Source organism: Streptomyces sp. NPDC104106 (assembly GCF_055584345.1).
Window position 1 is genome coordinate 112,594 of record NZ_JBVJMF010000011.1, and the last position, 57,108, is coordinate 169,701.

Here is a 57,108-nt window from a genome sequence, read left to right on the forward strand (position 1 = left end):
CCGTGCCATGGAAGGGCGTGGAGAACCGGGCCCGCCGCAAGGCCATGAAGGCAGCGATCGATGCGATGCCGCCCTTCCGCCGCGTTACCGGGCCGTCCACGCGCCAGCACATAAAGGCCACGCTCCGCGCCGCCCTGAACGACGCGATCGGCCAGCAGATCATCACGTTTAACCCGGCGGCCCACGTCGAAATCGACCCTGTCCGCAAGCCGAAGGCGCTGGTGTGGACGGACGAGCGGGTCGCCCGGTGGGAACAAACCGGCGAAAAGCCCTCCCCCGTCATGGTCTGGACGCCGGAACAGACCGGCGCCTTCCTCGACTTCGTGGCCGGTGATCGGCTGTACGCCATGTGGCACCTCATCGCCTTCCGCGGCCTGCGTCGCGGTGAGGCATGCGGCCAGCCCTGGTCGGAGACCAACCTCGACCGGCACTCCCTCACGGTCACCGGCCAGCTGGTCCAGGACGGCTGGGAGGTCGAGGCGTCCGAGCCGAAGACCGACAGCGGCTTCCGTGTCGTCGCCCTCGACGACGACACGGTCGGCGTCCTGGAGCGGCACCGCAAGCAACAAGAGGCGGACCGCGAGGAATGGGAGTCGGCCTGGGTCGAGACCGGTCTGGTCTTCACCCAGGAAGACGGCTCCTGGCTGCACCCCGGCAAGGTCACCGACCTCTTCGAGCGGCTCGTCGCTGCCTCCGGCCTCCCGCCGATCCGTTTGCACGACCTCCGCCACGGGGCGGCCACGCTCATGCTCGCTGCCGACATCGATATCAAGATCGTGTCGGACACTCTCGGGCACAGCGACACCCGGATCACCCGGGACATCTACCAGAGCGTCCTGCCCCACGTCGGCAAAAACGCCGCCGAGGCCACCGCCAAGCTGGTCCCGCTCCAGCGCAAGTCCGAGGCGGAGAAGGCCCGCAAGGTCGCCAAGAAGGCCAAGGAGAAGGCGAAAGCCCAGGCCAAGGCAGAGAAGAAGAGGACGCGGAAGAAGCCTAAGAAGTAGGGCCGGACCCGCTCCGCTCACGCATCGCTCACGCAAGCCACCTCCCGGCACCAGGACCGCTTGAAGCGCCACGCCCGGAGCAACACAAAAGGCCAGGTCACGGGCTATGTGACCTGGCCTTTGCCGGAGCCGCCTTCGGGATTCGAACCCGAGACCTACGCATTACGAGTGCGTTGCTCTGGCCATCTGAGCTAAGGCGGCGCGCCGTCCGCACTATGGTGCGATCGGCAACATCGGTAAGTCTACACAGTTTCCGGGGGTGCTCTGACCACGCCCCGGAAGCGAGGGTTCCGGGGCGAGGGCAGGGGCCGCGCGCAGCCGTGCTCAGGGGCCGCGCGCAGGGATTCCCGGCTATGAGCAGCGCTTTCCCGCGGGCGGTGGGGTGCCGTGCAGGAGGTAGGTGTTGATCGCGTTGTCGATGCAGCTGCTGCCGCGGCCGTAGGCGGTGTGGCCGTCGCCGACGAAGGTCAGCAGGCGTGCCGAGGAGAGCTGGCGGGACAGGGACTGGGCCCAGCGGTAGGGGGTCGCCGGGTCGCGGGTGGTGCCGACGACCACGATGGGCGCCGCGCCCTGCGCCTCGATGCGGTGCGGCGCGCCCGTGGCCTTCACGGGCCAGTACGCACAGCTCAGCGCGGCCCAGGCCAGGCTTTCGCCGAAGACCGGGGACGCCTTCTCGAACATCGGGAGGGCCTGGCGCACCTGGTCGGGGCCGGTGAAGGCGGGGGGGAGGTCAAGGCAGTTCACGGCCGAGTTGGCCATCATCAGGTTGCTGTAGTGGCCGCTCGCGTCCCGTTCGTAGTAGCTGTCGGAGAGCGCGAGCAGACCGGCACCGTCGTTGTCCTTCATCGCCGAGGTCAGCGCCTCGCGCAGTTGTTCCCACTGCGCCTGGTCGTACATCGCCGCGATCACGCCGGTCGTGGCCAGCGCCTCGCCGAGCTTGCGGCCGCTCGCGTCGCCCGCCGGGATCGGGTGTGCGTCCAGCTTGCGGAAGAACGCCTTGAGGCGGTCGCCGACCTGCGCGGGCGTCGTACCTCTGCCGGCGAGCGGGCAGTCGGAGCGGCGGACGCAGTCCTTGGAGAACGCCTGGAACGCCGTCTCGAAGCCCGCCGTCTGGTCCAGGTTCAGCGTGCGGGCGTCGATGGAGGGGTCCATGGCGCCGTCCAGGACCATCCGGCCGACCCGGCTGGGGAAGAGGCCGGCGTACGTCGCGCCGAGGAACGTGCCGTACGACGCCCCGACGTAGTTCAGCTTCCGGTCGCCCAGCACCGCCCGCAGGATGTCCATGTCCCGCGCCGCGTCGACGGTGGAGACGTGCCGCAGCAGCCGCGCCGAGTGCGCCCCGCAGCTCTCGTCGAACTTCTTGTCCGCCGCGACCAGCGCGCTCTGCTCCCGCTGGTTGTCGGGCGTCAGGTCCGTCTGGGCGTACGCGTCCATCTGGCGGCCGTCGAGGCACTGCACCGGCTCGCTGCGGGCGACGCCCCGAGGGTCCATGCCGACCATGTCGTAGCGGGCGCGGACGTCCGCGGGGTAGCCGACGCCCGCGTAGCTCTGGAGGTAGTCGATCGCCGAGCCTCCCGGACCGCCCGGGTTGACCAGCAGCGAACCGATCGGCGTGCCCTTGCCCGTGGCCTTCTTGCGGGCGACGGCGAGCCGGACGTCACCCGCGCCGGGCTTGTCGTAGTCCAGTGGTGCCTTCATCGTGGCGCACTGGAAACCGGGGGCGCCGCAGCTGCGCCAGCTCAACCGCTGGCTGTAGTACGACGACAACGCCGACGGCGTCGCCCGCGGCAGCGCGGCCAGCGCCGCGTCCGCCGTTCCGCCTGCCGAGGTGGTCGAGCTGCCGGGGGAACAGGCGGACACGAGCAGGGCGCCGGCCGCGAGGAGCGCGGCGGTGAGGCGCGCCGTCGCCCGGGTCCGTGGGCCCCGGGTCCGGCAAGGGGATGGCCTGGTGTACATCAGGCGAGCCTAACCCTGTGCGACGGAGCGAGCGCGGTGCGTGGGAGGGATGTGCTCGTACGAGGGACACGGCCGGGGGTACGCGCGGGGCCCCGGCCGCTTTCCCTCCCGCCGCACGGCGTCGCCCCCGGCACCCCTCACCCCGCACGCAGCGCCATCGTCATCGCCTCAACCGCCAGCAGCGGGGCCACGTTGCGGTCGAGGGCGTCCCGGCACGCGGCGATCGCCTCGATGCGGCGGAGGGTGGACTCCGGGCTGCTGCCCCGGGCCAGGCGCTCCAGGGCGTCCTCGGAGTCGGCGTTGGCGATCGCCACGCGTGAGCCGAGCTGGAGGGCGAGGACGTCGCGGTAGAAGGCGGTGAGGTCGCCCAGGGCGATGTCGAGGCTGTCGCGCTGCGTGCGGGTTCTGCGGCGCTTCTGCATGTCCTCCAGGTCCTTCATCACCCCTGCCGTACCCCGCGGCAGCCGGCCGCCCTGCGCCGCGCCCAGCGCCGCCTTCAGCTCCTCCGTCTCCTTGCCGTCCATCTCCTCGGCGAGCTGCTTGGCGTCCTCGGCGGCCGCGTCCACCAGCTCCTGGGCCGCCTTCAGACAGGCACCGACCTCGTCGAGACGCAGGGGCAGTTTCAGCACGGCCGCGCGGCGCTCGCGGGCCGCCGGGTCGGTGGCCAGGCGCCGGGCCCGGTCCACATGACCCTGCGTGGCGCGGGCGGCGGCCGCCGCGACGCCGGGCTCGATGCCGTCGCGGCGTACGAGCATGTCGGCGATCGCGTCGACGGACGGTGTGCTCAGGTTCAGGTGGCGGCAGCGGGAGCGGATCGTCGGCAGGACGTCCTCGATGGAGGGGGCGCACAGCAACCAGACCGTGCGGGGGGCGGGCTCCTCGACGGCCTTGAGGACGGCGTTGGCCGACTTCTCGTTCAGCCGCTCGGCGTCCTCGACCAGGATGATCTGCCAGCGGCCGTTCGCCGGCGACGTGAACGACTTGCGGACCGTGTCCCGCATGTCCCTCACCAGGATCTCCGAGCCGACCGCGGCCACCGCGGTGACGTCCGCGTGCGTGCCGAGCAGGGCGGTGTGGCAGCCGTCGCAGAAGCCGCAGCCGGGGGAGCCGCCGAGGGCGCGGTCGGGGCTCACGCACTGCAGGGCCGCGGCGAAGGCCCTCGCCGCCTGGTTCCGGCCCGCGCCGGGTGGCCCCGTGAACAGCCAGGCGTGGGTCATCTTCGACGCCTCGGGCAGCGGCTCGTCCGCCGCGGCGGCGGTGACCAGGGCGTCGGCGTCCCGCGCGGCCGCGTCGAGCACCGCGCTCACCTTCTCCTGCCCGACGAGGTCGTCCCATACGGTCATGGGTCACGCCGCCCTTCCGTCACACTCCGCGTTGCCTCCATCCATTGTGCGGGCGGGCACTGACAACCCGGCCCGCCCGCTTCCTCGACGGCCACCGGGCAAACCCTTCGGCGCCGTTCCACGACCACCGAGCCCGCACCGGCGACCACCGAGCCCGCCGTCAGGCCGGGCCACCGGCCTGACGGCGAAAGACGACGGCGGCGCCGGTCGGCCGAACCGACCCGCGCCGCCAGGAGCCCCCGGAAAACCGGGTGCGGGACCGTCGCGTCAGCCTCGTCGGCCCCGGCCATCGCCCCTGCGGCCGCCCTGCCCCTCGTCGTGGTCGCCGTACTCCCGCTCGTCGTACGACCCCAGCAGCTCGTCCGCCAGCGACGGCAGGTCGTCCAGCGGCGTCTCCTCGGCCCAGTCGGGACGCGGCCGGCGCCGCGGTCGGCCGTCCGCGTCGAGCTGGGGCATCTCGCGCGTACGGTCCTCGGAGCCGTCGGGGCGGGCGGCGGGCCGCTCGTCCCGGAAGAAGCCGGACGGCACCCGGTCCGCCGGGGCGTCCTCGGGCGCGGACGGCACATCGCCCCGTACGGGCGGCAGCACGGCCGTCTCGTCGGCGGCACCCGGAACCACCGGCGGGAGCACCGCCGTCTCGTCCGCCGCGCCCGGAACCACCGGCGGCTGCGGCAGCTCGGCCGTCACCTCGGCGTCGGAGCCGGACCCGGATCCGACCTCCCGCGCGGGCGCGTCGTCCGCCCGCTTCCCGGCCTCCTCGGTCCCGGCACCGTCCTCACGCACCGGACGCAGTACGGCCGTCTCGTCGGCGCCCCGCGCGTCCTTGCCCGGCGAGACCGCCAGCGTCGGGACCGTCTCCTCGGTGCCCCGCGGCTCCGGCGACACGACCGGCGTGGGAACCGTCGACGCCTCCGGCGGCACGCCCGGTGCCGCCGGCAGCCGGGTGCTGGACCTGCGGGCTGCCCTGTCGGCGGCCGCCGCGGCCTCGGCCGCCTGGCGGCGGGCCTCCTCGGCACGCAGCAGCGCCTCCTCGGCCTTGCGCTGCGCCTCCAGGCGCCGCGCCTCCTCCTCCGCGCGCAGCCGGGCTTCTTCCTCGGCCTGCCTGCGGCGCCGCTCCTCCTCCGCCTGGCGGCGGGCCTCCTCCTCGGCGCGGGCCTTCTCCTCGGCGAGCAGGCGCTGCCGCTCCTCCTCCGCCCGCCGGGCGGCCTCCTCGGCCCGCTGCCGTGCCTCCTCCGCCTGCCGTTCGGCCTCGCGGCGCTGCGCCTCCTCCAGCTCGCGGCGCTTGCGCTCCTCCTCCTCGGCACGGAGCTTGGCGAGCTGCTCCTGGCGCTCACGCTCCAGGCGCTCCTCCTCGGCCTTGCGGGCGGCCTCTTCCTCCACCTTGCGGCGGGCCTCCTCCTCGGCCTTCCTGCGCGCCTCCTCCTGTGCCTTGATCTCGGCCTCGGACAGCGGCAGCACGGTGTCGAGCCGGTGCCGGATCACGGTGGTGACGGCCTCGGGCTCCTGGCCGGCGTCCACCACCAGGTAGCGCCCGGGGTCGGAGGCGGCCAGCGTGAGGAAACCGGCCCGCACGCGCGCGTGGAACTCCGCCGGCTCCGACTCCAGCCGGTCCGGTGCCTCGGTGAACCGCTCGCGGGCGGTCTCCGGGGAGACGTCCAGCAGGACGGTGAGGTGCGGGACGAGCCCGTCGGTGGCCCAGCGGTTGATGCGGGCGATCTCGGTGGGGGAAAGATCACGGCCGGCGCCCTGGTAGGCGACCGACGAGTCGATGTACCGGTCGGAGATGACGACCGCGCCGCGCTCCAGGGCCGGCCGGACGACGGTGTCGACGTGCTCCGCGCGGTCGGCGGCGTACAGCAGCGCCTCCGCGCGGTGCGACAGGCCGGCCGAGGACACGTCGAGCAGGATCGAGCGCAGCCGCTTGCCCACCGGGGTGGCCCCGGGTTCACGGGTCAGCACGACCTCGTGGCCCTTGGCCCGGATCCACTCGGCGAGGGCCTCGGCCTGGGTGGACTTTCCGGCGCCGTCGCCGCCCTCCAGGGCGATGAAGAAGCCGCTCGCGGCCGGTGCCTCGACCGGGTCGTCGCCGCCGAGCAGCGCGTCCCTCAGGTCCTGGCGCAGCGGGATGCCGGAGCGGTCGTCGACCTTGGCGAGCACAGCTGCGGCCACCGGCAGCAGCAGCGCGCCGACCAGCATCAGTGTGAACGAGGCACCGCCGTGCGCGAAGACGAAGCGGCCGTTCTGCAGGCGGTGGCGGCCGATGAGCCCGGCGACCACGGGCGCGATCAGGACGCCGAGCGCTACACAGACGCGGACGACGGCGTGCAGGTGCTCGGTGACGCGCGCCCGGCGGAAGTCCTCGGTCTCCTGGTCGAGCAGGGCGTGCCCCGTGTTGGCGGCCACGCCCGCGGCGACACCGGCGGCCGTGACGATCAACAGGACCGTCGTGACGTCCGGGACCAGGCCGGCGGCGAGCAGGGCGATACCGGTGAAGGCGATCGCGAGGGCGAGGAGCCGACGGCGCGAGAGCGAGGGCAGCAGTGCGGGGGCCGTACGGATGCCGACGGCGACGCCGCCGGTCAGGCCGAGCACCAGCAGGCCGTACAGGACCGGGCCGCCGCCCAGGTCGGTGGCATGCAGCACGCACACCGACACGGCCGCGGCGATGGAGCCCGCGACGGCGGCGCAGGCCGGGACGAGCAGCGGGATCGCACCCGTACGGCCCTTGTCGACGCCCGTGCCGGTGCGCGGGCGGCGCAGCCCCTCCAGCGGGGACCGCGCGCGCGGGGTGCGCACGTCGGGCACTTCGAGGGAGGTGAGCACGGACAGGGAGGCGGCGAACAGACCCGCCGCCACGTACGAGCCGAGGGCGGCGTGGTGCTGGTCGAACCAGGCCACGCCCGTGCCCAGCAGGTTGTTGAGCAGGCCGGCGACGACCAGCGTGGCGGCGGCCAGCGGGACGGACAGGAAGCCGGTGCGCAGCGACAGCCGGCGCAGGGCGTCCATGTGGTCCGGCAGCGGCCGTACGGTGGCGCCCTCCGGAGGCGGGCCGGGCAGCAGGGCAGGGGCCGCGCTCTCCCGGCACACCGTCCACAGCCGCTCGGCGACGCCCGTGACGAAGGCGGTGACGAGCAGGACGGCCAGGGCGTTGTCCGGCGTCCAGTCGATCCACAGGGGCGCGACGATGAGCAGCAGGGCACGCACGGCGTCGGACCCGACCATGGCCCAGCGCCGGTCGAGCGGGCCCTCCTGACCGGTGAGCGAGGTCAGCGGGCCGAGCAGGACGGCGCCGAAGAGGAGGATGGCGAGCACGCGCGCGGCGAAGACGGTCGCCACGGCGAAGGCCACGCCCCGGTAACCGCCGCCGAACGCGCCCTGGGCGATCGTCGCCTGCAGGACGAGCACGACCAGCACGAGCAGGGCGAGGGCGTCGCCGGCGCCGCCGACCAGATGCGCGCTCCACAGGCGTCGCAGCTGCGGTCGGCGCAGCAGGGAGCGGACGGCGCGCTCGCGGGAATCCGCGACCAGGGCGTCGTCCGGTGCTGTGGTGGGGGCCGTTGGCTGCTCGGCTCGCGTCATGCGTTCAGCCTATCCGCAGCCACCGACACCACACGTCCCGTGTCCTGACATGCGCACACCCCGACATCAAAGTGACGCCGGGGCGTACCCATGTGACACGGGGCGTGCGCTTCGCGAAGCCGCACGCGAGTCCGAGGGCGCTCAGTCCTCCGAGCCGGGAGCCGCCGTCTTGGATGCCGCCGCCTTCTTGGCGGTGGTCTTCTTGGCCGCCGTGGTCTTCTTCGCGGCCGCGGTCGTCTTCTTCGCCGCCGTCTTCTTGGCCGCGGTCTTCTTCGCGGGAACCGTCTTCTTGGCCGCCGCCTTCTTCGCGGTCTTCTTGGCGGGCCCCTTCGCGCGCTTCTCGGCGAGCAGCTCGAAACCGCGCTCCGGGGTGATCGTCTCGACGCTGTCGCCGGAGCGGAGGGTCGCGTTGGTCTCGCCGTCGGTGACGTACGGACCGAAGCGACCGTCCTTGACCACGACCGGCTTGCCGGAGACCGGGTCATCGCCCAGCTCCTTCAGCGGCGGCTTGGCGGCGGCCCGGCCACGCTGCTTGGGCTGGGCGTAGATCGCCAGTGCCTCCTCCAGCGTGATCGTGAAGATCTGGTCCTCGGACTGCAGCGAGCGCGAGTCCGTGCCCTTCTTCAGGTACGGGCCGTAGCGGCCGTTCTGCGCGGTGATCTCCTGGCCCTCGGCGTCGGTGCCGACGAGGCGCGGCAGCGACATGAGCTTCAGCGCGTCGTCGAGCGTCACCGTGTCGAGCGACATCGACTTGAAGAGCGAGGCCGTGCGCGGCTTGACCGCGTTCTTGCCGGTCTTCGGGGTGCCCTCGGGGAGGATCTCGGTGACGTACGGGCCGTAGCGGCCGTCCTTGGCGACGATCTGGTGCCCGGTGGCCGGGTCGGTGCCCAGCTCGAAGTCGCCGCTGGGCTTGGCCAGAAGCTCCTCGGCCAGCTCGACGGTCAGCTCGTCCGGCGCCAGGTCCTCCGGGATGTCCGCGCGCTGGTGCTGCTCGGTGTCCTTCTCGCCGCGCTCGATGTAGGGGCCGTAGCGGCCGACGCGGAGCACGATGTCGTTGCCCACCGGGAACGACGACACCTCGCGCGCGTCGATCGCGCCCAGGTCGGTCACCAGCTCCTTGAGGCCACCGAGGTGGTCCCCGTCGCCGTTGCCGGCGTCGGCCGCGGTGCCGTGCCCAGTGCCCTCACCGAAGTAGAAGCGCTTGAGCCACGGCACGGCCTTCGCCTGGCCGGCCGCGATGCGGTCGAGGTCGTCCTCCATCTTGGCGGTGAAGTCGTAGTCGACGAGCCGCCCGAAGTGCTTCTCCAGGAGGTTGACCACGGCGAAGGACAGGAAGGACGGCACCAGGGCGGTGCCCTTCTTGAAGACGTAGCCGCGGTCGAGGATCGTTCCGATGATCGACGCGTACGTCGACGGGCGGCCGATCTCGCGCTCTTCCAGCTCCTTGACCAGGGAGGCCTCGGTGTAGCGGGCCGGAGGCTTGGTGGCGTGGCCGTCGACCGTGATCTGCTCGGCGGACAGCGCGTCGCCCTCGGCGACCTGGGGCAGCCGGCGCTCGCGGTCGTCCAGCTCGGCGTTCGGATCGTCGGCGCCCTCGACGTAGGCCTTCAGGAAGCCGTGGAAGGTGATCGTCTTGCCGGAGGCGCTGAACTCGACGTCCCGGCCGTCGGCCGCCGTGCCGCCGATCTTCACCGTCACGCTGTTGCCGGTCGCGTCCTTCATCTGGGAGGCGACGGTCCGCTTCCAGATCAGCTCGTAGAGCTTGAACTGGTCGCCGGTCAGGCCGGTCTCGGCGGGAGTGCGGAAACGATCACCCGAGGGCCGGATCGCCTCGTGCGCCTCCTGCGCGTTCTTGACCTTGGCGGCGTACGTACGCGGCTGCGGCGGGAGGTAGTCAGCGCCGTAGAGCTGCGTGACCTGCGCGCGGGCCGCCGTGATCGCCGTGTCGCTCAGCGTCGTGGAGTCCGTTCGCATGTACGTGATGTAGCCGTTCTCGTACAGCTTCTGGGCGATCTGCATCGTCGCCTTCGCGCCGAAGCCGAGCTTGCGGCTGGCCTCCTGCTGCAGCGTCGTCGTACGGAACGGGGCGTACGGCGAGCGGCGGTACGGCTTGGACTCGACGGACCGCACGGAGAAGCGGGTGCTCTCCAGGGCGGCGGCGAGGGCGCGGGCGGTCGCCTCGTCGAGGTGGAGGGTGTTCTCGCTCTTCAGCTGTCCCAGGGAGTCGAAGTCGCGGCCCTGCGCGACCCGCCTGCCGTCGACGGTCTGCAGGCGGGCGACCAGCGACGACGGGTCCGACGGGTCTCCCGCGCGGCCGGTCGCGAAGGTGCCCGTCAGGTCCCAGTACTCGGCAGAACGAAAAGCGATGCGCTCGCGTTCCCGCTCGACGACGAGACGCGTGGCGACGGACTGCACGCGGCCGGCCGACAGCCGGGGCATGACCTTCTTCCACAGCACCGGCGAGACCTCGTAGCCGTAGAGGCGGTCGAGGATGCGGCGGGTCTCCTGGGCGTCGACCAGCTTCTGGTTGAGGTCGCGCGGGTTGCGGACGGCCTCGCGGATCGCGTCCCTGGTGATCTCGTGGAAGACCATCCGCTTGACGGGGATCTTGGGCTTCAGGACCTCCTGGAGGTGCCAGGCGATCGCCTCGCCCTCGCGGTCCTCATCGGTGGCGAGGAACAGCTCGTCGGACTCCTTCAGCAGGTCCTTGAGCTTCTTGACCTGCGCCTTCTTGTCCGCGTTGATGACATAGATCGGCTGGAAGTCGTGTTCTACGTCCACACCGAGGCGGCGGACCTCGCCGGTGTACTTCTCGGGCACCTCCGCGGCGCCGTTGGGAAGGTCACGGATGTGCCCGACGCTCGCCTCGACGGTGTAGCCGGGGCCGAGGTAGCCCTTGATCGTCTTCGCCTTGGCAGGCGACTCGACGATGACGAGTCGGCGGCCGCCCTGTGCGGTCTCGCTGGTCGGGGACAACTTCGCTCTTCTCTCCGGTCGACGCTGGGGTCTCCCCAGGGCCTTCGTCCCGGGGTCGCGGCGTACTGCTGGCACGTGTGACGCTGCGGAGTGTGACGGTACATCCCGCCCCCGTGTCAAACGGGAAAAGCCCACAACGGCCACTCGAACGGTAACCCGACTACCGGCATTCCTGCCGCCCGGACCGTCCGGCAGCCCTCCGGCCCCTGTCCGGAGCGTGACGCTCCCCTTACTCCGGCGACCCGCTCGCCACAGGACACCCGCCGACGTCAGAGGCGGGTCAGGCAGTACACGCCGAGGGCCGACGCGGCCGTCCCGGCGACGCTCGCGAGGGTGGCCGATGCGACCCGGTTCACACCCTCGGCCACCGGCTCCCCGCGCCGGAGCCGGGTGCCGGCCCAGATGAGCAGAGCGCCTCCGAACAGGGCGAACACCACTCCCGCGTAGATCGCCGGCCCGCCCTCCATCGCCGCGCTCCCCTTCCGTGACCTCCCGCTCCCCCAGCGCGGGGAGGGTGGCACGCGCCGGAGACGGGCGTGCCACATCGAGATGGACAGCGGGCCACCACGCAACCGAACATACGATCGAGCATCGTCGGCGCACGCATGCCATCCGCATTTTCCGGCCTTTTTACAACCGACCGCGCCGGCAGGCGCCGGGACCCGGCCCAGCCTCGTCGCGTGCCCGGCGATCAGTCCGTACGCGACCTGTTCCGCGCGCTGGACTGCGTTCGCGCGCCCCTGCCACCCCCGACGGACGGCAGGACGCGAGCAGCCCCGTCGCCGCCGGCGTTCCCGCCGCCCGCACCGAGGCCGATGCCCACGTCCACGTCCGCGTCCTGCTCAGCAACTACGGGAACCTGGCCGTGACACCACGCCCGAAGCCTGCGGCCCGGGCCTGGACACGGCCGTCGGCGGCGGGGGGCCTGGCGCCCGTGACCGCCGCGGGATCGAGGCCGCGGTGGCCGGGCCGGAGTACACGCCCGTCCCGCCGCGCCCGCTCGACCTGCCCTACGACGGAGTCACCGGCCTGGCCGGTTTCCGGCCCGGCACGGCCGTCATCTGGTGGGACCGGTTCTTCGACTGGCTCTGAGCCCCGGCTGCCTCTGGCCCGCGCGCTCCCGTCGGGAAGTGCTCAGCCCACCGGCTCCAGGAAGCCCTGTTCCACGAGCAGCCGGATCTGGGCGGGCGTGCGGTCGCGGAGCAGGACCGGGTCCTCACCGACGAGCTGGGCGATGGCGTCCAGAATGCGGCCCGCGCTCAGCGTGCCGTCGCACACGCCCGCGAAACCCGCGCCGACCGTGTCCACCTTCGTGGCCCTGCGCATGCCGCGGTGCTGGCGCAGCACCACGTGCTCGGGGTCCTCGGCGCCGGGCAGGCCGACCTGCTCCTGGACCACCTCGGCGGTCAGCTTGAAGTGGCCGGCGAGCAGCGCGGCGTCGTCGTGCTCGCGCAAGTAGTCGAGACGTTCGAAGTGCGCCCGGATCGTGTCCCCGAGGGGCTGCTCGACCGGATGCGGCCACTCCTCCACGGTGACGACGGGCTCGGCGGAACCCGTCCTGCGCAGGGTGATCCAGCCGAAGCCGATCGCCTTGACCTTGCGCGCCTCGAACTCGTCGAGCCAGGCGTCGTAACGCGCCTGGTACTCCGCCGGGTCCCCGCGATGGTCCCCGGCGTCCCTCAGCCACAGCTCGGCGTACTGCGTGATGTCCTGTACCTCGCGCTGCACGATCCAGGCATCGCACCCGCGCGGCACCCACGACCTGAGTCTGTCCTGCCAGTCCTCCCCCGCGACGTGCTGCCAGTTGGCGAGGAACTGCGCGAACCCGCCCTCGTTCAGCCGTTCTCCCGCCTGCTGAACGAGCGAGCGGCACAGATCGTCCCCGCCCATCCCGCCGTCCCGGTAGGTCAGCCGGGCACCGGGCGAGATGACGAAGGGCGGGTTGGAGACGATCAGGTCGTACCTCTCGTCGTCCCGGACCGGCTCGAACAGCGAGCCCTCGCGCAGGTCGACGGCGGGAGCGCCGGACAGCGCCAGCGTGAGCGCGGTGATGTGCAGCGCGCGCGGGTTGAGATCGGTCGCCGTCACGCGCGTGGCGTGCTGGGCGGCGTGCAGAGTCTGGATGCCGGAGCCGGCGCCGAGGTCCAGAGCGGCGGCGACGGGCGTACGGACGGTGATGCCGGCGAGGGTGGTGGAGGCGCCGCCGACGCCCAGGACGACGCCCTCGTCACGCTGTCCGGCACCGCCCGCGCCGCCCACCGCGCAGCCCAGGTCGGACACGATGAACCAGTCCTCGCCGCCGGGGCCGCCGTAGGGCCGTACGTCCACCGTGGCGGCCACCTGGTCGCCGCCCACGCGCGTGAGCCATCCGGCGTCGAGGGCCTCCTCGGCCGGCAGAACGGCCGCCACGCGCGCGTACAGCACCGGTTGCTGGAGCAGGAACAGCCGTACGAGCGTCTCCAGCGGCGTGTCGCCACGGGTCGCCCGAAGGGCGGGCACGGTCTCGCTGCGGGCCAGCGCCGCGTACGCGGGGGCGCCGAGGAGGTCGAGCAGTCCGTCGGCGGTGAAGGAGGCGGCCAGCAGCGCGTCCCGCAGGCGCGCGGCGACGTCGGGCCGGTCGGAAGCGGGCAGGGAAGCGAGTCCGGAGTCAGTCACGCCCCCATTGTGGCCCGCTCCGAGCAGCCCGGCCGCCGACACGAAGTACGGCCCGGCGGACGCCGCGCCGAGGCCTCAGCCGACCCGCCGCACCCCCACCCGCCGGCGCGGCACACGGTCCCGCCGCCGGCGCGGCAACGGGTTCAGGCGCGGCAGGGGGTTCAGTTGCCGGCCGGGGAGGGGGACCCGGAGGACGCGGAGGCCTTCGTGCAGCCCGGCTGCTTGGCCACGGCCTGGTTGACGTCGCCCTTCTCCAGGTTCTGCAGGGCGGTGATGGTGCCGTCGTACTGGGCCGCCACCGTCTTCATCCGCTCCGAGAGGTCGCTCAGACCGGAGGCGAACTTCGCCTGGTCCTTGGTGTCGAGCCCGTCCACCCGCTTCTTCAGATCGGCGTACGCCGCGGACAGGGCGTTGAGCTTCTTGACCGCGTCCTGCTGGTGCTGCGCGGCGCCGTCGACGCCCGGAGGCGCCCCGGCGCCGGCCAGGGTGCTCGCGCGCGCCTTGAAGCCGTCGGCGAGGTCCTGGAAGGCCTGGGAGTCGGTCTGCTGGACGTCCTTCGGCGGGCCGTCCTTGGCGACCTTCGACAGCGCGTCGAAGGCGCCCGAGATCTTCGCCTGCTGCGCGGGCAGCGGCTGGCACACGGACTTGGCCCAGGCGACCAGTTTGGGATCGGGCCCCTTGCTGCCGCCACCGCCGCTGCTGCCGCTGCATCCCGTCAGCGCCACTACCAGTACCGCACCGCCGGACAGTGCGGCCGCGAGCTTCTTGTTCACCGGATCGGTCCCTTCCATGGCTCTCGGCCCACGGACCCTACACGGCGGACACACACCTCCCGCATCCCGTACGCCCCCCGAAGCGCCCTTTGTGACTCTTTGCACCAAGAGAGAGAAGGCTCACCACGTGGCCGAGCCCACAGGGCGAACCCGCTGTCGTCCGCACGGACGACAGCGGGCGGGCGGCGCGTCAACACGCGCCGCCCGCCCACCGGTTGAGCAGGGCTTCTGCAACGGAACAGCGTTACTGCTACGAAACCACCGCCGTATTGGCCGAGTTGGAGACCCGCTCGGCGCTCTCGTCGTCGCCCACGGCGATGCCCCGCCGCTTGGAGACGTACACGGCGGCGACGATCACCGCGAGCGCGAGCAGCGCGATCGCGATCCGTACGCCGAGGTTCTTGTCGTTGCCGTAGGAGAACTTGATCACCGCGGGTGCGATGAGCAGCGAGACCAGGTTCATGACCTTCAGCAGCGGGTTGATGGCCGGTCCGGCGGTGTCCTTGAAGGGGTCGCCGACCGTGTCGCCGATCACCGTGGCCGCGTGGGCGTCGCTGCCCTTGCCGCCGTGATGGCCGTCCTCCACCAGCTTCTTGGCGTTGTCCCAGGCACCGCCGGAGTTGGCGAGGAACACCGCCATCAGCGTGCCCGCGCCGATCGCGCCGGCGAGATAGGAGCCGAGCGAGCCGACGCCGAGGGTGAAGCCGATGAAGATGGGCGCCATCACGGCGAGCAGACCGGGCGTGGCCAGCTCCCGCAGGGCGTCCTTGGTGCAGATGTCGACGACCTTGCCGTACTCGGGCTTCTCGGTGAAGTCCATGATCCCGGGCTTCTCGCGGAACTGCCGCCGTACTTCGAAGACCACCGAACCCGCCGAGCGCGACACCGCGTTGATGGCCAGTCCGGAGAAGAGGAAGACGACCGCGGCGCCCGCGATGAGGCCGACGAGGTTGTTGGGCTGCGAGATGTCCAGGGACAGGCTCAGCGGCGCGCCCGGCCCGGTGAGTTTCGCCCCGACGCCCTGCACGTTGGTCGTGATCGCGTCGCGGTACGACCCGAACAGCGCCGACGCGGCGAGGACGGCGGTGGCGATGGCGATGCCCTTGGTGATGGCCTTGGTGGTGTTGCCGACGGCGTCCAGGCTGGTGAGCACCTGCGCGCCCGCGCCCTCGACGTCGCCGGACATCTCGGCGATGCCCTGCGCGTTGTCGGAGACCGGCCCGAAGGTGTCCATGGCGACGATCACGCCGACCGTGGTGAGCAGGCCGGTGCCGGCGAGGGCGACCGCGAACAGCGCCAGCATGATCGACGTGCCGCCCAGCAGGAACGCGCCGTACACGCTGAGCCCGATGAGCAGCGCGGTGTAGACGGCCGACTCCAGGCCGAGGGAGATGCCGGACAGCACGACCGTGGCCGGGCCGGTGAGGGAGGTCTTGCCGACGTCTCTGACCGGGCGGCGGTTGGTCTCGGTGAAGTAGCCGGTGAGTTGCTGGATCACGGCGGCGAGGAGGATGCCGATGCCGACCGCGACCAGGGCGAGGATCCGCGGATCGCCGTCCTTGCCGCGGATCGCCGCGTCCGTCACGCCGTGCAGGCCGGAGTACGTCGACGGCAGGTAGACGAAGACCGCGACCGCGACCAGGGCGAGGGAGATCACCGCGGAGACGAAGAAGCCGCGGTTGATCGCGCTCATGCCGCTGCGGTCGGCACGGCGCGGGGCGACCGCGAAGATGCCGATCATCGCCGTGATGACACCGATGGCGGGCACGAGCAGCGGGAACGCCAGCCCCGAGTCGCCGAAAGCGGCCTTGCCGAGGATCAGCGCGGCCACCAGCGTCACGGCGTACGACTCGAACAGGTCGGCCGCCATGCCCGCGCAGTCGCCGACGTTGTCGCCCACGTTGTCGGCGATGGTCGCGGCATTGCGCGGATCGTCCTCCGGAATGCCCTGCTCGACCTTGCCGACCAGGTCGGCGCCGACGTCGGCGGCCTTGGTGAAGATACCGCCGCCCACCCTCATGAACATGGCGATGAGGGCGGCGCCGAGGCCGAAGCCCTCCAGCACCTTCGGCGCGTCGGCCGCGTACACCAGCACCACGCAGGATGCGCCCAGCAGACCGAGGCCCACCGTGAACATGCCGACGACGCCGCCGGTGCGAAATGCGATCTTCATCGCGGTGTGCGAGACGGTGGTGAGATCCTTTTCCGGTTCGCCGGGTGCCGGTGTGGCTTCCCGGGCGGCCGCGGCGACGCGCACATTGCTGCGCACGGCGAGCCACATGCCGATATAGCCGGTGGCCGCCGAGAAAGCGGCGCCGATCAGGAAGAACACCGATCGCCCGGCCCGCTGTTTCCAGTCGTCCGCGGGCAGCAGCATGAGCAGGAAGAAGACGACGACGGCGAATACGCCGAGCGTGCGCAACTGCCGGGCCAGATACGCCTTCGCGCCTTCCTGGACCGCCTCGGCGATCCGCTTCATGCTGTCGGTGCCCTCGCCCGCGGCCAGTACCTGGCGCACCAGGACCCCCGCGACCACCAGCGCGGCCACGGCGACCGCGGCGATGACGGCCACGAGGATCCGGTTGTGATCGGTCAGGACCGCGGCCGCGAGGGACAGGGGATGATCCGGCTGAGAAGTAGAAAGCCCCGCCATTCGTCCTCCTTGACGCTTGGGCTGAGCTCAAGATGTGGACGGATTCTAGGTACCCCGGAGTGATCTCAACAGAGCGCGGTAAACGGAATTAGCCTCCACCGGCTCAGCAACAAATGATCGAGATCCCGCCACTCCACCCGAATGGAGTAATGGCCTCAAGGCATTCCAGTGATCGTGAATTCCTTCACGAATTCGGTAGCGTTCCAGAAGCCGCTGTTCACGCCTGTCCAGGACGGAAAAACGCCGAGGGCCCTGCTCGGCAGGGCCCTCGTGGCGTGTGACGGAAAGCGTTCAGAGCAGCGTGGCCACCGGCGGTGCGGTCGGCCAGGTCATGCGGATCAGGCCGCCGTCCTGTCCGGTGGTGACCTGCACGTCGTCAACGAGGCCACTGATGACCGCGAGGCCCATCTCGTCCTCCTCGACGTCCGCCTCGACGTCCTGTGCGGCGCCGGGCGTGTCGCGAACGGCGTGCGGGGCCTCGTCGCCCACCTCGATGGAGAACTGTTTCTCGTCTTCGATCAGCGCCACCTTGACCGGCGCCGAGATACCGCTGCTCTGGTGCAGCCCGACGGCACGGGAGCAGGCTTCGCCCACGGCGAGCCGGACCTCGTCCAGGACGGCCTCGTCCACTCCGGCCCTGCGTGCCACCGCGGCCGCCACCAGCCGGGCGGTCCGGACGTGCTCGGGCAGCGCGCTGAAGCGGAGTTCGACGGTGGCCATGCATCCCCCTCGCGACTACGGGCGTGCGGTCGGGGGCGGGACCGCCGAACGGCCGCGTCCCCGGTGTCTTCGGTGTCCGGGCCGTGTCGGACCGGACGGGACCGCCCGGTGCCGGGGCTCACGGCAGGAGCCCCGGCACCGGCCGACGGTCCAGGTCAGTCGGTGGCCGCCACCGCTTCCTCGACCGAGGTGTGGATCGGGAACACCTTGGTGAGGCCGGTGATACGGAAGATCTTGAGAATGCGCTCCTGGTTGCAGACCAGGCGCAGCGAGCCCTCATGGGCACGCACTCGCTTCAGGCCGCCGACCAGCACGCCGAGCCCGGTGGAGTCGAGGAAGTCCACGCCCTCCATGTCGACGACGAGGTGGAAATTCCCGTCGTTCACCAGCTCGACCAGCTGCTCGCGCAGCTTGGGCGCGGTATACACGTCGATTTCGCCACCGACTCGGACGACCGTACGATCGCCGACGGTCTCGGTCGACAGGGACAGGTCCACGGATCCTCCAGCACCTTGCTATCGAGCGGTCGCCCCTCGGGCACCTCGGCTTGCGGCCCTCGGGACGCTTCGCCAGCCGCGATGGCATTCAATCACTTACCGCAGGCGCGCACGACGCCTTGGCTCCATTGTCCGTCACGCCAGTGACACACTCGGTGCCGATGGCCAAGAATCTCCGATCCGATCGATCCCCTGCGGACCCGGCGTCCCGCCCGTCCCCGGGCGCGATCCTGGACCGGCTCGCCTCCGGGCCGGGCCGGTCTGCGCGCATCACTCATACGGAGCACTTGCCCCCGCGCACGGGCCGCCATGCCGTCTGGCCTGACCGGATTCGGTCCGAGGTGATCGCGGCCGTGCAGGAATGCGGTATCCAACACCCCTGGGCGCACCAGGCGCTGGCCGCCGAGCACGCCCTGGACGGCGATTCGGTGGTCGTCGCCACCGGCACCGCCTCCGGCAAGTCCCTCGCCTACCTCGTGCCCGTCCTGTCCACCCTCCTGGAGGGCGCCGAGGCGCCCAACGGCCGGGGGGCCACGGCTCTGTACCTGTCCCCCACCAAGGCGCTCGCGGCGGACCAGTGCCGGTCGGTGAAGGAACTTTCACAACCCCTCGGCAGCGCCGTACGCCCGGCCGTGTACGACGGCGACACCCCGTTCGAGGAACGGGAGTGGATCCGCCAGTACGGCAACTACGTCCTCACCAACCCCGACATGCTGCACCGCGGGATACTGCCGTCCCACCCGCGTTGGTCCTCCTTCCTCAAGGCCCTCGCATACGTCGTCGTCGACGAGTGCCACACCTACCGGGGCGTCTTCGGGTCACACGTCGCCCAAGTGCTGCGCCGCCTGCGTCGGCTCTGCGCCCGCTACGGCTCCTCACCCGTGTTCCTGCTGGCCTCGGCGACCGCCGCCGAGCCCGCCGTCGCCGCCCGCCGGCTGACCGGCCTGCCGGTGGTGGAGGTCGCCGACGACGCCTCCCCGCGCGGGGAACTCGTCTTCGCCCTGTGGGAGCCCCCGCTCACCGAACTGCACGGCGAGAAGGGCGCGCCCGTACGGCGTACCGCCACCGCCGAGACCGCCGACCTGCTGACCGACCTGACCGTGCAGGGCGTGCGCTCGGTCGCCTTCGTACGGTCCCGGCGCGGCGCCGAGCTGATCTCGGTCATCGCCCAGGAGCGACTGGCCGACGTCGACCGCTCCCTGGTCCGGCGGGTCGCGGCCTACCGCGGCGGCTACCTCCCCGAGGAGCGGCGCGCCCTGGAGCGCGCCCTGCACTCCGGCGACCTCCTCGGGCTCGCCGCCACGACCGCCCTGGAGCTGGGCGTGGACGTCTCCGGCCTGGACGCGGTGGTGATCGCCGGCTACCCGGGCACGCGCGCGTCCCTGTGGCAGCAGGCGGGCCGCGCGGGCCGCTCCGGCCAGGGCGCCCTCGCCGTGCTGGTCGCCCGCGACGACCCGCTGGACACCTTCCTCGTCCACCACCCTGAGGCCCTGTTCCGCCAACCGGTGGAGTCGACCGTCCTCGACCCCGACAACCCCTACGTCCTCGCCCCGCACCTGTGCGCGGCCGCCGCGGAGCTGCCGCTCACCGAGCAGGACCTGGACCTCTTCGGCCCCGCCTGCGCGGACGTGCTGCCGCAGCTGGAGGCCGCGAAGCTGCTGCGCAGGCGCACCAAGGCGTGGCACTGGACGCGCCGGGAGCGGGCCGCCGACCTGACCGACATCCGCGGCGCGGGCGGCACCCCGGTGCAGGTCGTGGAGGCGGACACCGGCCGGCTGCTGGGCACGGTCGACGCGGCCGCCGCGCACTCCACGGTCCACGAGGGCGCGGTCCACCTCCACCAGGGCCGCACCTATCTGGTGCGGGAGCTGGACCTGGACGACTCGGTCGCCCTGGTCGAGCAGGCCGACCCGCCGTACTCCACGGTCGCCCGCGACACCACCTCGATCTCCATCCTGGAGACGGACACCGAGATCCCCTGGGGCGCCGGCCGGCTGTGCTACGGCTCGGTCGAGGTCACCAACCAAGTGGTCTCCTTCCTGCGCAGACGCCTCATCACCGGCGAAGTGCTCGGCGAGACCAAACTGGACCTGCCCCCGCGCACGCTGCGCACGCGCGCGGTGTGGTGGACGGTCACCGACGACCAGCTGGACGAGGCCCGGATCAACCCGGAGATCCTCGGCGGCTCCCTGCACGCCGCCGAGCACGCCTCCATCGGCCTGCTGCCCCTGTTCGCCACCTGCGACCGCTGGGACATCGGGGGCGTCTCCGTCCCCCTCCACCCGGACACCCTCCTCCCGACGGTCTTCGTCTACGACGGTCACCCCGGCGGCGCGGGCTTCGCCGAGCGCGCCTTCCACACGGCCCGCGCCTGGCTCGCCGCCACCCGCGAAGCCATCGCCTCCTGCGAGTGCGACGCCGGCTGCCCGTCCTGCATCCAGTCCCCCAAGTGCGGCAACGGCAACGACCCGTTGCACAAGCGGGGGGCCGTACGGCTCCTCACGGTGCTGTTGCGGGGGGCACCGCGGGAGCAGCCCGGAGAGGCGGCGGAGACGGGGCAGTCCGCGACGGCGGCGGGGGCGCAGGAGGAGGCAGCGGAGCCGGCAGCGGCCCCGCAGGACCCGCTCTCGACCTGACCTCCGCCGAGAAGGGCCCTCTTCCCGAGGCCGCCGTCACGTCCGAGGTCTCGCCCACGATCGCGCACCGCACCAGCCGTGCCTCCTGGGCCGCCGCCACCCGCTCGGCCCGGGCGCAGGCCGCCGCCCCGCCCTCGGCCCAGTGGTCCGCCGCCGCGAGCGCGGCCAGATCCGCGCCCCCGGCCGCGCGGTGCCGGACGACCACGGCGTGCCCCAGCGCGAGCACGGCCCCGAACACCACGCACAGCAGGGTGATCACTCCGAGGCTCCACACCGTGGCGGAGCCCCGGTCCGCACCGGAGCGCGCCCGGCCCGCGCGCCGGGCCGCCGCGCAGCCCGCCCCGCCCGCGCCGTGCGGTGCGCCGGAATTCCTCCGGCCCGTGCCCCACGCCGGCGTCCGGCCTCTCCGGCCGGCCCTCGTCTCAGGGCCGGCGGCTCGCTCGTCGCCCGTCCTCACGGCTCCTCCCCCAAAGCGCCCACCGTCTCCTCGGCCAGCGCCACGGCCTGCTCGCGGACCTCGAAGGGCAGACCGCCGAGCAACGGCGGCCTGGCCGCCACCGTCACCCGGACCTGGTCGCCCTCCCGCTGCACGGTCACGCGCGCCCCGTGCGGCGCCGCCTGCCGGGTCACCGTGACCACCGCGTCGGCCGGGTCCTGGCGGGCGGCGGCCCGGGCGCCCGTGCGGGCCGCGTCCACGCACTGGATCTGCGCCGCCACCACGAGCAGCCCCCAGACCAGCGCCATCGTGAACGCCACCAGCACACAGAGCACCACGGCCGCCTCGGCCGTCACAAACCCCCTGTCCGCCCCTCGCTCACATCCGCGCACTGAGGGCCTTCTTCACGATCGACTGCAGCTCCGCCCGGACCTGGCCGCTGGTGACGACCTCGTAGAGCAGCAACGCGAATCCGACGGCCGCCAGGATTCCCATCGCGTACTCCGACGTCACCATGCCGGCGTCCTTGCGGCACCTTCCCCACAGCCGTACCGCCGCTTGCTTGATCTTCCTGTTCATTCCAACACCCCTGAGATGTATGTCGGTTGTGTCCCGCACGCCTACGTGCCCTTGCTCGCTCCCGTACGCCCCGTACCTCTCACCTCCCTCCTCGCATGCCGCCCGCGAGTCCGATCACGACGGGCAGCACGCCGACCGCGATGAAGGCCGGCAGGAAGCACAGGCCGACGGGCGCCGAGATCAGTACGGCGGCGCGCCGGGCCCGGGCCGTGGCCGTACGGGCCCACCGCGCGCGGGCGTCCGCGGCGAGGCGGGCGGCCGGGCCGGCCGCCGGCAGCCCGGACTCGTCGGCCCGCTCCAGCAGCCGGGCCAGGGCTCCCGCGTCGGGCAGCGCGGCCAACCGGCGCCAGGCTTCCGCCGGTTCACCGCCGAGCCGCACCTCAGCCGCGCCCCGTGCCAGCGCCTGTCCGACGGGCCCGCCGAGCGCCTCTCCCACCGCCTGGGCGGCGATCACCGGAGCGGCACCGGCCGCGACACAGGCGGCCAGCAGGTCGGCGGCGAGCGGCAGCTGGAGTGCGGCCGCGGCCGTGTCCACCGGCTCCACCCGGCCGCCCACCGTCTGACGGCTCCGCCACCGCCACAGCCCGGCCCCGACGACGAGCCCCAGGACGGCCCCGGTCAGGCCGCCGACCAGCACCCACGCGCCGCACCCGGCCCCGGCCGGCGGCAACCACCGCCGCAGCACACCGGTGAGGTCGAACGACCGCCTCGGCACCGGTGTTTCCGGTCCCAGCAGCTCGGCCACCCGCCGCCGCGCCCGGCGCCGCCGCCGGGCCAGCTCCAGCCGCCGAACCACCCAGCCGAGGGCCGACACCTCGACCACGACCGTCCCCAGCCTGTGGACAACTTCGCCGCTCATACCGCCCGCTCTCCTCCCCCGCACCGCGCTGCCCGCCGAGACCGGTCCACTCCGCCCCTCCACCTCGTCTGCCGCCGCCCCTACGGCGCTCTCCCTCACCGCGCCTCCGCTCCCCGCACGATGTGGACGGCCCATGCCAGCCCTGCCGCCTCGAAGGCCGCGCCGACCGTCAGGCAGCCGAGGCCGGCGCCCGTGTGGAGCAGCACATGGAGCGGGCCGGCGCCCAGGGCCGTGCCGAGGAGCAGACCGAGGGCCGGCAGGGCGGCGAGCAGCACCGCCGTCGCCCGGGCCCCCGCCAACTGTGCTCGCAGATCAGCCCGTTGATCCCGCTCGGCGCGCAGGGCCGCCTCCAGCCGGTCGAGGCCGGCCGCGAGTCCGGCGCCCTGGTCCACGGCCACCCGCCAGCACGCGGCCACCCCGAGCAGGCCCTCGGCGCCCGGCTGCCGGGCCGCCGTGGCGAGCGCTGCGGGCACGTCTCCGCCGAAGCGTGCCGCCGCGGCCACCGCCGTCCACGCCTCGTCGAGCCCGCCGGTGTCCGACGCGGCCCGCGGCAGCGCCTCACCCGGCTGCCGTCCGGCGCGCACCTCCCCGGCGAGGGCCCCGCACAGGGCGATCACGGCGTCGGTCCGCCGCTCCCGTTCGCACCGGGTCTGCCGGGCCAGCCGCGCCCGGCGCAGCACCGGCACCCCGGCCGCCCCCGCGACGACCGGAACGACCGAGGCGCCCAGCACCGCGAGCAGCAGACCGGCCGCGAGCGCCCACCATTCGGCGCCGAGCCTGCCGCGCAGCCGGCGCAGTTCCGCACCCGCCCGCTGCCACGGGGGCGGTCCGGTCGAGACGACTCCGCCGTCCGCGAGCAGCAGCCGCGCCCGGCGCATCCCGTAGTGCCGCCCGCACAGCAGCCACAGCAGCGCGCCGAGACAGACCAGCGCCGCGCCCATGGAACCCACCGATGTACCGCCGATGCCGCCGACCCCTCCGAGCCCGGCGATCCTCCCGTACCAAGAGGTCCCGTCCATCCCACCGCCCCCGTTGATCACTGCCGTCTCCTCCCTCACCGGTCCGCCTCGTTCCCGATGGCGGCGTCGTCCGCGAACTCGCCTGCCGCACGGATCAGTTGCCGCAGCCGCTCCCAGCCCCGCTCCCGGACGAACGCCCGCTCGCCCCAGCGCAGCGCGGGCACCGTTCGCACCAGCCCCGCGCCGTCCCGCTCGAGCACATGCACCTCGGCGATCCGGCGCCGCCCGGACCTGTCCCGTACGAGGTGGAGCACCACGGAGAGCGCGGCCGCCAGTTGGCTGTGCAGCGCGGCCCGGTCGAGCCCCGCGGCCGTGGCCAGCGCCTCCAGCCGGGCCGGGACGTCCGCGGCGGCGTTGGCGTGGGCCGTGCAGCAGCCGCCTTCATGACCGGTGTTCAGGGCCGCGAGCAGATGCACCACCTCGGGCCCGCGCACCTCGCCCACGACCAGCCGGTCGGGCCGCATCCGCAGCGCCTGCCGGACGAGGTCCTCCAACGTGACGAGTCCGGCGCCCTCCTGGTTGGCGGGCCGGGTCTCCAGCCGGACGACATGCGGGTGGTCCGGCCGCAGTTCGGCGGAGTCCTCGGCGAGGACGATCCGCTCGTCCGCTCCGACCAGCCCCAGCAGGGCGCTGAGCAGGGTGGTCTTGCCGCTTCCGGTGCCGCCGCTGACCAGGAAGGAGAGCCGGGCCGCCAGCAGCGCCCGCAGGATCCTGTCGCCGCCGGGCGGCACCGTGCCGGCCGCGACCAGTTCCCGCAGGGTGAACGCGCGCGGTCGTACGACCCTGAGGGACAGACAGGTGCAGCCGACGGCGACGGGAGGCAGTACCGCGTGCAGCCGGGTACCGTCGGGCAGCCGGGCGTCCGCCCAGGGCCGGGCGTCGTCCAGGCGCCGGCCCGCCACGGCGGCCAGCCGTTGCGCGAGGCGTCGTACGGCCGCCGCGTCGGGGAAGGTGACCGGGGTCAGCTCCAGCCCGCCGCCGCGGTCGACCCACACCCGGTCCGGGGCGCAGACCAGGACGTCGGTGACGTCCGGGTCGGCGAGCAACGGCTCCAGCGGGCCGCTGCCGACCAGTTCGCTCCTCAAGTGCGCGGCCGCGCCGAGGACTTCGGCATCGCCGAGCACCCGGCCCTGTTCGCGCAGGGCCTGGGCCACGCGCGCGGGGGTGGGTTCGGCCCCGCTCTCGGCGAGCCAGCGCCGGACGCCGTCGAGCAGCGCGGCGCCGTCGGTCCGGTCGAGTCCGTGGAGTGTCACCGGGCGCCTCCGGTCTCGGCCAGGGCGCGCTCCCAGAAGGCCGTGCAGAAGCGGGCGAGCGGGCCGCGGCCGGTCGCGCCGGGCGGCTTCGCGCCGCCCTCGGGGCGCAGCAGCGCCGGTTCCACCGGGACCTCGCCGACCAGCGGCAGACCGAGCAGCCGGGCCACTTCCCGGCCGTCCAGACCGGGCGCGTACGGCCCGCGGACCGCCACCCGCACATCGCGGACGACCATGCCGACGGCGGGCGCCACCCGGCCCGCGGCCGCGACCGAGCGCAGGTCGGCGGGGACGACGAGCAGGGCCAGGTCGAGCTGGGCGAGGGCTTCGGCGACGCCGTCGTCGAGGCGGCGGGGCAGGTCCACCACGACCGTGCCGCCGCGCCGCCGGGCGGCGGCGAGCACCGCGCGCACCGCCTGGTGCGGGACGGCCACACAGTCGCCGCGGTCCCAGCTGAGCACGCGCAGCTGGTGCAGTTCCGGCAGCGACTCCTCCAGCGCGCCGCCGCCGACCCGCCCGCGCGAGGCGGCGAAGGCGGGCCAGCGCAGGCCCTCGGCGCTCTCCCCGCCGAGCAGGACGTCGAGCCCGCCGCCGAGCGGATCGGCGTCCACCAGGAGGGTGCGCAGACCCTCGCGCGCGGAGGTGACGGCGAGGGCGCACGCGAGCGTGGAGGCACCGGCCCCGCCCCGGCCGCCGATCACCCCGACCGTGAGGGCCGGGCGGCCGACGCCCTCGGCGACATCGGCGATGCGGTCGACCAGCCACTGCTCGCCGTCGGGAAGCATCAGGACGTGGTCGGCGCCGATCTGGACGGCGCGTTTCCACACCCCCGAGTCGTCCTGGTCCCGGCCGACCAGGACCACTCCGCGCCGGCGGGCGGCCCCGCCGACACGCCGGGCGGCGTCGTCGCCGACCAGTACGAGCGGGGCGCTCGCCCAGCCGTCGCCGTGGTCCGGCACGCCGTGGTGGACCTCGGGCGTGGCGCCGGCGGCCGCGCACAGGCGGAGCAGGTCGTCCAGGAGTTCGGCGTCCTCGGTGACGATGAGCGGCCGTCCCGGCCGGTCCGGAGCGCCGGGTGGCGGGTCGTGGGTGACGGTTCCGGTCACGGGTGTTCCCCCTTCGCTGCCTGGGCCGCGCGGCCCCTTCGGCCCCGCGATTCCCAAAGGTGTGGAGAACCGACAAGCGGCCCCCCATATGAGCGGCCGACGGAAACCGGCCATACGCGCTCCGGCAATCGGAACCGGCCATGAACTCGCCACGGCCGATGCGCGCTGGAATCACGGTGCAGCGATCCGCGAAATAATGTGGATCTTGGTGGAAAACTGTGGACAACTCAGGGCCTGTGAATATCTGTGTCACCCATACCGGTGACACCGGTACCGAGCCCCGTGCGACTCCCACAGAGCAGCGCGGCGATTACTCTGAGTAACGGATCACGGGCATGGCGAAACGTCGCCCACGACGGCGCACCGGCGGCCACGCGACCGCGAAAGGGAAGGGGAAGAGGACGTAAAGCCGTCCGGACATGCGACGACCCCCGCCGGGGGGGAGAGCGGGGGTCGTCCCCACGGCCGACTCGGGGGGGGAGGAGTCGGACCGGGTTAGCACGGTCGCGAACGATCCGTGACTTCCATGGTGTACCCGAGAGCCCTCTCAGGCAAACCCACGCGCCACACCTTACGCCGAATGGTGGGCGCCTATGCTCAGGGACGTGGAAAACCACTCCTCGCCCCGCGCCGCGGCCTTCTTTGACCTGGACAAGACGGTCATTGCGAAGTCGAGCACGCTCACCTTCAGCAAGTCCTTCTACCAAGGCGGACTGATCAACCGCAGGGCCGCGCTGCGCACCGCATATGCCCAGTTCGTCTTCCTGGCCGGCGGCCTGGATCACGACCAGATGGAGCGCATGCGCGAGTATCTGTCCACCCTGTGCCGCGGCTGGAACGTGCGGCAGGTGCGGGAGATCGTCGCCGAGACCCTGCACGACCTGATCGACCCGATCATCTACGACGAGGCCGCCTCCCTCATCGAGGAGCACCACACGGCCGGGCGCGACGTGGTCATCGTGTCGACCTCGGGCGCCGAGGTGGTCGAGCCGATCGGCGAACTGCTGGGAGCGGACCGGGTGGTGGCCACCCGCATGGTCGTCGGCGACGACGGCTGCTTCACCGGGGAGGTGGAGTACTACGCCTACGGCCCGACCAAGGCCGAGGCGATCCGCGAGCTGGCCGCGTCCGAGGGCTACGACCTCGACCGCTGCTACGCCTACAGCGACTCCGCGACCGATCTGCCGATGCTCCGGGCGGTCGGCAATCCGCACGCCGTCAACCCGGACCGCGCGCTGCGCCGCGAGGCTCTCGTGCGCGGGTGGCCGGTTCTGGAGTTCCGCCGACCGGTCCCGCTCAAGAAACGGCTGCCCACACTGGCGGTCCCGCCCCGCCCGGCGCTCGTCGCAGCGGCGGCCGTAGGGGCGGCGGCCGCGACCGCGGGCCTCGTCTGGTACGCCAGCCGGCGTCGCGGCACGGCCTGAACTCGACCCGTTTCACCCTGTTTGAACCCTAAAGTAAAGAAGTGCGAACAGGGCTTCCGCTTCCTCCGGGCTCGCGGTAGAAAGAATTCAGGCCCGCGAGACCAAAGGACATCCGCGAGGATCACCTACCACTACGCAGTTGGCCCCACGGACCCCGCATGAACACCGGGCACCCACGCGACGTCGACCCGTCGATTACGGGCCAGCCGCACCAGGTGACGGGCAAAGATCCCGACCTGATGGGCGACACATCGAGGACGCTTGGTAACCCGGTGAGCATGCCAGCGGCGGTACGAGAAATCGTACCGCCGCATCGCGTTCACACATGTGTCAGGCCGCGCCCCGCTGGAGCGCCTCGCAGACGGCCGTCGACTCCCGCACGCCCAGCTCGACCGCCCGTCCGCAGTGGGCGATCCAGGCCGCCATGCCCTCGGGGGTGCCGGAGACGTATCCGTCGAGGGCCGCCAGGTAGGCGGCGCGGCCCAGCTCGGCGTACCCGACCTCGGCCGGGCAGATCGCCTTCGGGTCCAGGCCGCTGCCGACCAGGACGATCCGCTCGGCCGCGCGCGCGACCAGGCCGTTGTGCGACACGAAGGGCCGCAGGGCGAGCAGTTCGCCGTGCACCACGGCGGCCGTGACCAGCGCGGGCGCGGACGACCCGGCGATGATCAGCTCCGCGAGCCCCTCCAGCCGACCGGAGACCTCCGCGGCGTCCGGCAGTGGCAGCTCGATCAGCGGTTCGTCCACCGCCTCACCCGCCTGGCGCGGCCGGCCGGTCTCGTCGCCGTCGCCCGCCGCGGCCACCAGGTGCAGCCGGGCCAGCACCCGCAGCGGCGACTGGCGCCAGATGGACAGCAGCTGCCCCGCCTCGGCGGACAGGCGCAGGGCCGCGCCCATCACGCGCGCCTCGGCATCGCCGCTGAAGTCGGTGCGCCGCCGCACCTCCTCCAGGGCCCAGTCGGCGCCGGACAACGCGGCCGAGCCACGGGCGCCGCGCAGGGCCGCCTCGGCGGTGATCTCGGTGCTGCGGCGCCGCATGATCCGGTGTCCGTAGACCCGGTCCACTGCCTTGCGCACGGACTCCACGGACTCGGCCACACCGGGCAGTGAGCCCAGGGCCGCAAGCGGGTCCCCCTTGCTCGAAGTCGTTCGCGAGCTTGGGGGCGGATCGGCGGGCGCGCCTGTCGTACTCATGAGTACGACACTACGCACCTCATCGCCCTGCCCCTCGAAGGAGTGGTCTTCTTCACTCTGACTGACACATACAGCGATCGACTGACTACCGTTGATGAACATGAAAATTGCTTTCGTCGGGAAGGGCGGCAGCGGCAAGACCACGCTCTCGTCCCTCTTCATCCGCCATCTCGCGGCCGCCGGCGCCCCGGTGGTCGCCATCGACGCGGACATCAACCAGCACCTCGGTCCGGCGCTCGGACTCGACGAGGCAGAGGCGGCCGCGCTGCCCGCCATGGGTGAGCGGCTGCCGCTGATCAAGGACTATCTGCGCGGCACGAACCCGCGCATCCCCTCCGCCACCACGATGATCAAGACGACCCCGCCCGGTGAGGGCTCGCGCCTGGTCCGGGTCCGGGAGCCCAACGACATCTACGACGCCTGCGCGCGCCCGGTGGAACTCGACGGCGGCGCCGTACGTTTGATGGTCACAGGCCCCTTCACGGACGCCGACCTGGGGGTCGCCTGCTACCACTCCAAGACGGGAGCGGTGGAGCTGTTCCTGAACCACCTCGTCGACGGCCCCGACGAGTACGTCGTGGTCGACATGACGGCCGGTTCCGACTCCTTCGCCTCCGGCATGTTCACCCGATTCGACATGACGTTCCTCGTCGCCGAGCCGACCCGGAAGGGGGTCTCCGTCTACCGCCAGTACAAGGAGTACGCCCGCGACTTCGGCGTCGCCCTGAAGGTCGTCGGCAACAAGATCCAGGAACAGGACGACATCGACTTCCTGCGCGCGGAGGTCGGGGACGACCTGCTGGTGACGGTGGGCCGCTCGGACTGGGTGCGCGCCATGGAGAAGGGGCGCCCGCCCCGGTTCGATCTGCTGGAGGAGGCCAACTCCCGCGCTCTGCACGTCCTGCGGGCCACCGCGGACGCCACGTACGAGCTGCGGGACTGGGAGCGTTACACCCGCCAGATGGTCCACTTCCACCTGAAGAACGCCGAGGCGTGGGGCAACGAACGCACCGGGACCGACCTGGCGGCCCAGGTCGACCCCGGCTTCGTGCTCGGCGAGAGCGCCGTCGCGGGCGTCACGGCTCCGGCCTGACGACACGTTCCCGGCACCGGCTCATCGCCGTCGGCCGCGCGCCGTCGCCCCCTCGCCGACCACCCGATGGCGGCCACCGCCCGACGGCTACTGCTTGACCGCCGGCGCCCCGGGCACCCCCTTGGGCGCCGGAGCCGGACGCCCGGAGAGGAAGGACGCCCAGCCCTGCCTGGGCGCCTCGCCCACCTGCAGGGTGCGCAGCTTCTTCAGGGTCTGCGGATCCTGGGCGTCCAGCCAGTCGGCGAGCTGGTGGAAGGACACGCAGCGCACGTCGGGCTTGTTGCACACCTCCTTCACCGTGTCCTCGACGGCACGCATGTACGTACCGCCGTTCCAGGACTCGAAGTGGTTGCCGATGACCAGTGGCGCGCGGTTGCCGTCGTAGGCCCGGTAGAAGCCCTTGACCAGGCCGTCGCGCATCTGCTCGCCCCAGTAGTCGAACTTGTCGGGGTCGCCCTGGGTCTGGGTGCCGGACTGGTTGACCATGAAGTTGTAGTCCATGGTCAGCTGCTCGTAGGTGTGGCCCGGGAAGGGCACCAGCTGCATCGACAGGTCCCACAGGCCCTCCTTCTTCTGTGGCCAGACCTGGTTGTCGACGCCGCTGGAGTCGTAGCGGAAGCCCAGCCGGCGGGCCGCCTTCATGAAGTTCTGCTGGCCTTCGAGGCAGGGGGTGCGGGCGCCGATCAGCTCCTTGTCGTAGTCGAAGGGCAGCGGGGCCGCCTTCTTCATGCCGGTGTTGGTCTTCCAGGTCTTCACGAACTGCTTGGCCTGGTTGATCTCGCTCTTCCACTCGTCCACAGACCAGGTGCCGACCCCGCCGTCCGGCCCGCAGAAGTGGCCGTTGAAGTGGGTGCCGATCTCGTTGCCCTCCAACCAGGCAAGCCGGGCCTGTTTGACGGTGTCGGCGATCCCCTGCTGGTTGTTGAAACCGATGTCGGAGCGGCCCGGCGAGTGCTGCGGGGGCTTGTAGAGGTCGCGCTTGTCCTCCGGCAGCATGTACACGCCGCTGAGGAAGTACGTCATCGTCGCGTGGTTCTCCTTGGCGACCTTGCGGAAGTGCGAGAACAGCTTCTGGCTGTCCTCGCCCGCGCCGTCCCAGGAGAAGACGACGAACTGGGGAGGCTTCTGACCGGGCTTGAGCCGCTCGGGCCTGGGCAGATGCGGCTGCGCACCGGTGTACGCGGTGGAGCCGTCGCCGATCAGCCGGACCACGTTCCGGGGTGCCGCCGCCCCCTTCTGCGGGCCGGGCGCCCCTTCCTTCGGACCGTGGGAGCCGGTCGCGCAACCGGCGAGCGACGAGGCACAGACCGCGGCGACCACGACGCCGACGGCGATCCTCTGGTTGGCGGTCATGTTCCGCCACCTTCTTCCTTCTCTCGGGCACACGCTGAAAAGGGCTGCTTTCTCGTGGCATGCCGGGATGGAACCGACAGCGCCGCCAAGGTCGCACGGGGCCGAGAAGGAGTTACTACGACAAGCCGATCAAATGATTAGTTCACTCGCGCGAGCGATTCGATAGGTCATCTGCACCGAAAAGCTATGCCATCTATTTACATTGCATTACCTTTTATTTACTGTCCGTGCTGCACCTCAGCCAGCCCGCGCCCAGCCGCTCCGGAGGAGTCGGGACCATGCCAGCCTGCGCACGTCCTCACGCCCAGCACCCCCACAAGCCGCACGGTCCGCCGGCCCGGCGCCGCCGCCTCCCCTTCGCGGGTGCCGACCTGTCCGCGTCCGTCGCGGTCTTCCTGATCGCGCTGCCCCTGTCCCTGGGCATCGCCCTCGCCACAGGCGCCCCGCTCCAGGCCGGCCTGGTCGCCGCGGCCGTGGGCGGGATCGTGGCCGGCCGGCTCGGCGGCTGCCCGCTCCAGGTGAGCGGGCCCGCCGCGGGGCTGACCGTGGTCACCGCCGACCTGATCCAGCGCTACGGCTGGCGGGCGACCTGCGGCATCACCGTCCTCGCCGGACTCGCGCAGCTCGGCCTCGGCTGCCTGCGGGTGGCGCGCGGCGCGCTCGCCGTCAGCCCGGCCGCGGTGCACGGCATGCTCGCCGGAATCGGCCTCACCATCGCCCAGCTGCACATCGTCCTCGGCGGCAGCCCGACCAGCTCCGTCATCGCCAACCTCCGTGCTCTGCCTGACCAGTTGGCCCGGCTGCATCCGGCGGCCGTGTCGATGAGCGCCCTCACGCTCGCGCTGCTGCTGGCCTGGCCCCGCCTGCCCGGTCGCGCCGGACACCTGCTGCGCCGGCAGCCCGCCGCCCTCGTCGCCGTCACCGGAGCCACCACCACGGCCGCCCTCGCCGGCCTGGCCCTGCCCCGGGTGGACCTGCAGTCCTGGCGCAGCCACGCCCTGGCCGGGCTGCCCGAGGGCCCGGTCCTCGGCGTCGTCGCCGCCTTACTCACGACCACGCTGGTGTGCAGCGTGCAGTCGCTGCTCGGCGCGGTGGCCGTGGACAAGCTGGTCGCCGCCCGCTCCGGCCCGCTCGCCCCCATCGGCGCGGTCGCCGGTGTCGGCCGGCCGATCTCGACCGGGAGTTGCTGGGCCAGGGAGCCGCCAACGTGGTCTCCGGGGCACTCGGCGGGCTGCCGGTCGCGGGAGTGGCGGTGCGCAGCGCGGCGCATGTGAAATCCGGTGCGGTGAGCCGGAACTCCACGATGCTGCACGGCGTTCTCGTAGTAGTCGCCGCCGTGCTGACGGCCCCGATCCTGGGGGAGATCCCGCTCGCCTCCCTCGCCGCCCTGGTGATGGCCGTCGGCATCCAGATGGTGTCCCTGCACCACATCCGCACGGTGACGCGCCACCGAGAAGCGCTGGTCTACGCCGCGACCACACTCGGGGTGGTGCTCCTCGGCGTCCTCCAGGGCGTGTTCCTCGGGGTCGCCTCGGCGGTCGCCCTCGCCCTGCACCGCCTCGCCCGCACCCGTATCACCCATGTCCAGAAGGAAGGAGTCCACCACGTACGTATCAGAGGCCAGGTGACGTTCCTCGCGGTGCCCCGGCTCAGCAGAGCCCTGCATCTCGTGCCCCAAGGTGCTCATGCGGTCGTGGAGTTGGACGGCTCGTTCATCGACCACGCGACGTACGAGTCACTGCAGGACTGGCACAACGCCCACGTCGCGGGAGGCGGCACGGCCGCCCTGCCCGGCCGCCGCGGCGGAGTGCGCACCTCCGCGGCCCTGAACCGGGCCCTGGCGCACCCCGCTTGGGTCGCCACCGGTCCGGCCGGGCCGACCGGCGGCTCGGACAGACCAGCCGTCCGGGCCGGCGTGTGTCGGTGGCGGCCCTGGACGCCATGGCGCGATCAGCTGCGGCTCGGGGTGAGGCGGCGGGGCGGGAGCTGGCGCGGGGCATCGGTTCGTTCCAGCGGCACACCGCGCCGCTGGTGCGGGCGGAGTTGGCGCGGCTCGCCCGGGAGAGGCAGCGGCCCGCACAGCTCTTCCTGACCTGCGCCGACTCCCGGCTCGTCACGTCGATGATCACCGCCAGTGGTCCCGGCGACCTGTTCGTCGTCCGCAACGTCGGCAACCTGGTGCCGCCGCCGGGCAAGGAGCACGGTGACGACTCGGTGGCGGCTGCCGTCGAGTACGCCGTGGAGGTGCTCGGGGTGCGCTCCATCACCGTGTGCGGGCATTCGGGATCCGGGGCGATGCAGGCGCTGCTGTCCGCCGGGACCGAGGTCGGGACCGGAACCGGGACCGGCGGTTCGGGTGCGGACGGGACCGTGGCCGCGCCCGCCGGCGAGGGCACGCCGCTGCGCCGATGGCTCCGCCACGGCCTGCCGAGTCTCGCGCGGACGAGCCAGGACCACCGCGGTCGGCCGGGGCTCGCCGGGCGGCCGCCGGCGGACGCTGTGGAGGAGCTGTGCCTGGCCAACGTGGTCCAGCAGTTGGAGCACCTGCGGGCGCACCGGCCGGTCGCGCGGGCGCTGGCCAGAGGCACGCTGGAGTTGCACGGGATGTACTTCGACGTGGCCGAGGCGCGGGCCTATCTGCTGGCCGGGGCGGAAGGGGAAGGGGGCCGGGAGTTCGTGGGCGTCAAGGAGGGCGTCGTCGCAGGAGAGGAGGCACGTGGGGCCGGTTGAGCCCCACTCATCGATAGGTCTAAACCAATTTTGCCGACGACCCTTGTCATCGGACCCCCGCGTCTGATGAGCTGTGGCCTGGGACACAACGGACACCCTTCGAGAGGGAGATGTCGTGAGCAACGAAAGCCTGGCCAACCTGCTCAAAGAAGAACGCAGGTTCGCGCCGCCCGCCGACCTGGCCGCGCACGCCAACGTCACCGCGGAGGCGTACGCACAGGCCAAGGCTGACAGGCTCGGCTTCTGGGCCGAGCAGGCCCGTCGGCTGACCTGGGCCAAGGAACCGACCGAGACGCTGGACTGGTCGAACCCTCCGTTCGCGAAGTGGTTCAAGGACGGCGAGCTGAACGTCGCCTACAACTGCGTGGACCGCCACGTCGAGGCGGGACACGGCGACCGCGTCGCCATCCACTTCGAGGGCGAGCCCGGCGACAGCCGCTCGATCACCTACGCGGAGCTGAAGGACGAGGTCTCCAGGGCGGCCAACGCCCTGCTGGAGCTGGGCGTCCGCAAGGGCGACCGGGTCGCCATCTACATGCCGATGATCCCGGAGACCGCGATCGCGATGCTGGCCTCGGCCCGGATCGGCGCCGCGCACTCGGTCGTCTTCGGCGGCTTCTCGGCCGACGCACTCGCGACCCGCATCCAGGACGCGGACGCCAAGGTCGTCATCACCTCGGACGGCGGCTACCGGCGCGGCAAGCCCTCCGCGCTCAAGCCGGCCGTGGACGAGGCACTGACCAAGGCCACCGGCGTCGAGCACGTGCTGGTGGTGCGCCGTACCGGTCAGGACGTCGCCTGGAACGACGCGCGGGACCTGTGGTGGCACGACGTGGTGGGCCGGCAGTCCGCCGAGCACACCCCGGAGGCGTTCGACGCCGAGCACCCGCTGTTCATCCTCTACACCTCAGGGACGACGGGTAAGCCGAAGGGCATCCTGCACACCTCCGGCGGCTACCTCACGCAGACGGCGTACACCCACTGGGCCGTCTTCGACCTGAAGCCGGAGACGGACGTGTACTGGTGCACGGCCGACGTCGGCTGGGTCACCGGGCACTCGTACATCGTCTACGGCCCGCTGGCCAACGGCGCGACGCAGGTCATGTACGAGGGCACGCCGGACACTCCCCACCAGGGCCGGTTCTGGGAGATCGTGCAGAAGTACAAGGTCACGATCCTCTACACCGCGCCGACCGCGATCCGGACGTTCATGAAGTGGGGCGACGGCATCCCCGCCAAGTTCGACCTCGGCAGCCTGCGTGTCCTCGGTTCCGTCGGCGAGCCCATCAACCCCGAGGCGTGGATCTGGTACCGGAAGAACATCGGCGCCGACGCCACGCCCGTCGTGGACACGTGGTGGCAGACCGAGACCGGCGCGATGATGATCTCGCCGCTGCCCGGGGTCACCGACGCCAAGCCCGGCTCCGCGCAGACCCCGCTGCCCGGCATCAGCGCGACCGTCGTGGACGACGAGGCGAACGAGGTGCCGAACGGCGGCGGCGGCTACCTGGTGCTGACCGAGCCGTGGCCGTCGATGCTGCGCACCATCTGGGGCGACGACCAGCGGTTCGTGGACACCTACTGGTCCCGCTTCGAGGGCAAGTACTTCGCCGGTGACGGCGCGAAGAAGGACGACGACGGCGACATCTGGCTGCTCGGCCGTGTGGACGACGTCATGCTCGTGTCCGGGCACAACATCTCCACCACCGAGGTCGAGTCGGCGCTCGTCTCGCACCCCTCGGTCGCCGAGGCGGCCGTCGTCGGCGCCGCCGACGAGACCACCGGCCAGGCGATCGTCGCCTTCGTCATCCTGCGCGGTACGGCCGCGGAGACCGAGGCGCTCGTCGGCGAACTGCGCGACCACGTGGGAGCCACGCTCGGCCCGATCGCCAAGCCCAGGCGGATCCTGCCGGTGGGCGAGCTGCCCAAGACCCGCTCCGGCAAGATCATGCGCCGGCTGCTGCGCGACGTCGCCGAGAACCGCCAGCTCGGAGACGTCACGACCCTGACGGACTCCACGGTCATGGACCTCATCCAGGCCAAGCTGCCGGCAGCGCCCAGCGAGGACTGACCGGCACCGGACAGCGACGGGGCGCCCGGCCCGCAGGCCGGGCGCCCCGTGCGCGTCCGCGTGCGGACCACCGGCCCGGGCCGCTCCCTTTGAGCAAAGCGCCACGCTTAGGTAAGCTAAGTAAAGCGTCAAAAGTACGACAAGGGTGTGCCGGGAAGTCTGGTCGGCAAGGTGAGCCGTCCTGCCTATCCACCGGAGGTCCCCCGTGGCCGCGCCCCGCACCCGTACAGCCCGTAAGGTCCTCGGACGCCTGTCGCTGCCCGAGCGGTCCTTCGTCGCGGACGCGCTGCGCACGGAGACAGTCGGCGGTGTCCTGCTGCTCCTCGCCGCCGTCGCGGCCCTCGTCTGGGCGAACATCCCCGCCCTCCACCACGGCTACGAAGCCGTCACCGACTTCCACCTGGGCCCCGGTTCGCTCGGTCTGCACCTGTCCCTGGCGCACTGGGCCGCCGACGGCCTGCTCGCGGTGTTCTTCTTCGTCGCCGGCATCGAGCTGAAGCGCGAGCTGGTCGCCGGGGACCTGCGCGATCCGGAGGCGGCCGCGCTGCCCGTGGTCGCCGCGCTGTGCGGCATGGCCGTACCGGCGCTCGTCTCCACCCTCACCAACCTCGCCGGGCACGGTTCGACGCGTGGCTGGGCGGTGCCCACCGCGACCGACATCGCCTTCGCGCTCGCCGTCCTCGCGGTCATCGGCACCTCGCTGCCCAGCGCCCTGCGCGCCTTCCTGCTCACCCTCGCGGTCGTCGACGACCTCTTCGCGATCCTGATCATCGCGATCTTCTTCACCGACCGGGTGAACTTCGCCGCGCTCGGCGGCGCCGTCGCGGGTCTGGTCGTGTTCTGGGTGCTCCTGCGCAAGGGCGTGCGCGGGTGGTACGTGTACGTGCCGCTCGCGCTGGTGATCTGGGCGCTGATGTACAACAGCGGCGTGCACGCCACGATCGCCGGGGTGGCGATGGGCCTGATGCTGCGCTGCACCACCCGCGAAGGTGAGGAGCACTCTCCCGGCGAGCACATCGAGCACCTGGTGCGGCCACTGTCCGCAGGGCTCGCTGTCCCGGTGTTCGCGCTGCTCAGCGCCGGGGTGAAGGTCTCCGGCGGGGCGCTCGGGGACGTGTTCACGAAGCCCGAGACGCTGGGCGTGGTCCTCGGGCTGGTCATCGGCAAGACGCTCGGCATATTCGGCGGCACGTGGCTGACCGTCCGCTTCACCCGCGCCTCCCTGAGCGAGGACCTCGCCTGGGCCGACGTCTTCGCGGTGGCCTCGCTCGCCGGAATAGGCTTCACCGTCTCCCTGCTCATCGGCGAACTCGCCTTCGCCGGCGACGCCGTCCTCAGCGACGAGGTGAAGGCCGCCGTCCTCACCGGATCGCTGATCGCGGCGGTGTGTGCGACGGTGCTGCTGAAGATGCGCAACGCCAAGTACCGCAGGCTGTGCGAGGAAGAGGAGCGCGACGACGACCTCGACGGCATCCCGGACGTGTACGAGCAGGACGACCCGGCGTACCACCTGCGCATGGCCGAGATCCACGAGCGCAAGGCCGCCGAGCACCGGCGCATCGCCGCCGAGCGGGCCGCTGCGGCACGCCACGGGCTTGCCGAAGTGGCGGGCGGGGCAGGCGGGGAGGACGGCCGTCCGGCATGATCTGACGAGACGGTACAAAACAAGACGGCCACACCAGCAGGAGGCCGGACCGGGCCGCCGCGCGAGCGGGGCGGCCGTACCGGACCGGACAGCTGCGGCCCGTCAGACCTTTGAGGGAGAACGCGATGAGCGCACCCGACGGCAGCCCGGTCGGCGCCGAACGCAGCATCGGCCAGCTGTTCGCCTCGGCGACGACCGAATTGTCGGCGCTGGTGCACGACGAGATCGCGCTGGCCAAAGCCCAGCTGAAGCAGGACGTGAAGAAGGGCGCGGTCAGCGGCGGCGCCTTCTCGATGGCGGGCATGGTGCTGCTGTTCTCCCTGCCGATGCTCAACTTCGCCCTCGCCTACGGCATCCGGACCTGGAGCGGCTGGAACCTGGCGATCTGCTTCGTGCTGTCCTTCGCGGCCAACGTGGTGGTCGCCGGGCTGCTCGGGCTCCTCGGCCTGGTCTTCGCGAAGAAGGCCAAGAAGAGCAAGGGCCCGCAGAAGGTGGCCGCGTCGATGAAGGAGACGGCGGGCGTCCTGCAGAACGCCAAGCCCCACCCGCGCGCCGAACTGCCCGAGGACCGTGGTCCCGCCGCCATCGAAGCTGTGGCACGCTCGTCGTCATGACCGACCCCGCCCCCTCGGCCGTACGGATCGAAGGCCCCTGGACGCACCGGGACGTCGCCGCCAACGGCGCGCGCTTCCACATCGCCGAACTCGGCGACGGCCCGCTGGTGCTGCTGCTGCACGGCTTCCCGCAGTTCTGGTGGACGTGGCGCCACCAGCTGACGGCGCTCGCGGACGCGGGATACCGGGCGGTGGCCATGGACCTGCGGGGCGTCGGCGGCAGCGACCGCACGCCCCGCGGGTACGACCCCGCGAACCTCGCGCTGGACATCACCGGCGTGATCCGCTCGCTCGGCGAGCCGGACGCGGCGCTGGTAGGCCATGACCTGGGCGGCTACCTGGCGTGGACGGCGGCGGCGATGCGGCCCAAGCTCGTACGCCGGCTCGCCGTGGTGTCGATGCCCCATCCGCGGCGCTGGCGAGCGGCCATGCTGCGCGACGCGAGGCAGACGGCCGCCAACTCCTACATCTGGGGCTTCCAGCGGCCGTGGCTTCCGGAACATCAACTCACCGCGGACGACGGGGCACTGGTGGGCCGGCTGATCCGGGAGTGGTCCGGGCCGCGCGCGCCGGAGGACGAGGCGGTGGCGGCGTACCAGCGGGCCATGTGCATCCCCTCGACCGCGCACTGCTCGATCGAGCCGTACCGCTGGCTGGTCCGCTCGCTGGCCCGCCCGGACGGCATCCAGTTCAACCGCCGTATGAAACGACCCGTTCGGGTGCCCACCCTGCATCTGCACGGTTCACTCGACCCGGTGACCCGCACCCGCAGCTCGGCCGGCTCCGGCGAGTACGTCGAAGCCCCGTACCGCTGGCGGCTGTTCGACGGCCTCGGGCACTTCCCCCACGAGGAGGACCCGGTGGCGTTCTCCACGGAACTCGTCAACTGGCTGAAGGACCCCGAGCCCGACCGGTGACGGTATGCCGGTGACCGTACGGTGACGGGTCCGATGCGCGGAGTATCCGCTTCCTGAACACTTGTCCTTCGAACAGCCACATGCCTGCCGCATAGGCCAATTGGGGGGCGCACAAGCGGTTATCGACCTTCTGGTGGGGCACACGTCGGGGTATGGGCTGGACGCACGACAGTGACGCACCCCGCAACCGCCGCTCCGCCGCCGGGCTGGGCACGCCTCAGCGGGGTACCCCCCAACTGGCGGAAGCAGACCTGCGGGTGGGGATTCCGCGCATCCTGCGCCGCCGGGCCCGCTGGGTCTCGGTGCGGCTGCGTCACCCGCGCGGCTGAGCGCTTCCGCGACGCGTCACAGGGCGCAGCTGTCCGTTCCCACTTCCTCGGTCGCCCTGCGCCCCCGGTCGACGTCGGGGCGGATCTCGTCCGCCGTGAGGGCGTAGCCCGTCTCGGCGTCGTCGAGCGACTTGGCGAACACGACGCCGTAGACCCGGCCGTCGGGGGTGAGCAGCGGGCCGCCCGAGTTGCCCTGGCGGACGGTCGTGTACAGCGAGTACACGTCACGGCTGACCGTGCCGCGGTGGTAGATGTCCGGGCCGTTGGCCGTGATGCGCCCGCGCACGCGCGCGGCGCGTACGTCGTACGAGCCGTTCTCGGGGAAGCCCGCGACGATCGCGCCGTCCCCGCCGGACGCCTCCTGCCCGGAGAACCGCAGCGCGGTCGCCCGCAGGTCCGGTACGTCGAGCACGGCGATGTCGCGCTTCCAGTCGTACAGGACGACCTTGGCGGCGTACTTTCGGCCCTCTCCGCCGATCTGCACGGTGGGCGCGTCGACGCCGCCGACCACGTGCGCGTTGGTCATGACCCGGCGGTCGGCGAAGACGAAGCCGGAGCCCTCCAGGACCTTGCCGCAGCTCTGGGCGGTGCCGGTGACCTTGACGATCGAGCGCTCGGCGCGGGTGGCGACCGGGCTGCCGGCGAGAGCCGGGTCGGGCGGCTGGACGTCCTTGATCGGCTCGTTGGCGAAGGGGCTGAAGACCTGCGGGAAGCCGTTCTGCGCGAGGACGGAGGAGAAGTCGGCGAACCAGGTGTTCGCCTGCCCGGGCAGCGCCCGGGAGACGCCGAGGAGCACCTTGGAGCTGCGGAACTCCTTGCCGAGCGTCGGCAGCGTCGTACCGGCGAGGGCGGAGCCGATCACCCAGGCGACCAGCAGCATCGCGACGACGTTGACGAGCGCGCCGCCGGTGGCGTCCAGGGCGCGGGCCGGGGACCAGGTGATGTACCGGCGCAGCTTGTTGCCGAGGTGGGTGGTCAGGGCCTGGCCGACGGAGGCGCAGACGATGATGACGACCACGGCGACCACGGCCGCGGTGGTGCCGACGCTCGCCTTGTCGGTCACGGCGTCCCAGATGACGGGCAGCGCGTACACGGCGGCGGCACCGCCCCCGAGGAAGCCGATCACCGACAGGATGCCGACGACGAAGCCCTGGCGGTAGCCCACGATCGCGAACCACACGGCCGCGAGCAGCAACAGGATGTCCAGCGCGTTCACTGATTCAGGCCTCGCCCATTCCACTCCGCTGTCCGCGGCTCGGACGGGGGTCCGGCCCGCCACGTAGGGGCAGAGGGACACGGCGTCCCCCGGATAGACACAGCACGGTGGACACCCTGTCACGACCGCCAGTCGAGTGGGACCCGCTTCTCTCTGTCCCAGGGGCGCTCCCAGCCCGCGAAATGCAGCAGGCGGTCGATCACTCCGGCCGTGAAGCCCCACACGAGGGCCGATTCGACCAGGAATGCCGGACCTCGGTGGCCGCTGGGGTGGACGGCGGTGGCGCGGTTGGCGGGGTCCGTGAGATCCGCCACGGGGACCGTGAAGACCCGCGCGGTCTCGTTCGGGTCGACGACGCCGACCGGGCTGGGCTCGCGCCACCAGCCGAGCACGGGGGTGACGACGAAGCCGCTGACGGGGATGTAGAGCGCGGGCAGCACGCCGAAGAGCTGGACCCCGGACGGGTCGAGGCCGGTCTCCTCCTCGGCCTCGCGCAGCGCGGCCCGCAGCGGCCCGTCGGTGAGCGGGTCGCCGTCCTCGGGGTCGAGCGCGCCGCCCGGGAAGGACGGCTGCCCGGCGTGCGAGCGCAGGGAGCCGGCACGCTCCATGAGCAGCAGCTCGGGGCCGCGCGCCCCCTCGCCGAACAGGATCAGCACCGCCGACTTCCGCCCCGAGCCGTTCTCCGGCGGCAGGAAGCGGCTCAGCTGGCCCGGCTCGACCGTCTCGGCCGCCTGCACCACCGGCGCCAGCCAGGGCGGCAGCCCCTCCTTGCTGAGCGTCACGGCACCGCTGCGCGCCTCACCGGCCTTCGTCATCGCCACCCCCCTCTGCCTGCACAACGCCCGAGGGCCCCGAGATCGTTCCGTCACGCTGCCCCCAGCGGCGGGGCCGGTGTGCCGCCCGCGTCGAGGTACGCCTGCGGGGGCTTCAGGCGCTGGCCGGGGAAGCCGCCCTTCTCGTACTTCAGGAGCTTCCTCGCCTTGTCCGGATCGGTCTCGCCCTCGCCGTAGGCGGGGCAGAGCGGGGCGATCGGGCAGGCGCCGCAGGCGGGCTTGCGGGCGTGGCAGATCCGGCGGCCGTGCCAGATGACGTGGTGGGACAGATCGGTCCACTCGCTCTTCGGGAACAGCGCGCCGACGGCGGCCTCGATCTTGTCGGGGTCGGTCTCGTCGGTCCACCGCCAGCGCCGTACGAGCCGCTGGAAATGGGTGTCCACGGTGATCCCCGGGCGCCCGAAGGCGTTGCCGAGCACGACGAAGGCGGTCTTGCGGCCGACGCCGGGCAGCTTGACCAGGTCCTCAAGCCGCCCGGGCACCTCGCCGCCGAAGTCCTCGGCGAGGGCCTTGGAGAGCCCTATGACCGACCTGGTCTTGGCCCGGAAGAAGCCGCAGGGACGCAGGATCTCCTCGACCTCCTCCGGATTGGCGGCGGCCAGGTCCTCGGGAGTCGGGTACCGGGCGAAGAGCGCCGGGGTCGTCTGGTTGACGCGCAGGTCGGTGGTCTGGGCGGACAGCACCGTGGCGACGAGCAGCTGGAAGGGGTTCTCGAAGTCCAGCTCGGGGTGGGCGTACGGGTACACCTCGGCCAGCTCGCGGTTGATGCGGCGGGCGCGGCGGACCAGGGCGGTGCGGGACTCGGGCGCCGGGGGCTTCACCGCGACCTTTCTGACGGGCACGGCCTTCTTCACGGCGACCCGCTCCCCGGTCGCCGCGGCCACGGCCTTCTTCGCCGCCACCGCCTTCTTCGCCCCGACCGCCTTCTTCGCTCCTACGGCCTTCTGGGCCGCCGTGGCCTTTTCGGGCGCCGCCTTCTTCGCGGTGGCCTTTTTGACCGTTTTTCCGGTTTTCTTACTATCTTCAGGACTCTGTTCGCCCACAGCGGAATCGCGACGTACAACCACCCGCTAAGCCCCCTCGGCCTGTGCTCTCACCGGTGATTTGGACACCCGGCCAGCCTAGAGCCCCCCACTGACATCCGCCCCGGACCCACAGGATCGGCCCCCGATTGGACCCCTGACGCTTACCTCGGGACACCTGTGCGGCATCCTTGTGACAGATCACACTGTTTGGACCGTCCGGCAAAATGGGGAGCACGGTCCCCTGGTACACCGGGGGAACAAGATCCCCTGAGCAGGTCGACAAGGGAGAGAACTCGTGGACGACGTTCTGCGGCGCAACCCGCTCTTCGCGGCGCTCGACGACGAGCAGGCCGCGGAGCTCCGCGCCTCCATGAGTGAGGTGACCCTCGCGCGCGGTGACTCACTGTTCCACGAGGGCGACCCCGGTGACCGGCTCTACGTCGTCACCGAGGGCAAGGTCAAGCTGCACCGCACCTCCCCCGACGGCCGCGAGAACATGCTCGCCGTCGTCGGCCCCGGTGAGCTGATCGGCGAGCTGTCGCTGTTCGACCCCGGCCCCCGTACGGCCACCGCGACCGCGCTGACCGAGGTCAAGCTGCTCGGCCTCGGCCACGGCGACCTCCAGCCCTGGCTCAACGCCCGACCCGAGGTGGCCGGCGCCCTGCTGCGCGCCGTCGCCCGCCGGCTGCGCAAGACCAACGACGCCATGTCCGACCTGGTCTTCTCCGACGTCCCCGGCCGCGTGGCCCGCGCCCTGCTGGACCTCTCGCGCCGCTTCGGCGTGCAGTCCGAGGAGGGCATCCACGTCGTCCACGACCTCACGCAGGAGGAGCTGGCCCAGTTGGTCGGCGCCTCGCGCGAGACCGTGAACAAGGCACTGGCGGACTTCGCCCAGCGCGGGTGGCTCCGCCTGGAGGCGCGGGCCGTGATCCTGCTGGACGTGGAGCGGCTCGCCAAGCGCTCCCGCTGAGGCACCCGGGGCACACCGCCCCAGCTCCCTCGGGGTCCTCGGGTGACGGACACCGGCCGGGCGGAGTTACCCCGCCTGTCACCCGCTGTCAGCCGAAAATCAACTGCCCCGGGCAGGACCGCGCGGGACAGTTGTCCCATGGCTGACACGATCTGCCGTCCCGGCCTCGATCCCCTGGGCTTCATCGCGCGCGAAGGCTCCCTCGCGCGCGTGCCCGACGCCTTCCGCCCGGTGGTGGCGGACGCGCGCGACCGGCTCCTGGACCTCTTCGGCCGACGGCTGCACAGCGCGTACCTCTACGGGTCGATCCCGCGCGGCACCGCGCGCGTGGGACGCAGCGACCTCGACCTGTTCGTCGCCCTGCGGCAGGAGCCGTCCGACGCCGACCGGGAGGCCGTACGCGCGCTCGGCGAGGCCGTCGACAAGGAGTTCGCGCAGATCGACGGCGTCGGCACACTGCTGTACGGCCGGGACCGGCTGCTGAGCGAGCAGGAGCGGTACGACCTGGGCTGGTTCGTCGCCTGTCTGTGCACCCCGCTGCTCGGCGACGACCTCGCCGAGTACCTGCCGCGCTACCGGCCCGACTCCCTGCTGGCCCGCGAGACCAACGGCGACCTGGCCCGGTGGCTGCCTCGCTGGCGGGAGCGGATCGCGGGGGCGCGGGACACCGAGGAGGCCCGGCGTCCCCTCGTGCGCTTCATGTCCCGCCACCTCGTGCGCACCGGCTTCACGCTGGTCATGCCCCGCTGGAACGGCTGGACCAGCGATCTGCGGGAGATGGCGGAGGTGTGCGGCGGCTACTACCCCGAGTGGGCGGCACAGCTGCGCACGGCGGCGGAGTACGGCCACGAGCCCGTCGGCGACCCGGAGGTGCTGCGGACGTACGTGGACGACCTCGGCCCCTGGCTCGCCGGCGAGTACGCGCGCGTGCACGGCGTCAAAGCGCCGAGATCCGAGTGAGCCGGGTCGTGAGGCGGGGCTAGATCAGCCCGTGCTCGCTCAGGTAGTCCAGCTGGGCCCGTACCGACAGCTCCGCCGCCGGCCACAGGGAGCGGTCCACGTCGGCGTAGACGTGGGCGACGACCTCGGCCGGGGTGCGGTAGCCGTCCTCGACGGCCGTCTCCACCTGGGCGAGGCGGTGGGCGCGGTGGGCGAGGTAGAACTCGACGGCGCCCTGGGCGTCCTCCAGGACCGGCCCGTGGCCCGGCAGAACCGTGCGGACGCCGTCGTCGACGGTCAGGGAGCGCAGCCGCCGCAGGGAGTCCAGGTAGTCGCCCAGGCGGCCGTCGGGGTGCGCCACCACCGTCGTACCGCGCCCGAGGACGGTGTCACCGGTCAGCACCGCCCGGTCGGCCGGGAGGTGGAAGCTCAGCGAGTCCGCGGTGTGCCCGGGAGTCGGCACGACCCGCAGCTCCAGGCCGCCGGTGGTGACGACGTCCCCGGCGGCCAGACCCTCGTCGCCGAGGCGCAGCGCCGGATCGAGGGCACGCACGCGCGTGCCGGTCAGTTCCGCGAACCGGGCGGCACCCTCGGCGTGGTCCGGGTGGCCGTGGGTGAGCAGGGTCAGGGCTATGCGCCTGCCGGCCTTCTCGGCGGTGTCCACGACCGCGCGGAGATGGCCGTCGTCCAGCGGGCCGGGGTCGATGACCACGGCCAGGTCGGAGTCGGGTTCGGCGACGATCCAGGTGTTGGTGCCGTCCAGGGTCATCGCGGAGGCGTTGGGCGCGAGGACGTTGACGGCCCGTTCGGTGGCGGGCCCGGAGACCACCGCGCCGCGGGGCTGGCCGGGCAGTGTGCCGGCGTCGGTCATGCGGGGCCTCCAGCGGTCGGACCGGGCGTCGTCGGGACGTGCTTGGTGAACTCCTCGTACCCCGGCCAGGACAGCACGATCTCGCCGTCCACCAGGCGGGCACCGGCCATCACCGGGGTCATGTCGCGCGCGGGGGCGGCGTCGAGCGCCTCGGCGGCACTGGCGTACGGGAGCAGCTGGCGCAGGGTGGCGATGGTGGGCGGCATCATCAGCAGCTCGCCCTTGTCGTATCCGGCGGCCGCCTCGCTCGGGCGGATCCACACCGTGCGGTCGGCCTCCGTGGAGGCGTTGCGGGTGCGCTGCCCCCGCGGGAGCACGGCCACGAAGAACCAGGTGTCGTAGCGGCGGGCCTCGAACTCCGGGGTGATCCAGCGGGTCCAGGCGCCCAGCAGGTCAGAGCGCAGCACCAGTCCGCGCCGGTCGAGGAACTCGGCGAAGGACAGCTCGCGCGCGACCAGCGCGGCCCGGTCCGCCTCCCAGTCCGCACCGGTGGTGTCGCCGACGACCGAGTCCGCGCCGGGCCCGGCGAGCAGCACGCCCGCCTCCTCGTAGGTCTCACGGACGGCCGCGCACACGATCGCCTGGGCGCCCGCCTCGTCGACCCCGAGCCGCTCGGCCCACCACGCGCGCGTGGGGCCCGCCCAGCGCACCAGCCGGTCGTCGTCGCGCGGGTCGACACCACCCCCGGGATACGCGTACGCGCCTCCGGCGAAAGCCATGGAGGCGCGTCTGCGCAGCATGTGGACCATGGGGCCGTCCGGCGTGTCCTTCAGGAGCAGCACCGTGGCCGCGCGCCGGGGGGACACCGGGGTGAGGGTGCCGTCCGCGAGCGCGCGGATGCGGTCCGGCCACTCCGCGGGGTACCACTGACCGTTCGCCATGGCCGGAGGCTATCCCGTGTAGGGCGAATGTTCGAGGGGTGCCCGAGGTCAGCGGGGGTACGGCGGGTTACTGGGCGAGTTCCACCTGGATCTCGACCTCGACCGGCGCGTCCAGCGGCAGCACCGCGACGCCGACCGCGCTGCGCGCGTGCACGCCCTTCTCGCCGAGCACCTCGCCGAGCAGTTCGCTGGCGCCGTTGACGACACCGGGCTGCCCGGTGAAGTCGGACGCGGAGGCCACGAACCCGACGACCTTCACCACGCGCGCGATGCGGTCCAGGTCACCCGCGACGGACTTCACGGCGGCCAGCGCGTTCAGCGCGCAGACGCGGGCGAGGTCCTTGGCCTCCTCGGGCGTCACCTCGGCGCCCACCTTGCCGGTGACCGGCAGCTTGCCCTCGACCATCGGCAGCTGGCCGGCGGTGTACACGTACACGCCGGACTGCACGGCCGGCTGGTACGCGGCCAGCGGCGGCACGACCTCCGGCAACGTCAGGCCCAGGGCGGCCAGCTTGGCCTCGACCGCGCTCACGCCTGCTTCTCCCGCTTCAGGTAGGCCACGAGCTGCTCGGCGTTGGGCCCGGGCACGACCTGGACGAGCTCCCAGCCGTCCTCCCCCCAGTTGTCCAGAATCTGCTTCGTGGCGTGGACGAGCAGCGGCACGGTTGCGTATTCCCACTTGGTCATGGGGCCGACTGTAGCCGCTGCGGCGGGCGGGGCCGTGACCTGCGTTATCCACAGCCTCCCGCGTGAGTGTCGGCCGGACTGGTTAGTCTCGAAGACGTGAGCAGGCTCCAGGTCGTCAGCGGCAAGGGCGGGACCGGAAAGACGACGGTCGCCGCCGCACTCGCGCTGGCCCTCGCGACGGAGGGGAAGCGGACGCTTCTCGTGGAGGTCGAGGGCCGGCAGGGCATCGCCCAGCTCTTCGAGACGGAGGCGTTGCCGTACGAGGAGCGCAAGATCGCGGTGGCTCCGGGCGGCGGGGAGGTGTACGCACTCGCCATCGATCCGGAACTGGCCCTGTTGGACTACCTCCAGATGTTCTACAAACTGGGCGGAGCCGGCCGGGCCCTGAAGAAGCTCGGCGCCATCGACTTCGCCACCACGATCGCGCCCGGCATCAGGGACGTGCTCCTGACCGGCAAGGCGTGCGAGGCGGTGCGCCGCAAGGACCGCTCGGGAAGGTTCGTCTACGACTACGTCGTCATGGACGCCCCGCCGACGGGCCGGGTCACCCGCTTCCTGAACGTGAACGACGAGGTGGCGGGCCTTGCGAAGATCGGCCCGATACACAATCAGGCACAGGCGGTGATGCGGGTGCTGAAGTCCCCGGAGACGGCCGTGCACCTGGTGACGCTGCTGGAGGAGATGCCGGTCCAGGAGACCGCCGACGGCATCGCCGAACTCCGCGCGGCACGGCTTCCGGTGGGCCGCGTCATCGTGAACATGGTCCGGCCGGAGGTGTTGGACGCGGTCGACCTGGAACTCGTACGGAGCGTGGAGCGTTCCTCGGTCGCTCAGGCGCTCTCGGCAGCCGGGCTCGGCGGGGCCCGGCGGGGCGGCAACGCCGAGAAGCTGGTGGACCCGCTGCTGCGGCAGGCCGCGGAGTACGCCGAGCGGTACGCCCTGGAGCAGGAGCAGCGCGCCGTCCTCGGCGAGCTGGACCTGCCCCTGGGCGAACTGCCCCTGCTCGCCGAGGGCATGGACCTGGCGGGGCTGTACGAACTCGCCACCGAGCTGCGGAAGCAGGGGTTGTCATGAGTCCGGACCGGCCCGGGACGCACGAAGCCCAGGCACAGGACAAGGGGGACAAGACGGATAAGGGGGACAAGGGGCGCCGTCTCTCCCCCGCGTGCGTGCTGGACGTCGACCCGCTGCTGGACGACCCGAAGACCCGGATCGTGGTGTGCTGCGGCTCGGGCGGGGTCGGCAAGACGACGACCGCGGCGGCGCTCGGCCTGCGGGCCGCCGAGCGGGGCCGCAAGGTGGTGGTGCTGACCATCGACCCGGCCCGCAGGCTGGCCCAGTCGATGGGCATCGACTCGCTCGACAACGTCCCGCGCCGGGTGAAGGGCACCGAGGGCGACGGCGAACTGCACGCCATGATGCTCGACATGAAGCGCACCTTCGACGAGGTCGTGGAGGCGCACGCGGACCCTGAGCGGGCGGCCGCGATCCTGGCCAACCCCTTCTACCAGTCGCTCTCGGCGGGCTTCGCGGGCACGCAGGAGTACATGGCGATGGAGAAGCTGGGCCAGTTGCGCGCGAAGGACGAGTGGGACCTGATCGTGGTCGACACCCCGCCGTCCCGTTCCGCGCTGGACTTCCTGGACGCGCCCAAGCGGCTCGGCTCCTTCCTCGACGGCCGCCTCATCCGCCTGCTGACGGCCCCCGCCAAGCTGGGCGGCCGCGCGGGCATGGCCTTCCTGAACGTCGGCATGTCGATGATGACCGGCACGCTGGGCAAGTTGCTGGGCGGCCAACTGCTCAAGGACGTCCAGACGTTCGTGTCCGCGATGGACACGACCTTCGGGGGCTTCCGTACGCGCGCGGACGCCACGTACAAGCTGCTCCAGGCGCCCGGCACGGCGTTCCTGGTGGTCGCCGCCCCGGAGCGGGACGCGTTGCGCGAGGCGGCGTACTTCGTGGAGCGGCTGGCCGCGGAGAAGATGCCGTTGGTCGGCCTGGTGCTCAACCGCGTCCACGACAGCGGGGCCGACGGGCTGTCGGCCGAGCGGGCCCTCGCCGCCGCGGAAAATCTTGAGGACCCCCGCATTGTCGATCAGGGGGGCGGGAAAGCTGGACTTCGTAACTCTCCCGACACGTACGGCAGTTCACAATCTCCCGCATCATCTCCCGCAGCCGAGGCCGAGAGCGGCACCCCTGCTTCCAAGGAAGGCTCCCCCGCCGACGCGGAGCGCCCCGTCGACCGGCTCACCGCGGGACTGCTCAGACTGCACGCCGATCGCATGCAGCTGCTCGCACGCGAGCAGCGCACCCGCGACCGTTTCACCGCCCGCCACCCCGAGGTGGCGGTCGTGGAAGTACCCGCACTGCCCGGCGACGTGCACGATCTCGCGGGCCTGCGGGACATCGGCAACCGCCTGGCCGCGGGTGCGCAGCGCGCCGACGGCGAGGAACGGTGAGTGCGCGAGCAACGTGGTCGAGTGAGGGCGCGGTCGAGCGACCGTACGGCCGCGTAAGCCTGCGGCAGCGTGAGCCTCGCGGCGGGGCGGCCCTGGGGCCACGGTGAGCGCGCACGTGAGGAGCCGGGCGGGTCGGGTCGTACGCGCGCAGGCACTTGCGCACAACGTATGCCCCGCGGAAGGCGTCCACGCCAACGGCGCACGACGACGAGGCGGACGGGTGCGGGCCGGGCGGCAGGCCGCCCCCGGCGGGGCGGGCCGCAGGCCGATCGCGCGTCCCCAGGTCAAGGCCCGATCGGCGCTTGCCAAGCCCCTTGGCTTCCCGCGGCCCGTAGCCCTGCGCTTGCATGGCCCTGCGGCTCACGCGCCCCTTGCAGCCCAGTGGCCCTGCGGCCCCACGCCTCCCGGCGTTCCCTCGGGGCCTCCCGGGGTTTGTCCAGTCGTACGCCGGAGCGCATCTCCTCGCGCATACCGGAGGGAGTTGCCCTCAGCTGACCGCCGCGTAGTGCTCGTACACCTCGTCGTTGTCGAGGGGCACGATTCCGGTGCCGCGCTCGTACTCCGAGCGGGCGGTCTCCAGCAGCCTGCGCCAGGAGGTCACTGTGGGCCGCCGGCGCAGCAGTGCGCGGCGCTCCCGCTCCGTCATGCCTCCCCACACGCCGAACTCGACGCGATTGTCCAGCGCATCGGCCAGGCATTCCGTGCGTACCGGACATCCGGTGCACACCGCCTTGGCCCTGTTCTGCGCTGCTCCCTGAACGAACAGTTCATCCGGATCGGTAGTGCGGCAGGCAGCCTGCGCACTCCAGTCGGTTACCCAGCCCATACCGGCGCCGTCCTCTCCCGAATCGAGGCTCCCCCACGGCGGCAGCGGCATATTCACCGCCGCCAGTTGAGGACGTTACGGAAGGCGGGGACAGCGCAACACCCCCTTCGGGCCCAATCTTGAATGGCCCGAACGGACTATGGGTAAGCGGCAGATCACCCGCGGGAGTGAGCTGGCGACATAGGCGACTCTCCCGGCAAACCGGGACAGCCATGGTGCGCCACATCGGACACCGAACGACACACGAGGCGAATTCGGACACGCGCCTCTCGGAGCACCGGGCACGTCCCCGTGGAAAACCCGGCATACGACCGGAACGATTCGGGGTCACCGGACGTATTGATACGTGGCCGCACTGCTGTGACAGTTGAGAGCAGCTTAGGCCAAGGCCTGCGCGCGTGTCCGGCGAATGAGAAGGTAGGCGTCTCGCTTTGCCGTGCCGTGACGGGGCCGCTCCTTCGAAACGCTCACGAGTACGGATTAGGCTGCCCCCATGCCAAAGAAGCGCTCGGGCGGAGGTCTGTCGCCAACGCAGCAGGCCGTCAAGTTCCTCGGTGTCAGCGTGCTCGCCGGAGCCGTGATGGCGGGCATCGCACTGCCCGCCGCCGGCGCGCTCGGCCTCGCGGCCAAGGGATCGGTCCAGAGTTTCGACGACATCCCGGCCAACCTCAAGAGCCCCCAGCTGAGCCAGCGCACGACGATCCTGGACAGCCAGGGCAACCCGATCGCGAGCGTCTACTCCCGCGACCGCACGGTGGTCGACCTCAAGGACATCTCGCCGTACATGCAGAAGGCGATCGTCGCGATCGAGGACTCGCGCTTCTACCAGCACGGCGCCATCGACCTCAAGGGCGTGCTGCGCGCGCTGAACAAGAACGCGCAGTCGGGCGGGGTCGCGCAGGGCGCCTCCACGCTCACCCAGCAGCTGGTGAAGAACTACTTCATCGAGGAGGCCGGCGACGACCCGACGAAGGTCGCCGAGGCCACCCAGCAGACCCTCGGCCGCAAGATCAAGGAGCTGAAGTACGCGATCCAGATCGAGGACAAGCTCGGCAAGAAGAAGATCCTCGAGAACTACCTGAACATCACCTTCTTCGGCGAGCAGGCCTACGGCGTCGAAGCCGCCGCCCAGCGCTACTTCTCCAAGCACGCCAAGGACCTGAACCTCCAGGAGGCGGCGCTGCTCGCGGGCATCGTGCAGTCCCCGACCCGCTACGACCCGGTCAACGACGAGGCGGAGGCCACCAAGCGGCGCAACACCGTGCTGCAGCGCATGGCGGAGGTCGGCGACATCTCCCAGAAGGAGGCCGACCGGGCCAAGCGGACGCCGCTCGGCCTGAATCCGAGCCAGCCGAAGAACGGCTGCATCACGGCGGTGCGCGGTGCGGGCTTCTTCTGTGACTACGTGCGCGACGTCGTCCTGACCGACCCGGTCTTCGGCAGGACCAAGCAGGCCCGGGCCAAGCTCTGGAACCGGGGCGGCCTGACGATCCGTACGACGCTCGACCCGCAGGCCCAGGACTCGGTGCAGTCGTCCGTCAAGGACCACGTCTACCAGTCCGACGCGGTGGCCACGGCCGCCACCATCGTCGAGCCCGGCACCGGCAAGATCCTGGCGATGGGACAGTCCCGCCCGTACGGCTTCGGCAAGGACGAGACACAGATCAACCTGTCCGTGAACCAGGGCATGGGCGGCGGCGCCGGCTACCAGCCCGGTTCGACGTTCAAGCCGATCGTCGCGGCGGCCGCGATCGAGGGCGGCAAGCCCCCGACACAGCAGTACTCGTCGCCGTACGAGATGCCGTACCCGAGCCCCGTGCAGGCGTGCGACGGCAAGGTCTGGCGCAACGACCCGAACAACCCGGCCAAGCTGACGAACGAGAACGAGTCCGAGCGCGGCCCGATGGGCATGAAGGAGGCGACCGCCAAGTCGGTCAACACCTACTACGTGCAGCTGATAAGCGACATCGGCATCTGCCCCGTCACACAGATGGCGCAGAAGATGGGCGTGCGGCGCGCCGACGGCCGCGCGATCGACCAGGCGCCCTCCATCGCGCTCGGCACGCAGGAGATGTCCCCGCTGACGATGGCGAACGCGTACGCCACCTTCGCCTCGCGCGGGATCTACTGCACCCCGGTCGCCATCACGTCGATCACCCAGAAGACCGGCAGCGAGGAGAAGTCCCTGCCGATCCCGAAGTCGACCTGCTCGCGCGCGATGTCCCAGAAGACCGCGGACACCATCAGCACGCTCCTCAAGGGCGTGGTCGAGGACGGCACGGGCCAGGAGGCCGGCCTCGGCAGCCGGCCGAGCGCGGGCAAGACGGGTACGACGGACGAGCGCTACGCGGCCTGGTTCGTCGGCTACACCCCGAACATGGCGGGCTCCGTGTGGGTCGGCGACCCGCAGCACAAGCGCAAGATGATCAACATCACCATCGGCGGCGTCCCGCACGACAAGGTCTACGGCGGTGAGGTACCCGGTCCGATCTGGCGCGACATGATGACCGGCGCGCTCGACGGCAAGCCCGTCCAGGACTTCAACCTGGTCGACATCCCCGACGACAACAACAAGGGGAACGATCAGGGAAAAGGCCAAGGGGGGGCCAACGGCGGCAGGACCGGGGACACAACGGGGGGACTCGGCGGCCTGATCGGCGGACTGACAGTCGGCGGCACCGCTGACGGCGGCGCCACGGGCGGCACCACCGGCGGACCCGTCCCGAACCCGACCTTCTCCCTCCCCGGCGGCTTCATCCAGGGCCAGGGCAACGGGGGGATCAACGGGAACGGCAACGGCAACGGCGGCTGGCCGGGCTAGGCCCGGCGGGGCAGGAGCCGGGCTGGTGAACGCGTACGGCGGGGCCGCACCCTGAAAGCCAGGGTGCGGCCCCGCCGCCGTACTCCGCGCGTATGTCCGCCGTACTCCGCGCGTATGTCCGCCGTACGCCGTGCGTATGTCCGCCGGCGCTCCGGACCGCTCAGCCCTGGAGCAGCTTCTTCACCGCGGCGGCGACGCGGCCGCCCTCGGCCTGGCCCGCCACCTTCGGGTTGACGATCTTCATGACGGCGCCCATGGCCTTCGGGCCCTCGGCACCGGCGGCCTTCGCCTCGGCCACGGCCTCGGTGACGATCGCGTTCAGCTCCTCGTCGGAGAGCTGCTTGGGCAGGTACTCGGCGAGCACCACGCCCTCCGCCTTCTCCCGCTCCGCCTGCTCGGCGCGCCCACCCTGCGCGAAGGCCTCGGCCGCCTCGCGGCGCTTCTTCGCCTCCCGGGTGATCACCTTGAGGACCTCGTCGTCGGACAGCTGCCTCTTCTCCTTGCCCGCGACCTCCTCCTTGGTGATCGCGGCGAGCGTCAGCCGGAGCGTCGAGGAGCGCAGCTCGTCGCGCTCCTTGATCGCGGCGTTGAGGTCGTCCTGAAGCTTCGACTTGAGCGTGGTGGTCATGCGGTCGATTGTCGCAGGTGCACCGAGCCGAACGCCCGTTGATTTAGGGGTGCGTGCGGGACCTGTGGGCAGAGCCCCGCGCTCTCCTCGTACCCGCGGGGTCTGACACGATGGTCGTATGCGCGCGCGATACGGAGTACCCCTGGGAATCATGGCGGCAGGCGCCGCCGGTCTGGCCTACGCGGCGGGCTTCGAGGTCCGCTCCTTCCGCCTCCGACGGGTGACGGTCCCGGTCCTCCCGCCGGGCATGCGCCCGCTGCGCGTGCTGCAGGTCTCCGACATCCACATGGTGAGCGGCCAGCACAAGAAGCAGCGCTGGCTGCAGTCGCTGGCGGGCCTGCGCCCGGACTTCGTGATCAACACGGGCGACAACCTGTCCGACCCGGAGGCCGTCCCCGAGGCCCTGGACGCACTCGGCCCCCTGATGGAGTTCCCGGGCGCGTACGTCTTCGGCTCCAACGACTACTACGGCCCCAAGCTGCGCAACCCCGCCCGCTACCTGATGGAGAAGGCCAACGGCCGGCACGGCCTCAACGGCAACAAGCCGGCGGTCGGCGCCATCCACAACCCCTGGGAAGACCTGCGCGACGGCTTCGACACGGCGGGCTGGCTGAACCTGACGAACACGCGGGGTGTCCTGAAGGTCGAGGGCGTGTCCATCGAGCTGACGGGCCTCGACGACCCCCACATCAAGCGCGACCGCTACGCCCGGGTCGCCGGCGGCCCCACCGGGACGTACGACCTGTCCCTCGGCGTGGTCCACGCCCCGTACCTGCGCACCCTGGACGCCTTCACGGCGGACGGCTACCCCCTGATCCTGGCCGGCCACACCCACGGCGGCCAGCTGTGCATCCCCTTCTACGGCGCCCTGGTCACCAACTGCGACCTGGACACGGACCGCGTGAAGGGCCTGTCCACGCACACGGCGGAGGGCCGCACCTCCTACCTCCACGTCTCAGCAGGCTGCGGCACCAACCGCTACACCCCGGTCCGCTTCGCCTGCCCCCCGGAGGCGACGCTGCTGACGCTGGTGGGGCGGGAGTAGGACGCAAGAGGGGGAGGGGAACGGAGGGCGAGGATGGAGGGGCCGGGTAGGAGAAGGAGTGGCCGGGTAAGAGGGGGAGGCATGCCGTCCCGGCCGTAACCCACCCGGAGCAGTCCACATAGCCCCCCACCTCCCCCGCTCCTAGCGTGAGGGCATGACCGCACCGATACCCAGGGACATCCCGGACCTGCCCGCGGTCCCGGGCCCGCCGCTGCTCCTGCCCGCCCCGGTCCCGGCGACGGCGGTGGTGGCGCCGGTCCGCCGTCCCGTCGTCGCGCTCCTCCGTCTGCTGATCGCCGTGGCGGCGACCGGCGGCGTCGCCCTCGAACTCCTGCTGGGCACCCCGGCCCGCACCCTGAGCTACTTCGGTGTCCAGACCAACGTCCTGCTCGCCGTCGTCATGCTCCTGTCGGCGGCCAGGGCCTGGCGTGCCCGGCGCCCGCTGCCGTCGGCCATGATGGGCGCCACACTTCTCTACGCCGTGGTCACGGCGCTGGTGTACCACCTGCTCCTGGCCCACACGACTCCCTCGTTCTCCATGACCGGCGCGACGACGGCGCCGGTGCGCTGGCACGGTCAGTGGGCGACCCTCCAGATCCTCCACACGGTGACCCCGGCAGCGGCCGTGCTCGACTGGCTGCTGCTCACCCCGTCGGCCCGCCTGCGCCTGCGCCAGACCGCGACCTGGCTCCTCTACCCCCTGGCCTACCTGGCCTTTTCCCTCATCCGAGCGGCATTCCTCACCCCTTCGAACCCCGCCCGCTACCTCTATCCCTTCCTTGACGTGGCCGCCCACGGCTACCGCAGCACCCTGGCCAACGCCCTCCTCCTGGGCCTCGCGATCTACGGCCTGGCCGTCCTCCTGGTAGCCGTCGACCACACCCGCCCGACCCCGGTCCGCCGCCGCGTCTGAACCGGATTTCGTCTACAGCCACCGGTGGGCTAAAGTAAACGTCGTCGCCGCGAGAAGCAGCGACACCGGGGTGTAGCGCAGCTTGGCAGCGCGCTTCGTTCGGGACGAAGAGGTCGTGGGTTCAAATCCCGCCACCCCGACGCTGTAGTGCCAGGTCAGGGGCCTGATCCACCGAGTGGATCAGGCCCCTGAGTGGTTCCTGGAGATCGTTTGGGAGAAACCTGGGAGAAGATCTTGGACAGCTTCTCCCAGACGGGACCGGTGCCTGTGGCGATGCATGGGTCAGATCCGGTGTCTCGCAGCTGCGCGTTCGCGAATCCGCGGCCCTATGACGCTGCCGCTCCTGGTTCGTCCGCCGCATGTTGTCTGGGACAGGGCGCCCGAGCATCGTCACGTCGCGCTTCCGGCGGCGCCTCGCGCTGAACTTCGGCCACCTTGAACGGCTTGCCCCGCCAGCCTGTGATGGGCCAGCCATCGGCGGCCCCTCCGCTGTAGCGTCCCCCGCAGGTCAGCGGACCCGGGGCGGGGAATCGAGCCCAGCAGACTCGTCCTCCCAGCAGTCCCTGGGGACGTTCAGTTCGAGCAGCACCATCACGCGCCCGTCCCTGATCAGGAGCCGCCCCTCGCCGACGCCGCCCATGAGGAGCACCAACTCGCCCAGCCCCAGATCGAGCGCGGTGGTACGGGAGACGCTCAACTGCGAAGCTAGCTCCGCAGCCTGACGGTGTGTATGATTTCGAGTAGCGAAGCTCGGGCGTGCTTGAGCTGCGTGCGTGGTGGCGGGCCGGGAGAAGTGTGTCGCTTCCTGTCCGGTGCTGCGGACAGGACCATCTGACACAGATCACCGCACCACCCCGCATGGTTTGCAGGCCCGGCAGGGCGGTGCGGCTATACCGTTCCCGCGTAGCGCGCGGGGACAGGAAGGACAACCAATGAGGATTGTCAACGTCCATCATGCATGGTCGCTGCCGCCCCGGGCCAGGGGAGCCGTGCTGCGTCTCCTCGGGATCATCGTGATAGCTGTGGCGTGCGCTTCGTTCATGGGGCGTGGCACGGCGGTACTGACCGTAATGGCAACCGCCCTGCTGACCGTAGTGGTGGAAGAGCTGGTGCGGACCGCGATGCGGTACTCGCTGCGTACTGTCTGACCAAACGAGGCGGGTGGGGGAGCCATGCATGTGGAGATCCCCCACCCGCAGCAGTAGAGAAGTTTGGTACGAGGGAAAGAAGGACGGAGGCGCTGTGCGAGTAGGCGACGCATCCCCAGCTCACAGTGGGCAAATTCCGCTCGGGAGTCTCTGCGAAGTTACAGCCGGCCCATCCGGGTCGCTGCTGGACAGCCTGCACGACGGCCCCGACGGGGTGCCGGTGATCTCACCGCCGGATCTCACCGACCACCACGCAGTGGACACACGACGGCTGCGGCGGGTGCCGTGGGGCGAGGCCAAACGACTCTCCCGGTTCGCGCTGCAGGAAGGTGACATCCTTATTGTGCGGCAGGGAACACTCGGTCGGCTGGCGCTGGTCGAGGCAGAGAACGCTTCATGGTTCTACAGCTCGTCCTGTCTGCGCATCAGGCCCCG

General features: G+C 71.9%; 49 protein-coding genes, 2 tRNA genes and 1 pseudogene (2 of these 52 cut by a window edge). 22 read left to right on the forward strand and 30 right to left on the reverse strand.

Annotated features, from left to right (window positions below; translation table 11 throughout):
• A protein-coding gene (locus tag ACZ60X_RS25385) for a tyrosine-type recombinase/integrase (protein ID WP_469602644.1) crosses the window boundary here: on the forward strand, positions 1–1,004 show its 3' portion. 598 nt of this gene lie to the left of the window's left edge; 1,004 of the gene's 1,602 nt are visible here — the last part of the coding sequence; its start codon lies off the left edge, out of view; the stop codon is at positions 1,002–1,004.
• Between the two features lie 127 nt (positions 1,005–1,131).
• Here the strand turns inward: ACZ60X_RS25385 and ACZ60X_RS25390 are convergent.
• The 6 genes from ACZ60X_RS25390 to ACZ60X_RS25415 form a co-directional block, all read right to left on the reverse strand.
• Positions 1,132–1,205, reverse strand: a tRNA-Thr gene (locus tag ACZ60X_RS25390).
• 150 nt (positions 1,206–1,355) lie between these two features.
• Positions 1,356–2,960, reverse strand: coding sequence for an alpha/beta hydrolase (locus ACZ60X_RS25395; protein WP_469602648.1), 1,605 nt, complete (start codon positions 2,958–2,960; stop codon positions 1,356–1,358).
• Between the two features lie 137 nt (positions 2,961–3,097).
• A complete protein-coding gene (locus tag ACZ60X_RS25400) occupies positions 3,098–4,303 on the reverse strand; it encodes a DNA polymerase III subunit delta' (RefSeq protein WP_469602651.1) in 1,206 nt (401 codons plus the stop codon).
• A 267-nt stretch (positions 4,304–4,570) separates the two neighbouring features.
• On the reverse strand, positions 4,571–7,882 hold the full coding sequence (tmk, locus tag ACZ60X_RS25405; RefSeq protein ID WP_469602654.1) for a dTMP kinase: 3,312 nt from the start codon (positions 7,880–7,882) through the stop codon (positions 4,571–4,573).
• Between the two features lie 141 nt (positions 7,883–8,023).
• Entirely contained in the window at positions 8,024–10,858 is a 2,835-nt protein-coding gene (gene topA, locus ACZ60X_RS25410) for a type I DNA topoisomerase (RefSeq protein ID WP_469602657.1), read from the reverse strand.
• A 269-nt stretch (positions 10,859–11,127) separates the two neighbouring features.
• Entirely contained in the window at positions 11,128–11,325 is a 198-nt protein-coding gene (locus ACZ60X_RS25415) for a hypothetical protein (RefSeq protein WP_469602660.1), read from the reverse strand.
• 493 nt (positions 11,326–11,818) lie between these two features.
• On the opposite strand from ACZ60X_RS25415, the gene ACZ60X_RS25420 reads away from it, so the two are divergent.
• The gene (locus tag ACZ60X_RS25420; protein WP_469602662.1) at positions 11,819–11,950 is read left to right on the forward strand and encodes a hypothetical protein; all 132 of its coding nucleotides are present in this window, start codon (positions 11,819–11,821) and stop codon (positions 11,948–11,950) included.
• A 42-nt stretch (positions 11,951–11,992) separates the two neighbouring features.
• On the opposite strand, the gene ACZ60X_RS25425 is transcribed toward ACZ60X_RS25420, so the two are convergent.
• The 5 genes from ACZ60X_RS25425 to bldG form a co-directional block, all read right to left on the reverse strand.
• On the reverse strand, positions 11,993–13,513 hold the full coding sequence (locus ACZ60X_RS25425; protein WP_469602665.1) for a DUF7059 domain-containing protein: 1,521 nt from the start codon (positions 13,511–13,513) through the stop codon (positions 11,993–11,995).
• A gap of 161 nt (positions 13,514–13,674) precedes the next feature.
• Positions 13,675–14,286, reverse strand: a complete 612-nt coding sequence (locus ACZ60X_RS25430; protein ID WP_469602668.1) for a small secreted protein — start codon at positions 14,284–14,286, stop codon at positions 13,675–13,677.
• A gap of 250 nt (positions 14,287–14,536) precedes the next feature.
• Entirely contained in the window at positions 14,537–16,939 is a 2,403-nt protein-coding gene (locus ACZ60X_RS25435) for a sodium-translocating pyrophosphatase (RefSeq protein ID WP_469602671.1), read from the reverse strand.
• A 291-nt stretch (positions 16,940–17,230) separates the two neighbouring features.
• On the reverse strand, positions 17,231–17,659 hold the full coding sequence (locus ACZ60X_RS25440) for an ATP-binding protein (protein WP_469602673.1): 429 nt from the start codon (positions 17,657–17,659) through the stop codon (positions 17,231–17,233).
• Positions 17,660–17,814: 155 nt separating this feature from the next.
• Positions 17,815–18,156: an anti-sigma factor antagonist BldG gene (gene bldG, locus ACZ60X_RS25445; RefSeq protein ID WP_023547751.1), complete on the reverse strand. Its 342-nt coding sequence runs from the start codon at positions 18,154–18,156 to the stop codon at positions 17,815–17,817.
• A 161-nt stretch (positions 18,157–18,317) separates the two neighbouring features.
• Between bldG and ACZ60X_RS25450 the strand changes: the two genes are divergently transcribed.
• Complete coding sequence (locus ACZ60X_RS25450) at positions 18,318–20,792, forward strand: DEAD/DEAH box helicase (RefSeq protein ID WP_469602677.1); 2,475 nt, start codon at positions 18,318–18,320, stop codon at positions 20,790–20,792.
• A gap of 40 nt (positions 20,793–20,832) precedes the next feature.
• Here the strand turns inward: ACZ60X_RS25450 and ACZ60X_RS25455 are convergent.
• The 7 genes and pseudogenes from ACZ60X_RS25455 to ssd form a co-directional block, all read right to left on the reverse strand.
• Positions 20,833–21,249, reverse strand: a pseudogene (locus ACZ60X_RS25455) (Rv3654c family TadE-like protein); the annotation flags it as partial.
• On the reverse strand, positions 21,246–21,584 hold the full coding sequence (locus tag ACZ60X_RS25460) for a TadE family type IV pilus minor pilin (RefSeq protein ID WP_469602681.1): 339 nt from the start codon (positions 21,582–21,584) through the stop codon (positions 21,246–21,248). The pseudogene ACZ60X_RS25455 and the gene ACZ60X_RS25460, both read right to left, overlap by 4 nt.
• A 22-nt stretch (positions 21,585–21,606) precedes the next feature.
• Positions 21,607–21,807, reverse strand: coding sequence for a DUF4244 domain-containing protein (locus tag ACZ60X_RS25465; protein ID WP_469602683.1), 201 nt, complete (start codon positions 21,805–21,807; stop codon positions 21,607–21,609).
• Positions 21,808–21,886: 79 nt separating this feature from the next.
• Positions 21,887–22,666, reverse strand: coding sequence for a type II secretion system F family protein (locus ACZ60X_RS25470; RefSeq protein ID WP_469602685.1), 780 nt, complete (start codon positions 22,664–22,666; stop codon positions 21,887–21,889).
• Positions 22,667–22,761: 95 nt separating this feature from the next.
• Positions 22,762–23,607: a type II secretion system F family protein gene (locus tag ACZ60X_RS25475; protein ID WP_469603107.1), complete on the reverse strand. Its 846-nt coding sequence runs from the start codon at positions 23,605–23,607 to the stop codon at positions 22,762–22,764.
• A 113-nt stretch (positions 23,608–23,720) separates the two neighbouring features.
• Positions 23,721–24,938 carry a TadA family conjugal transfer-associated ATPase gene (locus ACZ60X_RS25480; protein ID WP_469602687.1) on the reverse strand — a complete coding sequence of 406 codons (1,218 nt, stop codon included), beginning with the start codon at positions 24,936–24,938 and terminating at the stop codon, positions 23,721–23,723.
• Positions 24,935–26,041, reverse strand: a complete 1,107-nt coding sequence (ssd, locus tag ACZ60X_RS25485; RefSeq protein WP_469602689.1) for a septum site-determining protein Ssd — start codon at positions 26,039–26,041, stop codon at positions 24,935–24,937. Before ssd ends, ACZ60X_RS25480 begins: the two co-directional genes overlap by 4 nt.
• Before the next feature lie 593 nt (positions 26,042–26,634).
• Between ssd and ACZ60X_RS25490 the strand changes: the two genes are divergently transcribed.
• Entirely contained in the window at positions 26,635–27,465 is an 831-nt protein-coding gene (locus ACZ60X_RS25490; protein WP_469602691.1) for an HAD family hydrolase, read from the forward strand.
• A gap of 330 nt (positions 27,466–27,795) precedes the next feature.
• On the opposite strand, the gene ACZ60X_RS25495 is transcribed toward ACZ60X_RS25490, so the two are convergent.
• The gene (locus ACZ60X_RS25495; RefSeq protein WP_469602693.1) at positions 27,796–28,659 is read right to left on the reverse strand and encodes a Fic family protein; all 864 of its coding nucleotides are present in this window, start codon (positions 28,657–28,659) and stop codon (positions 27,796–27,798) included.
• A 94-nt stretch (positions 28,660–28,753) separates the two neighbouring features.
• Here ACZ60X_RS25495 and ACZ60X_RS25500 point away from each other — a divergent pair, with 94 nt between their 5' ends.
• The gene (locus ACZ60X_RS25500; protein WP_469602696.1) at positions 28,754–29,752 is read left to right on the forward strand and encodes an ATP-binding protein; all 999 of its coding nucleotides are present in this window, start codon (positions 28,754–28,756) and stop codon (positions 29,750–29,752) included.
• Between the two features lie 87 nt (positions 29,753–29,839).
• Here the strand turns inward: ACZ60X_RS25500 and ACZ60X_RS25505 are convergent, their stop codons facing one another.
• Positions 29,840–31,105 carry a polysaccharide deacetylase family protein gene (locus ACZ60X_RS25505; protein ID WP_469602698.1) on the reverse strand — a complete coding sequence of 422 codons (1,266 nt, stop codon included), beginning with the start codon at positions 31,103–31,105 and terminating at the stop codon, positions 29,840–29,842.
• A gap of 278 nt (positions 31,106–31,383) precedes the next feature.
• Here ACZ60X_RS25505 and ACZ60X_RS25510 point away from each other — a divergent pair, with 278 nt between their 5' ends.
• From ACZ60X_RS25510 to ACZ60X_RS25540, 7 genes are all read left to right on the forward strand, one after another.
• A complete protein-coding gene (locus ACZ60X_RS25510) occupies positions 31,384–32,379 on the forward strand; it encodes a SulP family inorganic anion transporter (RefSeq protein ID WP_469602701.1) in 996 nt (331 codons plus the stop codon).
• On the forward strand, positions 32,261–33,835 hold the full coding sequence (locus tag ACZ60X_RS25515; protein WP_469603110.1) for a carbonic anhydrase: 1,575 nt from the start codon (positions 32,261–32,263) through the stop codon (positions 33,833–33,835). The genes ACZ60X_RS25510 and ACZ60X_RS25515 overlap by 119 nt, the downstream gene beginning before the upstream one ends.
• Positions 33,836–33,950: 115 nt before the next feature.
• Positions 33,951–35,906 carry an acetate--CoA ligase gene (gene acs / locus ACZ60X_RS25520; protein WP_469602704.1) on the forward strand — a complete coding sequence of 652 codons (1,956 nt, stop codon included), beginning with the start codon at positions 33,951–33,953 and terminating at the stop codon, positions 35,904–35,906.
• Between the two features lie 205 nt (positions 35,907–36,111).
• Complete coding sequence (nhaA, locus tag ACZ60X_RS25525; RefSeq protein WP_469602706.1) at positions 36,112–37,551, forward strand: Na+/H+ antiporter NhaA; 1,440 nt, start codon at positions 36,112–36,114, stop codon at positions 37,549–37,551.
• A gap of 125 nt (positions 37,552–37,676) precedes the next feature.
• Positions 37,677–38,165: a phage holin family protein gene (locus ACZ60X_RS25530; protein WP_469602709.1), complete on the forward strand. Its 489-nt coding sequence runs from the start codon at positions 37,677–37,679 to the stop codon at positions 38,163–38,165.
• Entirely contained in the window at positions 38,162–39,082 is a 921-nt protein-coding gene (locus tag ACZ60X_RS25535) for an alpha/beta fold hydrolase (protein WP_469602712.1), read from the forward strand. The genes ACZ60X_RS25530 and ACZ60X_RS25535 overlap by 4 nt, the downstream gene beginning before the upstream one ends.
• A 152-nt stretch (positions 39,083–39,234) precedes the next feature.
• A complete protein-coding gene (locus tag ACZ60X_RS25540; RefSeq protein WP_469602714.1) occupies positions 39,235–39,411 on the forward strand; it encodes a hypothetical protein in 177 nt (58 codons plus the stop codon).
• A gap of 16 nt (positions 39,412–39,427) precedes the next feature.
• On the opposite strand, the gene ACZ60X_RS25545 is transcribed toward ACZ60X_RS25540, so the two are convergent.
• The 3 genes from ACZ60X_RS25545 to nth all read right to left on the reverse strand — a co-directional run bounded on the left by ACZ60X_RS25545 (position 39,428) and on the right by nth (position 42,503).
• Positions 39,428–40,627, reverse strand: coding sequence for a MarP family serine protease (locus ACZ60X_RS25545; RefSeq protein ID WP_469602717.1), 1,200 nt, complete (start codon positions 40,625–40,627; stop codon positions 39,428–39,430).
• Positions 40,628–40,746: 119 nt separating this feature from the next.
• Positions 40,747–41,442: an NUDIX hydrolase gene (locus ACZ60X_RS25550; protein WP_469602720.1), complete on the reverse strand. Its 696-nt coding sequence runs from the start codon at positions 41,440–41,442 to the stop codon at positions 40,747–40,749.
• Between the two features lie 50 nt (positions 41,443–41,492).
• Positions 41,493–42,503 carry an endonuclease III gene (gene nth, locus ACZ60X_RS25555; RefSeq protein ID WP_469602723.1) on the reverse strand — a complete coding sequence of 337 codons (1,011 nt, stop codon included), beginning with the start codon at positions 42,501–42,503 and terminating at the stop codon, positions 41,493–41,495.
• Between the two features lie 277 nt (positions 42,504–42,780).
• Here nth and ACZ60X_RS25560 point away from each other — a divergent pair, with 277 nt between their 5' ends.
• Positions 42,781–43,455, forward strand: coding sequence for a Crp/Fnr family transcriptional regulator (locus tag ACZ60X_RS25560; protein WP_014674022.1), 675 nt, complete (start codon positions 42,781–42,783; stop codon positions 43,453–43,455).
• Positions 43,456–43,593: 138 nt separating this feature from the next.
• Positions 43,594–44,415 carry a nucleotidyltransferase domain-containing protein gene (locus tag ACZ60X_RS25565; RefSeq protein ID WP_469602726.1) on the forward strand — a complete coding sequence of 274 codons (822 nt, stop codon included), beginning with the start codon at positions 43,594–43,596 and terminating at the stop codon, positions 44,413–44,415.
• A 19-nt stretch (positions 44,416–44,434) separates the two neighbouring features.
• On the opposite strand, the gene ACZ60X_RS25570 is transcribed toward ACZ60X_RS25565, so the two are convergent.
• The 4 genes from ACZ60X_RS25570 to ACZ60X_RS25585 all read right to left on the reverse strand — a co-directional run bounded on the left by ACZ60X_RS25570 (position 44,435) and on the right by ACZ60X_RS25585 (position 46,833).
• Positions 44,435–45,265, reverse strand: a complete 831-nt coding sequence (locus ACZ60X_RS25570; protein ID WP_469602729.1) for an MBL fold metallo-hydrolase — start codon at positions 45,263–45,265, stop codon at positions 44,435–44,437.
• Positions 45,262–46,146 (reverse strand): NUDIX hydrolase, encoded by an 885-nt coding sequence (locus tag ACZ60X_RS25575; protein ID WP_469602732.1) that lies wholly within the window; start codon positions 46,144–46,146, stop codon positions 45,262–45,264. Before ACZ60X_RS25575 ends, ACZ60X_RS25570 begins: the two co-directional genes overlap by 4 nt.
• Before the next feature lie 67 nt (positions 46,147–46,213).
• Positions 46,214–46,678: a RidA family protein gene (locus ACZ60X_RS25580; protein WP_469602735.1), complete on the reverse strand. Its 465-nt coding sequence runs from the start codon at positions 46,676–46,678 to the stop codon at positions 46,214–46,216.
• Positions 46,675–46,833, reverse strand: a complete 159-nt coding sequence (locus tag ACZ60X_RS25585) for a DUF4177 domain-containing protein (RefSeq protein ID WP_469602737.1) — start codon at positions 46,831–46,833, stop codon at positions 46,675–46,677. The genes ACZ60X_RS25580 and ACZ60X_RS25585 overlap by 4 nt, the downstream gene beginning before the upstream one ends.
• Positions 46,834–46,929: 96 nt before the next feature.
• Here ACZ60X_RS25585 and bagA point away from each other — a divergent pair, with 96 nt between their 5' ends.
• Positions 46,930–47,907: an ATPase BagA gene (bagA, locus tag ACZ60X_RS25590; RefSeq protein ID WP_469602739.1), complete on the forward strand. Its 978-nt coding sequence runs from the start codon at positions 46,930–46,932 to the stop codon at positions 47,905–47,907.
• A complete protein-coding gene (gene bagB, locus ACZ60X_RS25595) occupies positions 47,904–49,292 on the forward strand; it encodes an ATPase BagB (protein WP_469602742.1) in 1,389 nt (462 codons plus the stop codon). Before bagA ends, bagB begins: the two co-directional genes overlap by 4 nt.
• Before the next feature lie 487 nt (positions 49,293–49,779).
• On the opposite strand, the gene wblA is transcribed toward bagB, so the two are convergent.
• Positions 49,780–50,118 (reverse strand): transcriptional regulator WblA, encoded by a 339-nt coding sequence (gene wblA / locus ACZ60X_RS25600; RefSeq protein ID WP_361446192.1) that lies wholly within the window; start codon positions 50,116–50,118, stop codon positions 49,780–49,782.
• A 493-nt stretch (positions 50,119–50,611) separates the two neighbouring features.
• On the opposite strand from wblA, the gene ACZ60X_RS25605 reads away from it, so the two are divergent.
• Positions 50,612–52,939, forward strand: coding sequence for a transglycosylase domain-containing protein (locus ACZ60X_RS25605; RefSeq protein WP_469602744.1), 2,328 nt, complete (start codon positions 50,612–50,614; stop codon positions 52,937–52,939).
• Between the two features lie 160 nt (positions 52,940–53,099).
• Here ACZ60X_RS25605 and ACZ60X_RS25610 read toward each other — a convergent pair whose 3' ends face one another.
• The gene (locus ACZ60X_RS25610; RefSeq protein ID WP_469602747.1) at positions 53,100–53,567 is read right to left on the reverse strand and encodes a GatB/YqeY domain-containing protein; all 468 of its coding nucleotides are present in this window, start codon (positions 53,565–53,567) and stop codon (positions 53,100–53,102) included.
• A gap of 118 nt (positions 53,568–53,685) precedes the next feature.
• Between ACZ60X_RS25610 and ACZ60X_RS25615 the strand changes: the two genes are divergently transcribed.
• The 3 genes from ACZ60X_RS25615 (at position 53,686) to ACZ60X_RS25625 (ending at position 55,665) form a co-directional block, all read left to right on the forward strand.
• Positions 53,686–54,612, forward strand: coding sequence for a metallophosphoesterase (locus ACZ60X_RS25615; RefSeq protein ID WP_469602751.1), 927 nt, complete (start codon positions 53,686–53,688; stop codon positions 54,610–54,612).
• 154 nt (positions 54,613–54,766) lie between these two features.
• Complete coding sequence (locus ACZ60X_RS25620; RefSeq protein WP_469602754.1) at positions 54,767–55,525, forward strand: Pr6Pr family membrane protein; 759 nt, start codon at positions 54,767–54,769, stop codon at positions 55,523–55,525.
• A gap of 66 nt (positions 55,526–55,591) precedes the next feature.
• Positions 55,592–55,665 (forward strand) — tRNA-Pro (locus ACZ60X_RS25625).
• 368 nt (positions 55,666–56,033) lie between these two features.
• Here the strand turns inward: ACZ60X_RS25625 and ACZ60X_RS25630 are convergent.
• Positions 56,034–56,222 (reverse strand): hypothetical protein, encoded by a 189-nt coding sequence (locus ACZ60X_RS25630; protein ID WP_469602757.1) that lies wholly within the window; start codon positions 56,220–56,222, stop codon positions 56,034–56,036.
• Between the two features lie 235 nt (positions 56,223–56,457).
• Here ACZ60X_RS25630 and ACZ60X_RS25635 point away from each other — a divergent pair, with 235 nt between their 5' ends.
• Together ACZ60X_RS25635 and ACZ60X_RS25640 are read left to right on the forward strand one after the other, a co-directional pair.
• A complete protein-coding gene (locus ACZ60X_RS25635; RefSeq protein ID WP_469602760.1) occupies positions 56,458–56,673 on the forward strand; it encodes a hypothetical protein in 216 nt (71 codons plus the stop codon).
• A gap of 28 nt (positions 56,674–56,701) precedes the next feature.
• A protein-coding gene (locus ACZ60X_RS25640; RefSeq protein ID WP_469602763.1) for a restriction endonuclease subunit S crosses the window boundary here: on the forward strand, positions 56,702–57,108 show its 5' portion. Its footprint extends 286 nt past the window's final position; 407 of the gene's 693 nt are visible here — the first part of the coding sequence; the start codon lies at positions 56,702–56,704; its stop codon lies beyond the right edge, outside the window.

Excerpts from the sequence above, each read along its gene's own strand:
- ACZ60X_RS25505 (WP_469602698.1), bottom strand. The coding sequence starts at position 31,105 with ATGACCGCCAACCAGAGGATCGCCGTCGGCGTCGTGGTCGCCGCGGTC.
- ACZ60X_RS25565 (WP_469602726.1), top strand. The coding sequence starts at position 43,594 with ATGGCTGACACGATCTGCCGTCCCGGCCTCGATCCCCTGGGCTTCATC.
- ACZ60X_RS25440 (WP_469602673.1), bottom strand. The coding sequence starts at position 17,659 with ATGGCCACCGTCGAACTCCGCTTCAGCGCGCTGCCCGAGCACGTCCGG.
- ACZ60X_RS25490 (WP_469602691.1), top strand. The coding sequence starts at position 26,635 with ATGCTCAGGGACGTGGAAAACCACTCCTCGCCCCGCGCCGCGGCCTTC.
- ACZ60X_RS25415 (WP_469602660.1), bottom strand. The coding sequence starts at position 11,325 with ATGGAGGGCGGGCCGGCGATCTACGCGGGAGTGGTGTTCGCCCTGTTC.
- ACZ60X_RS25535 (WP_469602712.1), top strand. The coding sequence starts at position 38,162 with ATGACCGACCCCGCCCCCTCGGCCGTACGGATCGAAGGCCCCTGGACG.
- ACZ60X_RS25500 (WP_469602696.1), top strand. The coding sequence starts at position 28,754 with ATGAACATGAAAATTGCTTTCGTCGGGAAGGGCGGCAGCGGCAAGACC.
- ACZ60X_RS25610 (WP_469602747.1), bottom strand. The coding sequence starts at position 53,567 with ATGACCACCACGCTCAAGTCGAAGCTTCAGGACGACCTCAACGCCGCG.
- ACZ60X_RS25470 (WP_469602685.1), bottom strand. The coding sequence starts at position 22,666 with ATGAGCGGCGAAGTTGTCCACAGGCTGGGGACGGTCGTGGTCGAGGTG.
- wblA (WP_361446192.1), bottom strand. The coding sequence starts at position 50,118 with ATGGGCTGGGTAACCGACTGGAGTGCGCAGGCTGCCTGCCGCACTACC.
- ACZ60X_RS25510 (WP_469602701.1), top strand. The coding sequence starts at position 31,384 with ATGCCAGCCTGCGCACGTCCTCACGCCCAGCACCCCCACAAGCCGCAC.
- ACZ60X_RS25400 (WP_469602651.1), bottom strand. The coding sequence starts at position 4,303 with ATGACCGTATGGGACGACCTCGTCGGGCAGGAGAAGGTGAGCGCGGTG.
- ACZ60X_RS25495 (WP_469602693.1), bottom strand. The coding sequence starts at position 28,659 with ATGAGTACGACAGGCGCGCCCGCCGATCCGCCCCCAAGCTCGCGAACG.
- ACZ60X_RS25550 (WP_469602720.1), bottom strand. The coding sequence starts at position 41,442 with ATGACGAAGGCCGGTGAGGCGCGCAGCGGTGCCGTGACGCTCAGCAAG.
- tmk (WP_469602654.1), bottom strand. The coding sequence starts at position 7,882 with ATGACGCGAGCCGAGCAGCCAACGGCCCCCACCACAGCACCGGACGAC.
- ACZ60X_RS25635 (WP_469602760.1), top strand. The coding sequence starts at position 56,458 with ATGAGGATTGTCAACGTCCATCATGCATGGTCGCTGCCGCCCCGGGCC.
- ACZ60X_RS25605 (WP_469602744.1), top strand. The coding sequence starts at position 50,612 with ATGCCAAAGAAGCGCTCGGGCGGAGGTCTGTCGCCAACGCAGCAGGCC.
- ACZ60X_RS25530 (WP_469602709.1), top strand. The coding sequence starts at position 37,677 with ATGAGCGCACCCGACGGCAGCCCGGTCGGCGCCGAACGCAGCATCGGC.
- ACZ60X_RS25620 (WP_469602754.1), top strand. The coding sequence starts at position 54,767 with ATGACCGCACCGATACCCAGGGACATCCCGGACCTGCCCGCGGTCCCG.
- ACZ60X_RS25570 (WP_469602729.1), bottom strand. The coding sequence starts at position 45,265 with ATGACCGACGCCGGCACACTGCCCGGCCAGCCCCGCGGCGCGGTGGTC.
- ACZ60X_RS25615 (WP_469602751.1), top strand. The coding sequence starts at position 53,686 with ATGCGCGCGCGATACGGAGTACCCCTGGGAATCATGGCGGCAGGCGCC.
- ACZ60X_RS25475 (WP_469603107.1), bottom strand. The coding sequence starts at position 23,607 with ATGGGCGCGGCGCTGGTCTGTCTCGGCGCGCTGCTGTGGCTGCTGTGC.
- ACZ60X_RS25540 (WP_469602714.1), top strand. The coding sequence starts at position 39,235 with ATGGGCTGGACGCACGACAGTGACGCACCCCGCAACCGCCGCTCCGCC.
- ACZ60X_RS25575 (WP_469602732.1), bottom strand. The coding sequence starts at position 46,146 with ATGGCGAACGGTCAGTGGTACCCCGCGGAGTGGCCGGACCGCATCCGC.
- ACZ60X_RS25435 (WP_469602671.1), bottom strand. The coding sequence starts at position 16,939 with ATGGCGGGGCTTTCTACTTCTCAGCCGGATCATCCCCTGTCCCTCGCG.
- ACZ60X_RS25450 (WP_469602677.1), top strand. The coding sequence starts at position 18,318 with ATGGCCAAGAATCTCCGATCCGATCGATCCCCTGCGGACCCGGCGTCC.
- ACZ60X_RS25395 (WP_469602648.1), bottom strand. The coding sequence starts at position 2,960 with ATGTACACCAGGCCATCCCCTTGCCGGACCCGGGGCCCACGGACCCGG.
- bagB (WP_469602742.1), top strand. The coding sequence starts at position 47,904 with ATGAGTCCGGACCGGCCCGGGACGCACGAAGCCCAGGCACAGGACAAG.
- ACZ60X_RS25465 (WP_469602683.1), bottom strand. The coding sequence starts at position 21,807 with ATGAACAGGAAGATCAAGCAAGCGGCGGTACGGCTGTGGGGAAGGTGC.
- ACZ60X_RS25585 (WP_469602737.1), bottom strand. The coding sequence starts at position 46,833 with ATGACCAAGTGGGAATACGCAACCGTGCCGCTGCTCGTCCACGCCACG.